Source organism: Streptomyces hygroscopicus subsp. hygroscopicus (assembly GCF_030269125.1).
Classification (GTDB): domain Bacteria; phylum Actinomycetota; class Actinomycetes; order Streptomycetales; family Streptomycetaceae; genus Streptomyces; species Streptomyces hygroscopicus_C.
The window spans coordinates 1-57,671 of the sequence record NZ_BSSM01000023.1 but is presented as its reverse complement, the minus strand read 5'-3'; the positions used below and the strand labels follow the sequence as shown (position 1 = coordinate 57,671).

Genomic DNA, 57,671 nt, shown 5'->3' with positions numbered 1-57,671 from the left:
ACGGCTTGACCACGTAGTCGTCGGCGCCCAGGTTGAGCCCGTGGATGCGGGAGCGGACGTCGGAGCGGGCGGTGACCATGATCACCGGAGTGCTGGTGCGCTTGCGTATCTTGCCGCAGACCTCGTAACCGTCCTGGTCGGGCAGGCCCAGGTCGAGCAGGACCACGCCGAAACCGTCGCTCTCGGGGACGAGCGCCCGCAGGGCCTCCTCGCCGCTGCGCGCGTGGGTCACGTCGAATCCGTGCCGGGTGAGCACGGCGGACAGCGCCGCGGCGACGTGGTTGTCGTCCTCGACGAGCAGCAGTCTCATTCCGGCCCCCTCCGATTCAGCGGTCGTACGGACGTCGTTCGTCCTCCTTGCAGATCATGTGCGCGCACGGGTGCACCATGGCAGTGACGCCGATGGAGCAGGACGCCGTCAAGAGGGTTCCGGTTGCCCGCCGCTTCCGTTATGCGGCCGATACGCATCCTGGCGGATGCCGCTACGACATGTGTACGACGGCTACCGGATCGTGATCCTCAGATCTCCCTCAGATGTGATGACGCAGGTCACAAGCCCTCATTACTGTCCTCCGAAACCGAGGAGGACGGAGCCGTGAAGCGATGACCGAAGTATCGGTGGCCAAGGAGGACAGGGCCGCTTCCGACGAACTGGTCGTCCTGAAGAGCGTCAACAAGCACTTCGGCGCGTTGCACGTGCTCCAGGACATCGACCTGACGATCGACCGCGGCGAGGTCGTGGTCGTGATCGGGCCCTCCGGGTCCGGCAAGTCGACCCTGTGCCGCACCATCAACCGCCTGGAGACGATCGACTCGGGCACCATCACGATCGACGGCAAGGCCCTGCCGCACGAGGGCCGGGAGCTGGCACGGCTGCGGGCCGACGTCGGGATGGTCTTCCAGTCCTTCAACCTCTTCGCGCACAAGACCGTGCTCGAGAACGTGATGCTGGGCCAGATCAAGGTCCGCAAGGCGGACAGGAAGCAGGCCGAGGAGAAGGCGCGGGCCCTGCTCGACCGGGTCGGCGTGGGCACCCAGGCCGACAAGTACCCCGCGCAGCTGTCCGGCGGCCAGCAGCAGCGTGTCGCCATCGCACGGGCGCTGGCGATGAACCCGAAGGTCATGCTCTTCGACGAGCCGACCTCGGCCCTCGACCCCGAGATGATCAACGAGGTCCTGGACGTCATGCGGCAGCTTGCGCGCGAGGGAATGACGATGATCGTCGTCACCCACGAGATGGGCTTCGCCCGGTCGGCCGCCAACCGGGTGGTCTTCATGGCGGACGGCCGGATCGTCGAGCAGGCCGCGCCCGACCAGTTCTTCAGCAATCCGCGCAGCGACCGGGCCAAGGACTTCCTGTCCAAGATCCTGCACCACTGAGGGTGCGGGCGGCCGTCCCGGGCGCCCGGATCGTCTTCTCCCACGGGCCTCGTCCCTCACCACTTCGAAGGATGTTCAGCATGAAGCTCCGCAAGGTCACCGCCGCCTCGGCCGCCGTCCTCGCCCTCGGCCTCGCTGCCACCGCGTGCGGCGGCGACAAGAAGGACGACAACGGTTCCTCCGGCGGCAAGAAGATCACCATCGGCATCAAGTTCGACCAGCCCGGCCTCGGTCAGAAGACGCCCCAGGGCTACTCGGGTTTCGATGTCGACGTGGCCACCTATGTCGCCAAGAAGCTCGGCTACGGCTCCGACCAGATCGAGTGGAAGGAGTCGAAGAGCGCCGACCGCGAGACCATGCTGCAGCGCGGTGACGTCGACTTCATCGCCGCCACGTACTCGATCACCCCGGAGCGCGAGCAGAAGGTCGACTTCGCCGGCCCGTACCTGCTGGCCCACCAGGACGTGCTGCTGCGTGCCGACGAGACGGCCATCAAGGCGCCTGCGGACCTGAACAACAAGAAGCTGTGTTCCGTGGCCGGTTCGACCTCGGCGCAGAACGTCAAGGCCAAGCTGGCCCCGAAGGCCGACCTCCAGACGTACCCGACGTACTCGGCCTGCCTGTCGGGTCTGCAGAGCGGCGCCATCGACGCCCTCACCACGGACGACTCCATCCTCGCCGGTTACGCCGCCCAGGCCCAGTTCAAGGGCAAGTTCAAGCTCGGCGGCTTCAAGATGACCAACGAGAACTACGGGATCGGCGTCAAGAAGGGCAGCGACCTCAAGGCGAAGATCAACAAGGCGCTCGAGTCCATGGTGTCCGACGGCTCCTGGGCCGCGGCCGTGAAGAAGAACTTCGGTCCGGCCGACTACAAGAACGAGCCCGCGCCGAAGATCGGCGACATCAAGAGCTGAGGCAACGCCCTGCCGGTGCGCCGCCGTTCACGACGGCGGCGCACCGTGGGCATCCCTACACGCGGAAGCGCGGGAGATCGTGTTCGACTTTCTTGGACATTACGACGTACTGGGCGCCTTCTGGACGACGGTGCAGCTCACCCTGCTGTCGGCCGTGGGCTCCCTGGTCTGGGGCACCCTGCTGGCCGCCATGCGGGTGGGTCCGGTACCGCTGATGCGCGGTTTCGGCACCGCCTACGTGAACATCGTGCGGAACATCCCGCTCACGGTGATCATCCTGTTCTCCTCGCTCGGTCTGAACCAGACGCTGGGTATCAGCCTGGGCGCCAAGGGCTTCGACGCGATCAACTTCCGGCTGGCCGTGCTCGGCCTGATCGTCTACACCTCGGCTTTCGTGTGCGAGGCGATCCGGGCCGGCATCAACACGGTGCCGGTCGGTCAGGCGGAGGCGGCACGGGCCATCGGCCTCAGCTTCTCCCAGGTGCTCGGTCTGGTCGTGCTCCCGCAGGCCTTCCGCGCGACCGTCGGACCGCTGACCAACGTGCTGATCGCGTTGACGAAGAACACGACGGTGGCCGCCGCGATCAACGTGGCGGAGGCAGCCCTGCTGATGAAGAAGATGATCGAGAACGAGGCGCAGCTGATGGCGATCTCGGCGGTCATCGCCTTCGGCTTCGTCTGCCTGACCCTGCCGACCGGCCTGATCCTCGGCTGGGTGGGCAAGAAGGTGGCGGTGAAGCGATGACTTCGGTCCTGTTCGACACTCCGGGGCCCCGCGCCAAGCGGCGCAACATTCTGTACACGGCGGCCTTCCTGGTCGTCCTCGCGGCCCTCGTCTGGTGGGTTTACACCGCCATGAACGACAAGGGCCAGCTGGACTGGGCCCTGTGGAAGCCCTTCTTCACCGGTTCCGAGGCGTACACGACGTACATCTGGCCCGGCCTGCAGAAGACCCTGGAGGCGGCGGCGCTGGCGATGGTCATCGCGCTGCCGCTCGGTGCCGTGCTCGGCATCGCCCGGCTCTCGGACCACGCCTGGGTGCGCGTGGTCGCCTCCGTCCTGGTCGAGTTCTTCCGCGCGATCCCCGTACTGGTCCTGATGATCTTCGGGCTGGCGCTCTTCGCCCAGTACACCGGCGTCAGTTCGGACGACCGGCCGTTCTACGCGGTCGTCACCGGCCTGGTGCTCTACAACGCGTCGGTCCTCGCGGAGATCGTCCGCGCGGGCATCCTCTCGCTGCCGAGGGGCCAGTCCGAGGCGGCCCTGGCGATCGGCCTGCGCAAGGGTCAGATGATGCGGCTCGTGCTGCTCCCGCAGTCGGTCACCGTGATGCTGCCGGCCATCGTCAGCCAGCTGGTGGTCATCGTGAAGGACACCGCCCTCGGCGGCGCGGTCCTCACCTTCCCCGAGCTGCTGGCCTCGGCCAACACGATGAGCGGCTACTACGGCAACTTCATCGCCTCCCTCACCGTCGTGGCCGTGATCTACGTGGCCATCAACTTCTCGCTCACCTCCTTCGCGCACTGGCTGGAGGGCCGGCTGAGGCGGGGCAAGAAGTCCACCGGAGCGGTACTGGGCACGCAGGACGTGGCGGAGGTCGCCGGTTCGGCGGCGACCGGGGCGGACCCGGCCGGTTCCCTCTCCGGCATCGGTGACATCACCGGCCCCAAGAAGTGACCATCACTCAAGTCGCATGATTCGGCCGGGGGCAGTGGCATGATCGCCACTGCCCCCGAGGGTCACTTGACGCATACTCTGCCAATGGGTTGCATACGTTCTGTGATCGTGCACCCGGCCTCACCTTGCTGTTCACCCACTGCCGTCGAGGCATCGCCGCGGACAGGGGGCGCCGCGCCGTGGACCCGGTGATCATCGTCGGAGCGGGGCCCGTCGGGCTCACGCTCGCCCTGGCACTGGCCCGCCAGGAGGTGCCGACCGTCGTCCTGGACGAGGGCCCCGGCAAGGAGGAGCCCCGCCCGGCGCGCACCGTCGTGTTGCGCGAGGACACCGCCGCGCTGCTGGAGCGGCTGACCGGGGCGGCGCTCGACCACCACGGCGTGCGCTGGACCGGCTGGCGGTCGATGCGGCGCCGGCAGGTGGTGAGCGAGATCGCCTTCGGCCCGGACGAGCCCGCTCCGCTGCACATCGCCCAGCACGTGATCACGGGCCTGCTGCGGGCGGCCGTCGCCGATCGGCCCCTGGTGGAGATCGCCGCGGGCAGCCGCCTGGACGCGATCGAGCAGGAGCCCTCGGGTGTCACCGCGCACACCCGGGGTCCCAAGGGCACCTGGTGGCGCGGCAGTTACCTGGTGGGCTGCGACGGCACCCGCTCGACCGTGCGCAAGCTTCAGGACATTCGTTTCCCCGGCCGTACGGCGGTGGAGCGGCACGCGGTCGCCGCGCTGCGCACGGAACTCCCGTGGGAGGGGCAGGCGTTGCTGCACCGGATGCCACCGTGGCGGTCGTCCGGTCCCTTCGCCGGGGAGGTGACCGCCCGCCCCCTGCCGGACGGTGCCTGGCGCCTGGACTGGCTGCTGCCGCCGGGCAAGGACCTGATCACGCCCGAACTGCTGGTGGCCCGCGTCCGCGAGACCCTCGCGGGCTGGACCGACGGCTCGACGCCCGCGTACGACCTGCTCGACACCGGCGTCCACACGGTGCACCACCGGCTGGCCCGGCGGTGGCGCAACGGCCGCGTCTTCCTCGCCGGCGACGCGGCACACCTGCTCGGCGCGCTGGGCACACAAGGGCTGGACGAGGGGCTGCGGGACGCCGACAACCTCTCCTGGAAACTGGCCGCCGCCTGGCACCACGGGCCGCACGAGACGCTGCTGGACAGCTACCAGGCCGAGCGGCGCGCGGTGGTCGCCGCCCGGCTGCGGGCCACCGACCAGGCACTGCCGGGGCTGCGCAGCGGAGGTGGGCTGCGGTACATCGTCCCCGGCGCGGCCCGCGGCCACGACGCCCTGCTCACCGACGGCCACCTGGGTCGCGGGGCGCTCGGCGCGCCGGGCGCGTACTCCGCCTCCCCCCTCACGCCCCGGCACCTCCAGGGCGAGATCCCCGTCGACACCTCCCCCGGCGCCCCGGTGACCGACGTCCGCGTCACGGCGGAGGACGGCTCCCTCGTCCGCCTCCGCGACCGCCTCGGCCGCGGCGCCCTCCTCGTCGTCCTGGTCGCCCCCGGCACGGGCGTCTGGGACCGCAAGCACTGGGTCTCCGCGGGCGTGATGCCCCGCCTGGCCGCCGCGGTGACGGCCCTGCCCCACCCGGCCGAGCTGCTGGTCGCCGAGTCCTACCCGGGCGCCCCGGCCCACAGCGTCCTGCTGGTGCGCCCCGACGGCCACCTGGTCACCACGCTGAACGGCGTCCGGCCCGCCGACTTGTACGCGGCGGCGGAGGCGACGGTGGGGGGAGCCGTGGCGGAAGCGGTCGAGGCGGAGGCGGGGGTGGGGTGAGGGCGACTCCCCCGGGAACGCGGGTCGGTCACCGCACAGGGGGTTGTGAGTCCGGTCGGCACGCGAGATCGTTTGCGGCGTTACTGCTGGTGCCGTCTGCTGGAGGAACTCCGTGACCGATGTCGCGCCCGCGTCGCTGCCCACACCGCCCTACTACGCCGTGGTGTTCACCGCCGTACGGACCGCCGTCGACCACGGCTACGCGGAGACGGACGAGCGGTTGCTGGAACTGGCCGCCGAGCAGCCGGGGTTCCTCGGTGTCGATTCCGCTCGCCGTCCGGACGGTCTGGGGATCACGGTGTCGTACTGGAGGGACGAGGACTCGATCGCCGCCTGGCGGGAGCACGCGGAGCACGCCCTGGCCCGTGTGCACGGACGCGAGCACTGGTACGCCTCCTACTCGCTCCACGTGGCCAAGGTCGAGCGCGCCTACGGGTTTACCCGCCCGGCCGATCTGTAGGCACCCCGCACGCTCCTCGGCACGGCGGGCGTGAGCTTCGGGGCGGGGAACCCGAGGCGCGCGAACCGTGGACTCGGGGCGTGCCGCACATCGGCCCCGCGCCGTACCACCCCGGTGCGCCGTCATCCTCTGTCCGCATGGTGACGGTCGGTTGACCGGGCTCCGACGGCGTGTTGTACTCCGCTCGTGACCGACACCTGTGTGCGCCTGTGGCGGAGGGTCCATATGGACCTCGTCCGCTATGCGGGTTGCGTGTGTCGTCCGTCCTGCTGAATTCGCATCCCCTTTTTCTTCCGGGCGCCGCCGTGCGCCCGTTCCGCGAACCCTCTTCAGGACGGTGCACGTGTCTGTCTCGTCTCCTTCGGCTTCTTCCCCGACGTCTCCTTCCGCGTCCCCAATCACCGGTTCGGCCCCGACCCAGGCGGAACTCCTCGACTTCGTACGGCGCACGGCGGCCGACGCCGAACTGCTCGCCGCTCTCCCACTGGACCCGGAGGGCCGCACCTGGATACGGCTGGACGGCCCCGGCGGCAGCGAGGCGTGGCTGATCGGCTGGCCGCCGGGCACCGGCACCGGCTGGCACGACCACGCCGAGTCGGTCGGCGCCTTCCTCACCGCCTCGGGCGAGCTCAAGGAGAACGCGCTCGCCGTCCGGCTGCCCACCGACGGCTGGCAGACCCTGGAACTCACCGCGGGCGTGGACCGCGAACGCCGGCTGCCTGCCGGACAGGGGCGCGCCTTCGGCCACCACCATGTGCACGAGGTCCTCAACGACTCCCCCGACCGACACGCGATCTCCGTCCACGCCTACTACCCGCCGCTCCCCCGCATCCGCCGCTACAGTCGCTCGGGCCAGGTGCTGCGCCTGGAGCAGGTCGAACGCCCGGAGGACTGGCAGTGAGCAGCGCCCCACACCACGGCCCGGTCGGCATCGACGAGTTGCTGGAGCGGGTGCGCACCGGCTACCGGCGCGTCGAGGCGCGGGAGGCGTACGAGACGGCACGGACCGGTGACGCCCTGCTGGTCGACATCCGGTACGCGGCCCTGCGCGAGCGGGACGGGCTGATCCCCGGCGCCGTCGTCGTCGAGCGCAACGAACTGGAGTGGCGCCTCGACCCCCGGGGCAGCCACCGCCTCCCCGAGGCCACGAGCCACGACCTGCGCATCGTGCTGATCTGCAACGAGGGCTACGCCTCCACCCTCGCCGCCGCCTCCCTCCACCAACTCGGCCTGAACCGGGCCACCGACCTGGTCGGCGGCTTCCAGTCCTGGCGCTCGGCCGGTCTTCCGGTGACGCCGGTGACGCGGTGACGCGGTGACGCCGACGGGAATCTGACCGCTGCTCCCTCGCCGCGCCGTGGCCTACTCCCTCGCCGTGGCCGCCGTCACCGCCGGCACCCGCAGTGCCGCACGTCCCGGCAGGGCGCATGCCACCAGGGCGAGGAGACCGGCGGTCGCGACGACGGCTGCATAGAGGAGGGGTGTGACCACGGGCACCGCCCGGCCGGTCATCCCCGCGCTGAACGCGGTGAGCACGGCGAGGGCGATGCCGCTGCCGAGCGCGGTGGCCAGGAGCAGCAGGGACAGCGACTCGGTGCGCAGCATGCGCAGCACCTGGCGCCGGGTCGCGCCCGCGAGCCGCAGCAGCGCGAACTCCCGTACCCGCTCCGCCACCGACATGGCCAGCGTGTTGATCACCGCGATGGCGGTGAAGGCGAGCACGAGGCCCATGGCGAGGTAGTTGACCTCGGCGTTCGTCCGCCCGTGCCCGGCCTCCAGTGCCTCGGCGCGGTCCGGGGCGGATATGCGCAGTCCCGGGAACCCGCGCAGAGAGGCGGCGATTTGACGCTGCGTCCGGGACGTGCTGACGAGGAGGGAGGAGGCGAGCGGGTTGTCGACGTGCGGGGCGACGAGGTCGTGGGCGAGGGTGATATCCCCGAAGCCGAGACCCCGGGCGTAGACCGCGGCGACGGTGACCGTGACGGGCGTTCCGTCGCCGAGCGTGAGACCCAGTCTGCTTCCGGGCCCCACATGCTGTTGGTCGGCGGCCAGTCGGCTGACCGCGACGGTGCCGGGCCCGAGCGCGCCCAGGGAACCCGCGGTCACCTCCGGGTCCCAGGTGCGGGACAGGCCACCGGGGGTGACGCCCTGCGCCGGGTACTTGTCGAGGCCCACGCGGACCGTCGTCCGCACGACCTCGATGACCGTGTCCTGCCGCGCCCGCAAGCGCTGCGCGGCCGCCCCCGGCACACCGGGCCCCTGCGCGGCCACGATCCAGTCGGCCCTGACGCCCTCGCGGACCTGGGCACGGGCCGCGTCGCCGAGCGTGGTCTGTACGAACAGCACCGTGCAGGTCATGCCGACGAGCAGGGTGAGCGGGGTGACCACGGACGCCATCCGGGCGGCGTTGCCCCGCAGGTTGGCGGTGGCGAGCCGGCCGCCCGGACCGGCGAGCCGCAGCGGCCCGGCGAGCAGCGACGCGGCCGCCTTGACCAGGAGCGGCCCGAGCAGGGCGACGGCGATGGACAGCACCACGACGGCCAGCAGCGTCACGGGAGTCGAGGCGGCCTCGGTGCGCAGCGCGGTGAGGAGCACGACCAGGACGACCCCGCCCGCGAGACACAGCAGCCCGGCGAGGAGCCGGCCCCAGGCCGGACGGGCGCGCTCGGACCTGGCCTCCGCAAGGGCCTCGGCCGGTCGTATCCGCGCGATCCTGCGGGAGGCGATGCGGGCCGCCGCCCAGGCACCGAGCAGGGTCGCGGCGAAGGCGACGAGCGGCGGGAAGACACCGACGGTCCGCTCGAGCGTGGCGGGTACGGCCCCCAGGGCGACGAACCTGGAGTACAGCCACCCGCCCAGCGAAAGCCCGAGCAGCGCGCCGGCCGCACCCGCGACCGCCCCCACGATCAGCGCCTCCCGGCCGAGCATCCTGCGGATCTGTCCCGGGGTGGCGGCGACGGCGCGCAGCAGGGCGAGTTCGCGGTGGCGCTGCCGCACGGTGAGCGCGAAGGTGCCGACGACCACGAGCACCGCCACCAGCAGCGAGGTGCCGCCCATGGCCGCGCCCATGCTGACCAGCCGGATGCGGGCGTCGGCCGCGTCCAGGAACTCCACGGGACCACGGGCGTCGCCGGAGCCGACCCGGGCCGTGGTGCCACGCAGCGCCTCTGCGACGGCCTGCCGCAGCCGCTCGGGATCCGTCCCCGCGGCCGGCAGCACGCCGAAGGCGGTGACCTGGCCGGGGTGCGCGGCCAGGCGGCGTGCCTCGGCGGCGGAGAAGAAGAGGGACGTCTGGTGGCGTACGGCTGTGGCCGGGGTGGCGATGCCCGTGATCCGGTAGCTCCGCGGCGCGAGCGTGGACTGCACGGTGAGCCGGTCGCCGGGTCGCAGCCGGGCGCGTGCGGCGAGGGCGTCGTCCACGACCAGCTCGTCGGCGCCCTTGGGCGGGCGGCCCGCGCTGAGCCGGTACGGCGTCAGCGCCGCGGAGTCCCAGGCGTGCCCGTAGGCGGTACGGCCATCCGTGCCCGCCGGGGTCGCCGGCTGGGCGAGGAAGGTGAGTTCGGGTACGACCCGGGCCACCCCGGGGGCGCGGGCGATCCGGTCCCGCAGCCGCTCGGACAGCCAGACGCGCTCGGCGAGGGGCTTCGCCTTGTCCTTGACCTTGGTCTTGCCGTGCCGGTGCCTGACGGTGATCTGGTGGACGTCCTGGTCGGCGGAGACCAGGACCGGCGCGGCCGCGTAGCGCTCGGTGCTGATGGTGCCACGCAGTCCGGTGTCGAGGAGGCTCCCGCAGGCGCTGATCAGGGCGGCCGCACACATCAGGGCGACGAAGGCGCCGAGGAATCCCGCCGTGCGGGCCCGGACTGTCCGGAGGGCGTAACGCAGCATCATCGGGGCGGTCTCTTTTCCGGTGGACGGCCGGCAGGGCCGTGCTGACCGCCCCGAGCGGTCTGCGCGGTGCTCCCGGGGCGTGCCTCCAGCCTCGCCGGTCCGGGGGCCTCGACGCACTGCGGTGACCCGGCGTCCCGAACCGGGGGTAATCCCCCGTCAGACCATCCTGTCGGCACGCTCTTGGGGCGATCCACCGGCCCGCCCCGGCAGCACGCCCTCTTGACGCCCGCCATCGACATGCCGCCGTTCACGCGCCCGCCGCGTCGTCAGAAGTCGGCCTCACCGAGGAATTCGGTGTCCTCGCCCTCTTCCTCCAGCGCCCGGCGGACGACGCGCAGGGACATCCCCTCGGGATACCCCTTGCGCGCGAGCATCCCGGCGAGGCGGCGGATGCGCTTGTCGCGGTCCAGGCCCCGGGTGGCGCGCAGCTTGCGGGTGACGAGTTCCCGGGCGGTCTCCTCCTCCTGGTCGGAGTCGAGCTGCGCGACGGCCTCCTCGATCAGCGTCGAGTCGACCCCCTTGGTGCGCAGCTCCCGGGCGAGGGCACGGCGGGCGAGCCCCCGGCCGTGGTGCCGGGACTCCACCCAGGCGTCCGCGAACGCGCCGTCGTCGATCAGCCCGACCTCCTCGAACCGCGACAGCACCTCCTCGGCCACGTCCTCGGGGATCTCCCGCTTGCGCAGGGCGTCCGCGAGCTGCTTGCGGGTGCGCGGGGTGCCGGTGAGCAGGCGCAGGCAGATCGCCCGTGCCCGCTCAGCCGGGTCCCCCGAAGACTCCCCCCGCTCGGTTCTCGACGGGGAGGGGGCACCTTCGTCCGTGCCGCGCGGCTCGCCGAAACCACGCCGTCGACCGCCACGTCGCCCGCCGCCCCGGGGGCCGCCCGCACCCCGGGCACCGGCACCGGTCGAGCCGCCCCCGTGCGACTCACCGCCCTCGTCGTCCGGCCAGGCGCCGCCTCCCTGTGCGCCGTCCCCGTATCCGTCGTCTCCGCCGGTCGCGTACGCCTCGTCACCGCCCGGGGCATGGGCCTGGCGGCCCCCGGTGCCCCTCCCCCGCGGGGCACCGGGGGTGGCGTAGTCGTACTCGGACCAGTCGGTTCGTCGTGTCACGGTCAGCTCTTGGCAGCGGCGGCCCTGGGCTTGGTGGCCTTGGCGGCCGGGGCGGCCGTCTTGGCGGCGTCCTCGGCCGGGGCGGCGCCCGCGGCGTCCGCACCGGGCTCGGCCGACGGCTCTTCCGGCCGGACGCCCACGCCCAGCTTCTCCTTGATCTTCTTCTCGATCTCGTTGGCCAGGTCGGGGTTGTCCTTGAGGAAGTTGCGCGCGTTCTCCTTGCCCTGGCCGAGCTGGTCGCCCTCGTACGTGTACCAGGCGCCGGCCTTGCGGACGAAGCCGTGCTCCACGCCCATGTCGATCAGGCCGCCCTCACGGCTGATGCCCTGGCCGTAGAGGATGTCGAACTCGGCCTGCTTGAAGGGCGGCGCGACCTTGTTCTTGACCACCTTGCAGCGGGTGCGGTTGCCGACCGCCTCGGTGCCGTCCTTCAGGGTCTCGATGCGGCGGATGTCGATGCGCACCGAGGCGTAGAACTTCAGCGCCCGGCCACCGGTCGTGGTCTCCGGGGAGCCGAACATGACGCCGATCTTCTCGCGGAGCTGGTTGATGAAGATGGCGGTGGTCTTGGACTGGTTGAGCGCGCTGGTGATCTTCCGCAGCGCCTGGCTCATCAGACGGGCCTGGAGACCGACGTGGCTGTCGCCCATCTCGCCCTCGATCTCCGCGCGCGGGACGAGCGCCGCGACGGAGTCGATGACGATCAGGTCGAGCGCGCCGGAGCGGACCAGCATGTCCACGATCTCCAGCGCCTGCTCGCCGTTGTCCGGCTGGGACAGGATCAGGTTGTCGATGTCGACGCCCAGCTTGCGCGCGTACTCGGGGTCGAGGGCGTGCTCGGCGTCCACGAACGCGACCTGGCCGCCGGCCTTCTGCGCGTTCGCCACGGCGTGCAGCGTCAGGGTCGTCTTGCCGGAGGACTCCGGTCCGTAGATCTCCACGACACGGCCGCGCGGCAGGCCGCCGACGCCGAGGGCCACGTCGAGGGCGGTCGAGCCGGTCGAGATGACCTCGATGGGCTCCTTCGACCGCTCGCCCATGCGCATGACCGCGCCCTTGCCGAATTGTCGTTCAATCTGTGCGAGTGCGGCGTCGAGCGCCTTCTCGCGGTCGGTTCCTGCCATGGGTTCCACCCGGTTTGCTTGAGTCGATCGCTTCACGTCAAAGACGCTAACGCCTGCCACTGACAATGCGTCCCGACGTCGGCCCGGCCTGTGGATAACACGGGTCCATATCTACCCAAACCATGACCGAATCCCCGGTCCACAGCCTCGCCGGAGCCTTCATAAGAATAGATGTTCGATTTTCGTGTCAAGCGACACCCGCCCAGAGGGGGTCCTCGGAGAAGCCGCCGCGCGGACGGGCCGCTACCGCCGGGCGCGCGTGGCCCTGATGCGCGCGAGCATCCCGGGACCGCCCTGGGTGCGCACGCGATGCCCGTTCACCCGGGGGTCGTCGGTGACGGCGTACCGCTTCACGTAGGCACCCAGGAACGCCTGGAGGGTGGCCACCGCGGGGATGGCGATCAGCGCGCCGACGGCACCCAGCAGCGCCGTGCCCACGATGACGGAGCCGAAGGCGACGGCGGGGTGGATGTCGACGCTCCTGGCGGTCAGCTTGGGCTGGAGCATGTAGTTCTCGAACTGCTGGTAGATCACGACGAAGACCAGCACCCACACCGCGTACCAGGGGGCGACGGTGAACGCGATCAGCATCGGCAGCGCGCCCGCGAGATAGGTGCCGATGGTGGGGACGAACTGGGAGACCAGGCCCACCCAGACGCCGAGCACGGGCGCGTACGGCACGCCCAGGGCCTGGAGCAGGATGTAGTGCGCGATCCCGGAGACGAGCGCCATGAGGCCGCGCGAGTAGAGGTATCCGCCCGTCTTGTCGACGGCTATCTCCCAGGCGCGCAGCACCTCGGCCTGGCGCGCGGGCGGCAGCACCGAGCACAGGGCGCGGCGCAGCCGGGGGCCGTCGGCGGCGAAGTAGAACGAGAACAGCGCGACGGTCAGCATCTGGAAGAGGCCGCCGAGCACCTGCTGGGACACGTCGAGGACACCCGTCGCGCTGTTCTGCGCGTACTTGCGCAGCCAGTCGGAGTGGAGCAGCCCCTCCTGGACGTCGACCCGCCTGAGGTCGGTGTGGAAGGTCTGGTTGGTCCAGCGGATGAGCGAGTCCAGGTAGTCCGGGAAGCCCTCGATCATCTTGATGATCTGGCCGGCCAGCATCGAGCCGAGCAGGGTGACGAACCCCGCGGCGACGACCGTCAGGAGGAAGAAGACAAGGAAGGTGGCGAGCCCCCTGCGCATACCGCGCGCGGCCATCCGGCTCACCGCGGGCTCGACCGCCAGGGCCAGGAAGAACGCGATCAGGATGTTGATCAGCAGCCCGGTGAGCTGGTGGAAGGCCCAGTTGCCCAGCTGGAAGGCGGCGACCAGCGCGAGCGCGAGGACCATGGCGCGCGGCAGCCAGCGCGGCATGCGGCCGTCCGGCGTGCCGGCGCCGGTGACCGGCGGCCGGTCGGTGGCCTCCGTCGTACCGGCCGGTTCCGCGGACCGGGTCAACTGCTCGGTGTCCTCGTCAGTGCGTGCCACGCGCCAAGTCTCGCCCACGTCGCCGGCGAACGGCGCCCACCTGCGGCTTTCGTGACCGATCGGTGCCGTAGCGTCGACTTCACAACGGACTTACGGGGCATTTCCCCCGGCGTCACCGAGGGCCGGTGACCCTCAGCGCCGCTCCCGCGGCACGTCCATGACCGTGCACACCACGCGCCACACGTCCCTGGCCGCCCAGCCGGCGTCCAGCGCCTCGTTCACCGTGCGTCCGCCCAGCTCCGACATCACGTGATCGCGCGCGAAGGTGTCGGCGTACTCCGGACCGAAGTGTTCCGCCATCCGCTGCCAGAAGACCGTCAACCGCATGAATTCCGCCCCATACCCGCTATGACCTGCACGTTCCCTGCCTCTCACACCCTCGCACGACTATCGGAGGGTTTCCAGGGAGTTCGCCCCCGCGCTGGAGCCGAAGTCGGCACGCCCACACCGACACCGCACGCCCCCGGGAGCTGGGTAGCCCGGACGCCGATAGACGGGCTCGCCGTCCCCCGATGCCGGGGGCCGCCATGGCCGAGGCCGCATCGGCAGGGACGCGGACGAGGGTGTCGCCGACGCGCTCGTCCCCCGCCCCGGGGCCTCTCGCGAAGCGGCCCTCGCCGAAGCCGGACTCGTCCGCGCCGCCGGCGGCCGTCTCCACCGCTCGCCGAACACGCCCATCCGCTCGGGGAACACGGCCCCGACACGCCCTGGAGGCCGTCGGGAATCCCGAGCCGAGCGGCGGTCCGCACGGGCGTCCGCACGAAGTCGTACGTGGTCCCGTATGAGGTGCGTCAAGACTGCCCGAGCCGCCGTATGGGGGTCGTTAAGGCAGGCGGTGTCCGGCCGGATGGCGGGTTTCCTGTACAGGTCCGATCCGTCTCCGAACCTCATCCAGGAGCTTGCGATGGCCGATATGGCCTTCGTCGTCGTCACGATCGCGGTATTCGCGCTGGTGGCCCTCGTCGCCAGGGGGGTGGCGAAGCTGTGACCGTCGAGAACGTCGTCGGCCTGGTCGTGGCCGTCGCCCTGTTGGGCTATCTCGTCCTCGCCCTCGTCTTCCCGGAGAGGTTCTGAGAGCGATGGGATCCGTCCTCGCTGATGTGCTGGTGGTGATCGCGCTGGTCGGCGCGCTCGCCCTGGTGCACCGTCCCCTCGGCGACCACATGGCCGCCGTCTACTCCTCCGACAAGCACCTCCGCGTCGAGCGGTGGATCTACCGCTCCGTCGGCGCCGATCCGGACGCGGAGATGCGCTGGCCCGTCTACCTGCGCGGCGTGCTGGCCTTCTCCGCGGTGAGCGTGCTGTTCCTCTACGTGCTCCAGCGGGTCCAGGACAAGCTGCCGCTGTCGCTCGGCTTCGAGCCGATCAGCCCCGACCAGGCGTTCGACACCGCGGCCTCCTTCGTGTCCAACACGAACTGGCAGTCGTACTCGGGTGAGACGGCGATGGGCCATGTCACCCAGACCATGGGGCTCGCGGTGCAGAACTTCGTCTCCGCGGCGGTGGGCATGGCGGTCGCCGTGGCGCTGGTCCGCGGCTTCGCCCGCTCGCGCACCGGCGAACTGGGCAATTTCTGGGCCGACCTCGTCCGCGGCACGACGCGCGTCCTGATCCCGATCTCCGTGGTCGCGGCCGTGATCCTGATCGCCTGCGGTGCCGTCCAGAACTTCGGCGACATCCACCACATCACCACCCTGACGGGGCAGAAGCAGGCCATCAGCCCCGGCGCGGTCGCCTCGCAGGAGGCGATCAAGGACCTGGGCACCAACGGCGGCGGGTACTTCAACGCCAACTCCGCGCACCCGTTCGAGAACCCCGACGGCTTCACGAACTGGCTGGAGGTCTTCCTGCTGCTGGTGATCCCGTTCTCGCTGCCGCGCACCTTCGGGAAGATGGTCGGCGACGTCAGGCAGGGCCTCGCGATCGTCGCCGCGATGGGCGCCATCTGGTTCGCCGGCGTGATCGCGGTGACCTGGCTGGAGTACGCCCACCCGGGCACCGCCTCGCAGCTGGCGGGCGGCGCGATGGAGGGCAAGGAGCAGCGGTTCGGTCCGGGCAACTCGTCGCTGTTCGCCGTGTCGACCACCATGACGTCGACCGGCTCCGTGGACTCCTTCCACGACTCCTTCAGCGGACTGTCCGGCGGTGTGCTGCTGCTGGGCATGATGCTGGGCGAGATCGCGCCCGGCGGCACCGGCTCGGGCCTGTACGGCATGCTGATCATGGCGGTCATCGCGGTCTTCATCGCGGGCCTGATGGTCGGTCGTACGCCCGAGTACCTGGGCAAGAAGATCGGTTCGCGCGAGATGAAGCTGGCCGCCTGCTACATCCTGGTCACCCCGGCGCTCGTGCTGGTCGGTACCGGGCTGGCGATGGCACTGGGCAAGGGCCGGTCGTCGATGACCAACGTGGGCGCGCACGGCTTCTCGGAGGTGCTGTACGCCTACACGTCCGCGTCGAACAACAACGGCTCCGCGTTCGCCGGCTTCGCCGCGAACACCGAGTACCACAACACGATGCTCGGCCTGTGCATGCTGCTGGGCCGCTTCCTGCCGATGGTGTTCGTCCTCGCCCTGGCCGGTTCGCTCGCCGCACAGCGTCCGGTGCCGGCCACCGCGGGCACCCTGCGCACCGAGAAGCCGCTGTTCACCGGCCTGTTGGTCGGGTCGATCCTGATCATCACCGGCCTCACGTTCTTCCCGGCCCTCGCACTGGGCCCGCTCGCCGAGGGGTTGGCGTGATGACCACCGACACACCGAAGACGGATGTGAGGAAGCCAGACGTGTCCGCTCCCACCCTCGCACCCCACCAGGACGCGCCGACGGGTCACAGGGCTGAAGAGGGCCGTGTCGGCGGCGGTCTCTTCGACCCCAGGCAGCTCCTGACGTCGCTGCCCGACGCCTTCCGCAAGCTCGACCCGCGGGTGATGGCCAAGTCGCCCGTGATGTTCGTGGTCCTCGTCGGCTCCGTGCTCACCACGGTCTTCTCCCTCAAGGAGCCGGGCGACTGGTTCGGCTGGACCATCAGCGCCTGGCTGTGGCTGACGGTGGTCTTCGCCAACCTGGCGGAGGCGGTCGCCGAGGGACGCGGCAAGGCCCAGGCAGACACCCTGCGCAAGGCCAAGACCGACACGATCGCCCGCCGGCTGGTGGACGGCACCGAGGAGCACGTCCCCGGCACCGCGCTGACCATCGGCGACCTGGTGGTCTGCGAGGCCGGCGACATCATCCCCGGTGACGGCGACGTCGTCGAGGGCGTCGCCTCGGTGGACGAGTCGGCGATCACCGGCGAGTCCGCCCCGGTCATCCGCGAGTCCGGCGGCGACCGCAGCGCCGTCACCGGTGGCACGAAGGTGCTGTCCGACCGCATCGTCGTCCAGATCACGACGAAGCCCGGCGAGACCTTCATCGACCGCATGATCGGCCTGGTCGAGGGCGCCGCACGGCAGAAGACCCCCAACGAGATCGCGCTCAACATCCTGCTGGCCTCGCTGACCGTCGTCTTCCTGCTCGCGGTGGCGACCCTGCCGCCCTTCGCCGCCTACGCGCACTCGAAGCTGAGCATGGTCGTGCTGGTCGCCCTGCTGGTCTGCCTGATCCCGACCACCATCGGGGCCCTGCTGTCCGCGATCGGCATCGCCGGCATGGACCGCCTCGTGCAGCGCAATGTGCTCGCGATGTCGGGCCGCGCGGTCGAGGCGGCCGGTGACGTCTCCACCCTGCTGCTGGACAAGACCGGCACCATCACCCTCGGCAACCGGCAGGCCGCCGAGTTCGTGCCGGTGCGCGGGACGACGGAGGCCGAGGTCGCGGACGCGGCCCAGCTGTCCTCGCTGGCCGACGAGACCCCCGAGGGCCGATCCGTCGTCGTCCTCGCCAAGGAGAGGTACGGGCTGCGCGAACGCCACCAGGGCGAGCTGGCCGGCGCCGAGTGGATCGAGTTCACCGCCCAGACCCGCATGTCGGGTGTGGACGTGGACGACCGGAAGGTCCGCAAGGGCGCCACCGCCTCCGTCCTCGCCTGGGTGGCCGAACGCGGCGGTGACGTCGCGGAGGACGCCCAGGCGCTGACCGACCGGATCGCCGAGGCCGGCGGCACACCGCTGCTGGTCGCCGTCGAGGACGCCGACGGTGCCCGCGTCCTCGGTGTCATCCACCTCAAGGACGTCGTCAAGGAGGGCATGCGCGAGCGGTTCCAGGAACTGCGCCGCATGGGCATCAGGACCGTGATGATCACGGGCGACAACCCGCTGACCGCGAAGGCGATCGCCGAGGAGGCGGGCGTCGACGACTTCCTCGCCGAGGCCACCCCCGAGGACAAGATGGCCCTCATCAAGCGGGAGCAGGCCGGCGGCAAGCTGGTCGCGATGACCGGTGACGGCACCAACGACGCGCCCGCGCTCGCGCAGGCCGACGTCGGCGTCGCGATGAACACCGGCACGTCGGCCGCCAAGGAGGCCGGCAACATGGTCGACCTCGACTCCAACCCGACCAAGCTGATCGAGATCGTCGAGATCGGCAAGCAACTCCTGATCACCCGCGGTGCGTTGACGACGTTCTCCATAGCCAACGACGTCGCGAAGTACTTCGCGATCATCCCGGCGCTGTTCGCCGCCGTCTACCCGGGCCTGGACAAGCTGAACATCATGCACCTGTCCTCGCCGGACTCCGCGATCCTGTCGGCCGTCGTCTTCAACGCGCTGATCATCATCGCGCTGGTGCCGCTGTCCCTCAAGGGCGTGCAGTACAAGCCGGTCAGCGCCGACAAGATGCTCCGCAGGAACCTCGGGATCTACGGCATCGGCGGCCTGGTCGCGCCCTTCATCGGCATCAAGCTCATCGACCTGCTCGTCTCTCTGATCCCCGGGATCGGGTGAAGGACATGAACAACTCCCTTGTGAACCTCGGCCGTACGACGTGGGCCGCGCTGCGCATGCTGCTCGTCCTCACCGTCGTCACCGGGATCGCCTACCCCCTCCTCGTCACGGGGATCGGCCAGGCCGCCTTCCACGACAAGGCCAACGGCTCGATCACCGAGGTCGACGGCAGAGCGGTCGGGTCCAGGCTGATCGGCCAGAGCTGGAACATCGAGGGCACCGACAAGCCGGACCCCAGGTGGTTCCAGCCCCGCCCGTCCCACAGCGACTACGACCCGCTGGCCACCGGCTCCAGCCAACTGGGCGCCGACGACGCCCGGTTGGTGAAGGCGGTCGAGGAGGCGAAGCAGCAGGTCGCCGAGTTCAACGGCGTCCCCGCCTCGAAGGTGCCCGCCGACGCGGTCACCGGCTCGTCCTCGGCCATCGACCCGGACATCTCCCCGGCCTACGCGCGGCTCCAGATCGACCGCGTGGCCAGGGCGAACGGACTGCCCCGCGCCCGGGTGCAGGAACTGGTGAAGCGCCACACCGACGGCCGTACCGCCGGATTCCTGGGCGAGCCGCACGTCAACGTCCTGGACCTCAACATCGCGCTCAAGGAACTGGCCCGGAAGTAATGGGCTCACGGACAGGGGCCGGCGGGGAGCCGGCGGACCGGGGGCTCCGGTCCGCCGGCTCCCGCCGCCGTCGTCACGGCGACAGCACCGAGACCGCCGACAAGAGGAAGGCCGCGCACCGATGACCCGGGTGCTGGTGGTGGAGGACGACCCGCAGCTCGTACGCGCTCTCGTGATCAACCTGCGGGCGCGCCGGTACGGAGTCGACGCAGCCCCCGACGGCGCCACCGCGCTCCGCCTGGCCGCGGCCCGTCAGCCCGACGTGGTGATCCTGGATCTCGGGCTGCCGGACACGGACGGCGTGGACGTGATCAGGGCCCTGCGCGGCTGGACCCGCGTGCCCGTCCTGGTGCTGTCCGCGCGCCGCGCCTCGGACGAGAAGGTCGAGGCACTCGACGCGGGCGCCGACGACTACATCACCAAGCCGTTCAGCATGAACGAGCTGATGGCTCGGCTGCGGGCCGCCGTCCGTCGCACCGAGGAGGCTCCGCTGGCCACCGAGGTGGAACTGGTCGAGACCGACGAGTTCACTCTCGATCTCCTGGCGAAGAAGGCGACCAGGGCCGGCCGCGACGTCCGGCTGACCCCCACCGAATGGCATCTGCTGGAGATCCTGGTGACCCACCCCGGCCGGCTGATCACCCAGCGGCACCTGCTGCAGGAGGTGTGGGGGGTCGCGCAGGGCAACAAGACCAACTACCTGCGGGTCTACATGGCCCAGTTGCGCCGCAAGCTGGAAGCGGACCCCTCGCATCCCCGCCATCTGATCACCGAGCCGGGCATGGGCTACCGCTTCGAGGCATGACCGGACGAAGAGACGAGAGAGATGGCACGGGGCAGACTCCGGATCTACCTCGGCGCGGCACCTGGCGTCGGCAAGACCTACGCCATGCTGTCCGAGGCGCACCGCCGCGTCGAGCGGGGCACCGACTGCGTGGTCGCCTTCCTGGAGCACCACCACCGGCCGCGCACCGAGGTGATGCTGCACGGCCTGGAACAGGTGCCCCGCAGGCGACTGGACTACCGCGACACCGTCTTCACCGAGATGGACATCGACGCGGTCCTCGCCCGCAGGCCGCAGGTCGCGCTCGTGGACGAACTCGCCCACACGAACATCCCGGGCTCGCGCAACACCAAGCGCTGGCAGGACGTCGAGGAACTGCTGGCCGCGGGCATCGACGTGATCTCCACGGTGAACATCCAGCACCTGGAGTCCCTCGGCGACGTCGTGGAGTCGATAACGGGCGTGCGCCAGCAGGAGACCGTCCCCGACGAGGTCGTACGGCGCGCCGCCCAGATCGAGCTGGTCGACATGTCACCCGAGGCCCTGCGCCGCCGTATGGCCCACGGCAACGTCTACAAGCCCGACAAGGTCGACGCGGCCCTCGCCCACTACTTCCGCCCCGGAAACCTCACCGCCCTGCGCGAACTGGCCCTGCTCTGGCTCGCCGACCGCGTCGACGAACACCTCACCGAGTACCGCAGCGCGCATCGCGTCTCGAAGATCTGGGGCTCGCGGGAGCGCATCGTGGTCGGTCTGACCGGCGGACCGGAGGGCCGGACGCTGATCCGGCGGGCAGCCCGGCTGGCCGAGAAGGGCGCCGGCGGCGAGGTGCTCGCCGTCCATGTCACCAGCAGCGACGGGCTCACCTCCGCCTCGCCGAAGGAACTCGCCGTCCAGCGCACGCTGGTGGAGGATCTCGGCGGCACCTTCCACCAGGTCGTCGGCGACGACGTCCCGGCCGCGCTGCTCGACTTCGCGCGCGGTGTGAACGCCACGCAGATCGTGCTGGGCGTCTCGCGCCGCAAGAGCTGGCAGTACGTCTTGGGGCCCGGCGTCGGCGCCACGGTCGCCCGTGACTCCGGCCCCGACCTCGACGTCCACCTCATCACCCACGACGAGGCGGGCAAGGGCCGCGGGCTGCCCGCGACCCGGGGCGCACGGCTGGGACGCCCGCGCATCCTGTGGGGCTGGTTCGCGGGCACCGCCGGCCCCATGCTGCTGACGCTGCTGCTGACCCACGTGGACGCCGGCCTCGGCCTCACGAACGACATGCTGCTGTTCCTGACGCTGACGGTCGCGGCGGCACTCCTCGGCGGCCTCCTGCCCGCGCTCGCCTCGGCGGCGTTCGGTTCCATGCTGCTGAACTGGTACTTCACCCCGCCGGTGCACCGCATCACCATCGCCGACCCGAAGAACATCCTCGCCTTGGCGATCTTCGTCGCGGTGGCCGTCTCGGTGGCGTCCGTCGTCGACCTGGCCGCACGGCGCACCCACCAGGCCGCCCGGCTGCGCGCCGAGTCCGAGATCCTTTCCTACCTCGCCGGCAACGTACTGCGCGGGGAGACCAGCCTCGAAGCCCTCTTGCAGCGCGTCCGCGAGACCTTCGCCATGGAGTCCGTGTCCCTCCTGGAGCGCGACGACGACTCCGCTCCCTGGACCGTCGCCGGCCGGGTGGGCCCGGACGCCCGGACCGATCGCCCCGAGAGCGCCGACGTGGACGTACCGGTCGGCGACCGCATGGCCCTCGCCCTGACCGGGCGCGTCCTGCCCGCCGAGGACCGCAGGGTGCTGGCCGCCTTCGCCGCGCAGGCCGCCGTCGTCCTGCACCACCGGCGCCTCCAGGAGGAGGCCGACCGGGCCAAGGTGCTCGCCGAGGGCAACCGGATGCGCACCGCCCTGCTCGCCGCGGTCAGCCACGACCTGCGCACCCCTCTGGCCGGCATCAAGGCGGCCGTCACCTCCCTGCGCTCGGAGGACGTCTCCTGGTCCGAGGAGGACCAGGCCGAACTCCTCGCCGGGATCGAGGAGGGCTGCGACCGGCTGGACCACCTCATCGGCAACCTGCTGGACATGTCCCGCCTCCAGACCGGCACGGTCGCGCCGATCATCCGGGACATCGACCTCGACGAGGTCGTCCCCATGGCGCTGGCGGGCGTGCCGGAGGACAGGGTGGAGCTGGACATCCCCGAGGTGCTGCCCATGGTCCGCGTCGACATGGGACTGCTGGAGCGCGTCGTCGCCAACGTCGTGGAGAACGCCGTGAAGTACGGACCCCCCGACGAGCCGGTCCTGGTCTCCGCCGGCTCCCTGGGTGACCGGGTCGAGGTCAGGATCGTCGACCGCGGTCCGGGCGTGCCCGACGAGGCCAAGGACCGCATCTTCGAGCCCTTCCAGCGGTACGGGGACGTCCCGCGCGGCACCGGCGTCGGACTCGGCCTCGCCGTGGCCCGGGGGTTCGCCGAGGCCATCGTCGGCACCCTGCGTGCCGAGGACACCCCCGGCGGCGGCCTCACCATGGTCCTGAGCCTCCCGGCGGCGGGCCGCCCCCCGGCGGCGGTCGGCCTCTCCGACGCCGTCACCCCGTAGCGCGCCGCTCGGCGGGAGCGGGACGAGGAGGACAAGGACGGCCGGCCGGCTCCACGGGACCGCTCGCACGGTGCTCCGGGCGCCGGCGCCCGGCGGACCCCGCGCGCGGGGCGGAGCCGGACAGCGCCTCGCCGTGCCGTGTCGGTGCGACGGCCGTGCCGTGTCCCGGGGCGGCAGGACGCGTCGTGGTGTGCGGTCGGACGCCGAGGTGACGGCACATCAACTCCTGCACCGGTGAGAGGGAATGGTGCGCGTCGGTGGCGCGCGTCGACGCCCTTGAGAGGCCGCAGCCGCCGGTGCGGTGCGGTGCGGTGCACCGATGCCTATGCTGTGCCCGTGGACGAGCGGGAGCGCGGCCGGCGGCGGCTGGAGAGCGGGTCGCTGCGCGGCAGCCGGCGTCCGGCGCGTCTCGCGCACCGCGCGAAGGGCCGGTCGGCCGCCGCCGTCCCCGGCTTCGTGGCTGCGTCGGACGCCCGTCGCCGGATGCTGCGGGGAGTGCGGGGCGTGTCGGCCGCATGGGCGGCCGTGGTGCTCGTCGACGTGGTCCTGATCCGTGCCCATGTGCTGGAGGACACCTACACCGGGATATCCACGCTGACCGGTGCCGTCGCGGGCCCTCTGCTCCTCGGCATCCACCGCGGGTGGGCCGGGCGTCCGTCCCTCGGTGTGCGGGACGGACGGCACCTGCTGTCCGCCAGGACGCTCACCGGTGTGCGGACACTGGATCTGGACGGCCTGGTCGGCGTGCGCCGCTTCGAGACGATCCAGCGCACCGGCGGCTACCTCGACGAGTTCCGCCTCCACGACCGGCAGGGGGTCCGGCTGACCGCGACGAACGAGCGCGCGGTCAACGCGGCGCTCCGCCGGGCCCTCGCGCCGACGGCTTCGCTCCGCGCCCGGAACGGGGTGCCGACGGTGAGGATCACCCGCCACGCCCGCACCGCGCTGGGCATCGCCCCCCGCTCCCGCGTCCCCAGGGCGGTGCACAGGTTCTGGGGCCTCTTGATGACGACGGCCGCGACGGGTGTCCCCGCCCTGGCCGGCTACCTGGCCGCCTGCGTGCTCGCCGGCACCGGCATCCTCGGCAGGCCGGCGCACTGAGCGGTCCCGGCATACCGGGACACGGGCCGCCGTGCTCGCGCCGTGGCGGGTCCGCGTCCCCGTCCGGGCGCCGTGCCCGCACCGGTCGGCGGGCAGCGCGCCCACACGGGTTCCGCCGGGGGGCGAGTGTCCGCTGCGAAGGCGTCAAAAGACCGTTCAGAACGCATACTTCACCTGCGGGACGGTCCCGCGGCGTCTACTGAGGGGGAGCGGCACGGTGAGCGGTGGCGGCATGGGGCTCGGCAAGGTCGAGGTACGGCTCAAGTGGGACCCGAGTCCGTACGGGCAGGCGCCTCGGCATCTCGACATCATCGCCGCGACCTACGCGGCGGAGGACCCCTACGGGCAGCCGGTGTACGTCGTGCACTACGACAGCCGTTCGCCGGACGGCACCATCAACATGCTCCGGCACAGCCAGACCGGAATGGGCTTCGGGTTCGTCGAGGTGATGGTGCTGGAGTTCGAGCGGCTGTCCTCCGCCTACGGGCGGGTGATGGTCGGTGTGGCCATCCACCAGAACGACGGGCCCCGGACCTTCGGCGACATCTCCAACGCCGGGGTGGTCGTCGTCGAGGGCTACCGGCAGCTGCTGGCGGACGACTTCGCCCGGGTCGCCGACGCAACGGCCGCGACGGTCGCGGAGTTCACCCGGGGCACCGACGGGGCGTGGGAACTGCGCCCGGCGATCCGGGGTTTCGACAGCGACCCGGCCGTCTTCAGCAGGGAGATGGGACGCGCCCCACGGTGATCGCGGCCCGGGTGGGTCCGCGGGGGTGACGGTGGAGGCGGGTGGCCCGGGTGGGTCCGCGGAGGTGACGGCCGAGGCGCGTGGCCCGGGTAGGTCCGCGGAGGTGACGGCCGAGGCGCGTGGCCGGTGGGCCTGCGGGGCCACCGTAAAACGGATCACCCCTGGGCCCGCGGGGGCCACGGCGAAAACGGATGGTCCCGTTGCGGCGCGGAACCACGGCGAAAACGAATGACCCGGTGGGGGCGCGGGAACCACGGCAGAACGGATGGCCCGCGGGCCCGCGGGGGTCATGGCGGAAGCGGATGGTCCGGTGGGGCGCGGGCGCGGGACGCGGGGTCCCTTCCAGGGCCCGCCGCGCACGCGGCGGCGGGCCCTCGAAGGGAGCCCGCCGGGAGGACCGCGCGCGTCGCCGTCCTGCGGCCCCGACCTCCGCGCCCGACCCCTTCCGGCCGCCTCCGCCCTGCCTCGGTGTCCTCCCGGGGCGGGACACCGCCGCCCCGCCCACGGGCTCGCGTTCGGCGTCCACGCGATGTCCCACAATGGCAGCCGGACACACAACGGACCTGGAGCCGACCGTGCTGGCACGTGACCTGGCAGTGGAGTACGAGACCGTGAGCGTCGACACCGACGCGATGGCGGCAGCGCGGCTGATGGCGGAACAACGGCTTCCGGCCCTGCTCGTCGTGGACGAGACCGGTGCGCCGAGGGCGATCCTCCCGGCCTCGCAGATGGTCAAGCTCCTGGTGCCGGCCTACGTGCTGGAGGACCCCACCCTGGCCGCGGTGGTGGACGAGCGCCACGCCGACCGGCTGAGCCAGGCGCTGAAGGGACGTACCGTCCGCGACTGCCTGTCCAAGGACGTCCCCGCGCCTCCGGTGGCCGAACCCGACGCGACCGCGCTGGAGGTCGCCGCGCTGATGGCCAGGGTCCGCAGCCCGCTGGTGGCGGTCGCCGAGCACGACGGGAACGGCAACCGGCTGCTCGGCGTGATCACGGCAGCCCATCTGCTGGAGCGGCTGTTGCTCGTCGCCCCGTAGGAGGGGCCTGGCGCGAGCCACCGCGGCGCTCCCTGCTCAGGGCCCGGCGGTCGCCGCCGTGCCGGACCCTCGGCCGCGCGATGCTGCCGGAGTCCGGCAATGACCGCACCCCGCGGCCGCGCAGGAGCAAACTGTCAAAGACGCATCAAGAGCGAGTAAGGTTCCCCCTGGTGTGCCGGGAAGCCTGGTCGGCGAGAAGGGGACAGTTCTCTCTTCCGATCGGGGGCTCGGTCTATGGTGCTCGTCGCGGTGTTCGGCGTCGCGCTGCTGGTGGCGGTGCTGTTGTCGGGCCTCGCCGCACGCACGGTGCTCTCCACCTCCCTGCTCTTCCTCGCCGGCGGCGCGCTCGTCAGCGACGGCTTCCTCGGCCTGGTCCACATCACCCCCGACAGCGGGATCGTGTCCGCCACGGCCGACCTGGCGTTGTTCGCGGTGCTGTTCACCGACGGCATGCACGTGTCGCTGCCCAAGCTGCGCGCCAACTGGCGCAACCCGGCCCGCGCCCTCGGTCTGGGCATGCCGCTGGCGTTCGTGTTCACGGGACTGGCCGCGCACTTCCTGGCGGGCCTGGACTGGACGACGGCGTTCCTGGTCGGAGCGGTCCTCGCGCCGACCGACCCGGTGTTCGCGTCGGCGATCGTGGGCCGCAGCGAAGTGCCGGCCGGACTCCGGCAGTTGCTCAACGTGGAGAGCGGCGTCAACGACGGGCTGGCCCTGCCGGTGGTGCTGATGCTGATCGCCGCCGCCGGCCCCACGGCCGGTGTGGTGGAATCGGCGCCGGGAGTCATCGCGATCGAGCTGCTCCTCGGCCTGGTCCTCGGCATCTCCCTGCCGCTGATCGTCGACGCCCTGGTCCGGTTCCGGCTGCTGGGCGCCGAGCCGAAGCTCCAGCCCCTGCTGCCGCTGGCGACCGGGATCATCCTCTACGCCGCCTGCCACCTCACCCATGCCAACCCGTACCTCGCCGCCTTCTCGGCGGGAGCGGCGCTGGCCCACGTGTCACCGGAGGCGCAGGCGTCGTTCGAGCCGCTCGGCGAGGCGCTGTCGGAGCTGGCGAAGTTCGCGGCGCTGCTGGTCTTCGGCGCGCTGCTGACCCCGCGCCTGTTCGGCGACCTGTCGCCCGGCGGGTACGCGGCCGTGCTCCTGGCGATCTTCCTGATCCGCCCGGCCTCGCTGCTGCTGTCGCTGCTCGGCACGCGCGTCTCGCGCAAGGAGAAGCTGGTGGCGGCCTGGTTCGGCCCGAAGGGCTTCGCGTCCGTGGTGTACGGGCTGCTGGTACTGCAGTCCGGGATCCCGCGGGCGAAGGAGGCGTTCACGCTGATCGCGGTGTGCATCGCCTTCTCGATCATCGCGCACAGCTCCACCGACGTGCCCATCGCCCGCGCCTTCGACGTCGAGGAAATCGCCGGCGTTCCCGGAGGCGGCGATGCCGCTGACACTGCCCCGACGACGGCCGCCGAGGCCGACGGAACAGCTGGAGGACCGTGAACGACTGGCACAGCTGGGCGGCGATCGCCGTGTTCGTCGGCGCGTACGCCCTGATCATCAGTGAGAAGATCCACCGCGTCGCCGTAGCCCTCGGTGGCGCGGGCCTGATGCTGGCGATCGGCGCCACCGACGACGTCTCGGCGTTCTACTCGCAGGACTCCGGTATCGACTGGAACGTCGTCTTCCTGCTGATGGGCATGATGACGATCGTCGGCGTGCTGAAGAAGACCGGCATGTTCGAGTACCTGGCGATCTGGGCGGTCAAGAAGGCCAGAGCCAGACCCTTCCGGGTCATGGCCATGCTCGTCGTCATCACGGCGACGGCCTCCGCGCTCCTGGACAACGTCACCACCGTGCTGCTGGTCGCCCCGGTCACCCTGCTGGTGTGCGAACGCCTCGCACTGGCATCGGCGCCCTTCCTGATCGCCGAGGTGATGGCGTCGAACATCGGTGGCATAGCGACCCTGGTCGGCGACCCGCCGAACATCATCATCGGCAGCCGGGCCGGCCTGACCTTCAACGACTTCCTCGTCCACCTCGCCCCCCTGGCCGTCGTCCTGGTGGCCGTCCTCCTCGTGCTGTGCCGGGTGATGTTCCGCTCGTCGTTCGTCTACGACGAGGAACGCGCCGACGAGATCATGGCGCTGGAGGAACGCGAGGCCATCAAGGACCGGCGGCTGATGGTGCAGGGGCTGGTCGTGCTGACCCTGGTCGTGGCCGGCTTCGTGCTGCACCCGGTGCTGCACTACCAGCCCAGCGTCGTCGCCCTGCTCGGCGCGGGACTGCTCGTCGCCGTCTCCGCCGTGGAGACCAACGACGTCCTGGCGGAGGTGGAGTGGCCCACGCTCGCCTTCTTCGCCGGGCTGTTCATCATGATCGGCGGGCTCATCGACACGGGGGTCGTCGACGGGATCTCCCGCACCCTGGCCGACCTGATCGGCGGCAACGAGCTGGGCGGGAGCCTGACCCTGCTCGGCGGCTCGGCGGTGCTCTCGGGCATCGTCGACAACATCCCCTACGTCGCCACCATGGCGCCCATCACCAGCGGTCTCGTGCACGACATGGGCGGCAACGGGCACCACGTGCTGTGGTGGGCCCTCGCGCTCGGCGCCGACCTCGGCGGCAACGCCACCGCGATCGGCGCCTCCGCGAACGTCGTGGTCCTCGGCATCGCCGAACGCAACCGCCAGGCCATCTCCTTCTGGCAGTTCACCAAGTACGGCCTGATCGTGACCGCCGCGACCGTGGGCATCTCCCTGGTCTACGTGTGGCTGCGCTACTTCGCCCTGGCTTGAACCCGGGGGGAGCGCGCCGGCGGCTCGATCGCCGGTGTCCCGCGGCGGGCGTTCCCGGCGCCGGACCCGGAACCCGGCCGAACGGCGGCGCCGGGGCCTCGTACGGATTGCCGGAACCGGGCAATGGACCACACCGCTCGACCTGTCAGGACACCGTCAGGCGGAGCCGGCCGCAGGTCCGCTCCGAGAGGCGCGGGCCGTCCGCTGCCGGAAGACCGTCAACCGCGTGAATCCGGCATCCCGCCCCTGAGAGTGGGGCCCGCCCGGGACCGCTTGCCACGGGCGCATTCCGTCCTACGGTCTGACGCATGGCCGAAACCGGAGCTTCCCCACTCCCCTGCGCGCCCCCGGCGCGCTCCCCGCTCTTCAGCGCCGAGCAGTTCGTGTGGCTCACCGCGCGCGTGCTGGAGCAGCGCCTCTTCGCGTACCACTTCCTGCGCGGCACCGCGGACGCGGTGGAGGCGGCGCTGGATGCCTATCGCAACGAGGACGGCGGGTACGGGCACGCCCTGGAACCCGATCTGCGCGGCCCCGTGAGCCAGCCCCTGCACACCGCCCACGCGCTGCGCGTCCTGGACGCCGTCGGACGGTGTGGCGGGCAGCGGGTGGAGCGGGTGTGCCGCTATCTGACCTCCGTCTCGACGGCGGACGGCGCGCTGCCGACGGTCCACCCGAGCGCGCACGGCTATCCCGCGACGCCGGCCGTCGACGAGCTTCCCGCCGCCGGTCCCCCCGGCCCGGGGGACGGGCGCGGCTCACTGCTGACCACCGGCCCCGTGGTGGGGCTCCTGCACCGCAACGAGGTGTGGCACGCCTGGCTGTTCCGGGCCACCGACTTCTGCTGGCAGACCGTGGAGACCCTGGAGGAGGCGCATCCGTACGAGGTGCAGGCCGCCGTCACCTTCCTGGACGCCGTCCCCGACCGCCCGCGCGCGCAGGCCGCCGCGGACCGGCTCGGCCGCCTGGTACGGAGGCAGGGGCTCGCGGTGCTGGACCCTGACCGGCTCGACGCCCGTACGGCGGTGCCCGGCCACGCCCCGGGCGGGCACCACTTCCCGCACGACTTCGCCAGGAGTCCCGCCTCCCTCGCGCGCGCCTGGTTCACCGACGACGAGATGGCGCGCTCACTCGACCACCTGGCCGCCGGGCAGCGGGAGGACGGCGGCTGGCCGATCCGCCGGCGCCGGTGGGCGCCGGTCCCCGCGCTGGAGGCGCGCTCCATGGCGACGATCGAGGCGCTGTGCACCCTGCGGGCGTACGGCCGCTTTGTGGGCTGACCCGCCTCAAACCCGGTGCGCCCGGCTCATCCGGCGCACAGGGCTCAGCCGCCGAGGGCCCGCACGCCCGCCGTCACCACCACGGCCGCCGCGACGACCACCAGGAACGGCGCACGCAGCACCAGTGCCACGGCGGCCGCGCCGAGCCCCGCGGCCCTGGCGTCCAGCACCAGCGCGTGCCCCTGGGCGAACGTCTGCTGCGCGGTGAGCGCGGCGAGGAGGGCGACGGGCAACAGGGCGGCGAGGCGGCGCACGAGCGGTCGCTCGATGACGTGGGCCGGCACCAGAAGGCCCGCCAGCTTGACGGCGTAACAGCCGAGCACGGTCAGGCCGATCGCGATCCAGGTGTTCACCGGCGCTCCTCCGCATCCTTCTCCATGGCCTTCCGTCCCGATACGAACAGGGCGACCGGCGCGGCCAGCGCCGCCGCCAGGACCGGCACCCCGGCCGGCAGGACGGGCAGCAGTCCGAGGCCCAGCAGCACCGCGAGGCCCGCGACGGCGCGCTCGGTGGCCGACCTCAGCATCGGCGCGAGCAGGGCCAGGAACACCGCGGGACCGGCCGCGTCCAGGCCCCACGCGCGCGTGTCGCCGATGGCCTTGGCGCCCAGGGCGCCGAGCAGGGTGGTGAGGTTCCACAGCACGTAGAGGGTGAGCCCGGTGACCGTGAAGCCGATCCGCGCCGCGCGCCGGGTGGGCTGCGCCAGGGTGACCGCCGTGGTCTCGTCGATCACCCACTGGGCGGCGAGAGGCCGTACCGCGCGCGGAAGCGCGAGCAGCTGCGACAGACGCAGCCCGTAGAACGCGTTGCGGACGCCCAGGAAGAAGGCACCGGCCGCGGCGGTGTACGGGCTGCCCCCGGCCGCGAGCGCTCCGACCAGGGCGAACTGGGAGGCACCCGTGAACACCAGGAGGCTGAGAACACAGGTCTGGAGGAGTCCGAGCCCGCTGCCGGCCGAGGTCACCCCGAAGGCGAACCCGGACAGGCCCACGGCGACGCCGACCCCGAGGGCGTCCCGTACGACGGCCGCGTCCGGCTTGGCCACGCCGTCGGCCATGTCCGCTGGTGCTGTTGTCCGCTGTGCCACACCCGGGACCGTACGGACGAACGTCAGTCCGAGTCTTGTACGTTCTTGCGCCTCCGACTGTTCGCGTTCCCGCGCCCGCCCGCGCCGCCGCGCTCACGCTGGTAGGCGCCCGGAGGCACGCCGACGATCCGGGCGAAGTGCCGGTTGAGGTGCGGCTGGTCGCTGAAGCCGACGGCGACGGCCGCCTCGGCGGGCCGCATCCCGGTGTCCAGCAGCAGTCGCGCGCGGCGTACCCGGGCATCGGTCAGCCAGGTGTGCGGCGGCATGCCGTAGCTGTCCCGGAAGGCCCGCAGCAGCGCGAACGGGCTGGTCCCGAGATCGCCGGCGAGCCGTTCCAGGGTCGGCGGCCCGGCCATGCGCTCCTCCAGCACGGCCCGCGCGCGGGCCGCGATCCGCGCCCCGGCCGTGCGCCGCCGCCGCTCGGGCAGCGGTCCGCCGTTCAGCCGGAGCAGCCGGGTCACGGCAACCCGCAGCAGGGTGTCGGCGGCCAGCGCGTCGCCCTCCTCGGCGGCGCGCAGCACCTCGTGCACGAGACGGACGGTCGACGGGTCGTCGAGGACGGGGCTGACGAAACCGGGGGTGCCGCGCAGCGTCGTGGTCTCCGCCGCTATCGCCGCCACCACCTCGGGCGAGGGATAGACCGCGCCGTACCGCCAGCCCTCCGGGACCCCGGCCCGGCCGGTGTGCGGGGTGTCCGGGTTGACCAGCGCGAGGGCGCCCGCGCCCGCGGACACGTCGGAGCCGCCGTGGTGGAACACCTCGACACCGTCGACGATGGCGGCGATCACGAAATTCTCGTGGGTGTGCCGCACGAAGGTCTTGTGGACGTACCGGGCGCGCAGCAGGTCGACGCCGGGCAGCTCCTCGTAGCGCCAGTGCCGCGCCCGCTCCACCGGTCGCCGCGCCGGGTCCCGGGGCGGGCGGTCCTCCTGCCGTCCAGCCGTGCCTGCCATGGGCCCATTGTCCGCCGCATCGGCCGCGTCCCGCCCTCGCCCCCCGCAGGATCGTGGCATTTGCCCAGGTCAGCACGATTGTCAGTGGTCGGGTGCAGGATGGACGCATGGTCAGCTCCGCACACCGGGCCCTCGATGGCTTCTCCCCCGCGACCCGCGGCTGGTTCGCGGGGGCGTTCTCCGCGCCCACCGCGGCCCAGGCGGGCGCGTGGCAGGCCATCCAGGCGGGCTCGGACGTGCTGGTGGTCGCGCCGACCGGGTCGGGCAAGACGCTGGCCGCGTTCCTCGCCGCCCTGGACCAGCTGGCCTCGACGCCGCCCCCGGCCGACCCGCGCAAGCGCTGCCGGGTGCTGTACGTCTCACCGCTGAAGGCCCTCGCGGTCGACGTCGAGCGCAATCTGCGCAGCCCGCTGACCGGTATCCGCCAGGAGTCCGTGCGCCTCGGGCTGCCCGAGCCCGAGGTCAAGGTCGGCATCCGCTCCGGCGACACCCCGGCCGCCGAGCGCCGCGCCCTGTCCACGCGCCCGCCGGACATCCTGATCACCACCCCCGAGTCGCTCTTCCTGATGCTGACCTCGGCCACCCGCGACGCGCTCACCGGAGTGGAGACGGTGATCCTGGACGAGGTGCACGCGGTCGCCGGCACCAAGCGCGGCGCGCATCTCGCGCTCTCCCTGGAGCGCCTCGACGAACTGCTGCCGAAGCCGGCCCGGCGGATCGGCCTGTCGGCGACCGTGCGCCCGGTGGACGAGATCGCCCGCTACCTCTCGCCGCGCCGCAAGGTGGAGACCGTCCAGCCCGCGTCCGGCAAGGAGTTCGACCTCTCCGTGGTCGTGCCGATCGAGGACATGGGCGAGCTGGGCGGCTCCCCGGCCACCGACGCGGCCGACGGCGGGGAGCGGCCGTCGATCTGGCCGCATGTGGAGGAGCGGATCGCCGACCTGGTCCAGTCGCACCGCTCCACCATCGTCTTCGCCAACTCCCGGCGCCTCGCCGAGCGCCTGTGCAACCGGCTCAACGAGATCGCGTACGAACGCGCCACGGGCGAGCCGCTGGCCGAGCACCACGCCCCGGCCCAGCTGATGGGCGGCTCGGGCGCGGCCCAGGGCGCGCCCCCGGTGATCGCCCGCGCCCACCACGGCTCGGTGTCCAAGGAGCAGCGCGCGCTGGTCGAGGAGGACCTGAAGGCGGGCCGGTTGCCCGCCGTGGTCGCCACCTCCAGCCTGGAGCTGGGCATCGACATGGGCGCCGTCGATCTCGTCGTCCAGGTGGAGTCCCCGCCCTCGGTGGCCTCCGGGCTCCAGCGCGTCGGCCGTGCCGGACACCAGGTGGGCGCCGTCTCCACCGGCGTCGTCTTCCCCAAGTACCGGGGCGACCTGGTGCAGGCGGCCGTCGTGACCGAGCGGATGCGCACGGGTGCCATCGAGTCCCTGAAGGTGCCCGCGAACCCGCTGGACGTCCTTGCCCAGCAACTCGTCGCCATGACGGCGATGGACACCTGGCAGTTCGACGACCTGCTGGCCATGGTGCGCCGCGCGGCCCCCTTCGCCGCGCTCCCGGAGTCGGCGTTCACCGCGGTCCTCGACATGCTCGCGGGGCGCTACCCGTCGGACGCGTTCGCTGAACTGCGCCCCCGTGTGGTGTGGGACCGGGTGGCGGGCACCATCACCGGCCGTCCGGGCGCCCAGCGGCTGGCCGTCACCTCCGGCGGCACCATCCCGGACCGGGGCCTGTTCGGGGTCTTCCTCGCCGGGTCCGACCCCAAGAAGGGCGGCGGCCGGGTCGGGGAGCTGGACGAGGAGATGGTCTACGAGTCCCGGGTGGGCGACGTCTTCACACTGGGCACCAGTTCCTGGCGCATCGAGGACATCACCCGCGACCGGGTCCTGGTCTCCCCCGCGCCGGGCGTGCCGGGCCGGCTGCCGTTCTGGAAGGGCGACCAGCTGGGCCGCCCGCTCGAACTGGGCCGCGCGGTAGGGGCGTTCCTGCGCGAGGTCGGCTCGCTGTCCCCGGACGACGCCCGGCCGCGGCTGCTCGCCGCGGGCCTGGACGCGTGGGCGGCGGACAACGTACTGGCGTATCTGCGGGAGCAGCGCGAGGCCTGCGGCCATGTCCCGGACGACCGCACGATCGTCGTGGAGCGCTTCCGCGACGAGCTGGGCGACTGGCGGGTCGTCGTGCACTCCCCCTTCGGCGCCCAGGTGCACGCCCCCTGGGCCCTCGCGCTCGGCGCCCGGCTGTCCGAGCGGTACGGCATGGACGCGCAGGTCATGCACGCCGACGACGGCATCGTGCTGCGCCTGCCCGACGCCGACCTGATGAGCCTCGACCTGCTCGACCAGGAGCCCGTGAAGGCGGGCACGGAGTACGACAGCGAACAGGCGCCCGTCGGCGCGGCCGATGTCGCCTTCGACAAGGGCGAGGTCGACCAGGTGGTCACCGACCAGGTCGGCGGCTCGGCCCTGTTCGCCTCCCGGTTCCGCGAGTGCGCCGCCCGCGCCCTGCTGCTGCCGCGCCGCAACCCGGGCAAGCGCACCCCGCTGTGGCAGCAGCGCCAGCGGGCGGCACAACTGCTCCAGGTGGCGAGCGAGTTCGGCTCGTTCCCGATCGTCCTGGAGGCCGTCCGCGAATGCCTCCAGGACGTCTTCGACGTACCCGGCCTCGCCGAGCTGATGGGCGACATCGAGTCCCGCAAGGTGCGCCTGGTCGAGGTCACCACCCCGGAGCCGTCCCCCTTCGCCCGCTCCCTCCTGTTCGGGTACGTCGCCCAGTTCCTGTACGAGGGCGACTCCCCGCTGGCCGAGCGCCGGGCCGCCGCGCTCTCCCTGGACTCCCGGCTGCTGGCCGAGCTGCTGGGCCAGGCGGAGCTGCGCGAACTCCTCGACGCCGAGATGCTGACCGAGCTGGAGCGCGAACTCCAGTGGCTGACCGAGGACCGCCGGGTCAAGGACGTGGAGGGCGTCGCCGACGTGCTGCGTCTGCTCGGCCCGCTCACCGAGGCCGAGTTGGTGGCGCGGGGCGCGGATCCGCACTGGGTGCGCGAGCTGGCCGGGGCGCGCCGGGCGATCAAGGTCCGGATCGCCGGCGCCGACCACTGGGCGGCGATCGAGGACGCGGGCCGGCTACGCGACGCGCTCGGCACCGCGCTGCCCGTCGGCGTCCCCGAGGCCTTCACCGAACCGGTCAAGGACCCGCTGGGCGACCTCCTCGCGCGGTACGCCCGTACGCACGGCCCGTTCACCTCGGCCACCGCGGCCGACCGCTTCGGCCTGGGCGTGGCGATCACCGACGGTGCCCTCCAGCGGCTCGCCGCGAGCGGCCGGGTGGTGCAGGGCGAGTTCCATCCGGCGGGCATCGGCCAGGAGTGGTGCGACGCCACGGTGCTGCGGCGACTGCGCCGCCGCTCCCTGGCGGCTCTGCGGCACGAGCTGGAACCCGTACCGCCCGCCGCGCTCGCCCAGTTCCTCCCGCAGTGGCAGCACATCGGCAAGGGGCACGGGCTGCGCGGCATCGACGGACTGGTGCGCGCCGTCGAGCAGTTGCAGGGCGCCTCCGTGCCCGCCTCCGCGCTGGAGAAGCTGGTGCTGCCGTCCCGGGTGGCGAACTACGCGCCGTCGATGCTGGACGAGCTGACCGCGGCCGGCGAGGTGGTGTGGGCCGGCGCGGGCGCCCTGCCCGGCAAGGACGGCTGGGTCTCCCTCTATCTGGCGGACACGGCACCGCTGTTGCTCCCGGCGCCGCATCCCCTGGAGCCGACCGCGCTCCACCAGTCCGTCCTGGACGCGCTGTCCGGCGGCTACGGCCTCTTCTTCCGGCAGATCGCCGACCAGGTCCGCGCCACCACGCACCCCGAGGCGACCGACCCCCAACTGGCCGACGTCCTCTGGGACCTGGCGTGGTCGGGTCGGCTCACCAACGACACGCTGGCGCCGATGCGTTCCCTGCTGGGCTCGGGCCGCACGGCGGGTTCGACCGCCCACCGTGCCAAGCGCGCGGTGCCGCGCGGGCGGTACGGCTCCCTGACGGCGGCGGCCCGCACGGCCTCCCGCACCGGCCCGCCGACCGTCGCGGGCCGCTGGTCCCTGCTGCCCGTGGCCGAGCCGGACCCCACCGTGCGCGCGCACGCGCTGGCCCGCACCCTGCTGGACCGGCACGGCGTGGTGACCCGGGGAGCGGTCACCGCGGAGGGCGTGGAGGGTGGCTTCTCGGCGGTGTACCGGGTGCTGTCCGCCTTCGAGGACAGCGGCCAGGCCCGACGCGGTTACGTGGTCGAGGGGCTCGGCGCGGCCCAGTTCGCCATGAACGGCGCGGTGGACCGGCTGCGCGCGGTGTCCAATGCCCGCGACCGGGGCGAGTCCCCGCCCTCCCCGGCCAACGGCTTCGCCGCGCCCGGACCGACCGACCCGGACGGCTTCCCCGGCACGGACGGCGGACCGCACGGCCACACCGCTTCCGACGCCGAAGCGGGCTTCGCCCACCCCGGTCTCGACGGCGACTTCACCTGGCCGCCGGCCGACCCGTCCGGCGATCCCGGCGGCTACGTCTCGCCCCGCGACCTCGCCGACCCCTTCGCCGCCCCCGGCTACGGCGGTCCGCGGGGCGGCGGTTCCACCGGCCGGCGCCCGCGTGGAGCCTTGGGGACCTATCAGGGCTCCGGCAGGGACCGCTCCCCCGACTCCCGTGCCGTCGTCCTCGCCGCGGCCGACCCGGCGAACGCCTACGGCGCGGCCCTGTCCTGGCCCGAGCCGCCGACCGGCGCCGGACACAAGCCGGGCCGCAAGGCGGGTTCCCTGGTCGTGCTGGTGGAGGGCGAGCTGACCCTGTACATGGAGCGTGGCGGCAAGACGCTCCTGGCCTGGCCGGTCTCCCCGGACACCGGGGCCGCCGACGACCCCCGGCTGCGCACGGCCGCCGAGGCCCTGGCCGCGGCCGCCCGAGCCGGTTCCCTCGGCACCGTCACCGTCGAGCGGATCAACGGCACCCAGGCCCTGACCTCGCCCATAGGCACCCTCCTGGAAGCCGCGGGCTTCGTGGCCACCCCACGGGGCCTGCGCCTGAGGGCGTGAGCCGACGGTGCGCCCGGCGACTCCGGCCCCACCGGCACCGCCGGCGCACCCACCTCCGACACCGCCGCGCCTTCCACACACCGGACCGCCGGCACCCGCCGAGAACCCTCCTTCGCGCACACCGGAACACCGGCACACTCCAAGAACCGTCCCGCACGCCCGACGCGCCCCATACCCCTCCGGCACGCCAACTCCCCCGACGCCGCGCCGGACCAGGAAACCACCGGCACACGGCACACGGCACACGGCACACGGCACACGGCACACGGCAAGGATCGTCCCCAGTCCCTCCCCGGAACCTCCTACACACCGCCTCCCAGCGCGGCCCCACCACCCAAACACCGGCAATCCGGCACACGCCAGGAACCGTCCCTCGCACCCACCATCCCCACCTCTCCCTGACAACCTCCACTCCTCCCACCCCCGACACCGCCACCCGCCCGCACCCCCAACACCCCTATCTCTCCCGAGGACGCTCCCTCTGCCCCGAGGACGCTCCCTCGGACCCCCTTCCCGGCTCCCGCCCCCGGCACCGCCGCGGCTCCCCCGCGCCGCCCGGCGGCTCCCCCACCCCTACCGACGCCCCATGCCGCCCGGCCCACCTCGCGGTCTCCTCCGCATCCTCCCCGCCGACGCACCTCGCGCCCGCCCCCTCTCGCCCCCCTCACCGTCCCCTCCCCCACCACTGCCTCTCCCCCGGCCCCCGCCCCCCTCGGCGCTCCCCGCCCGACCCCCGCCGTGGCACCCTTGACCCATGCCCGAAGGTGACACGGTCTGGCAGGCCGCGCGGCGGCTGCACGAGGCGCTCGCGGGCAAGGCGCTGACCCGCAGTGACTTCCGGGTGCCGAAGTACGCCACGGTCGACCTCACCGGCCGCCGGGTGCTGAGCACCGTCCCTCGCGGCAAACACCTGCTCACCCGGTTCGAGGGCGGCCTGACCCTGCACACGCATCTGCGCATGGAGGGCGCGTGGAAGGTGTACGGCACGGACGAGCGCTGGCGCGGCGGGCCGGGCCACCAGATCCGCGCCGTCCTCGGCACCGCCGACCGCACAGCCGTCGGCTACCGCCTCCAGGTGCTCGAACTGCTGCGCAGCACCGAGGAGGAGCGCGTGGTCGGCCACCTCGGGCCCGATCTGCTCGGCCCTGACTGGGACCCGGAGCGCGCCCTCGCCAATCTGTTCACGGACCCCGCCCGCCCCCTCGGCGAGGCCCTTCTGGACCAGCGCAATCTCGCCGGGATCGGCAACGTCTACAAGAGCGAGCTGTGCTTCCTGCTCGGCGCCACCCCCTGGCTGCCCGTCGGCGCGCTCCCCGCGGACCGCGCCGAGAAGCTGCCCGGCCTCGCCCACCGGCTGCTGGAGTCCAACCGCGATCGCCCGGTCCGCCAGACCACGGGCCTGCACCGGCACGACCTGTTCGTGTACGGCCGCGCCCCGCGCCCCTGTTTGCGCTGCCGCACCCCGGTCCGCGTCGCCGACCAGGGCGACGGCTCCCAGGACCGCCCCACCTACTGGTGCCCGACCTGCCAGACCGGCCCGGCCCCGGCGCCGGGCGCGCCCCAGCGCTGGCGCGAACGGTACCGTCGTACTCCCACCTGACGGTTCGCCGGAGGACGGTCCGGCACCACCGGCGGCTCACCCAGGGACGGCCCGGCACCGGCCGACGTTCACGACGGGCCGGACACCCCGTCCGGGCACACTCCCCCCGAACCCGCCCCGCCCGAGCGCGCCTCCTGCGAGCACACTCCGCCAGGACACGCTCCGTCCGCACACGCCTCACCCGAACCCGAGCGCGCCCCGTCCGCACACGGCCGCGGTGGCCGCCCCCCGTGGGCCTCTCCGCCCCGCCACGCCGCCGCCCAACGTCCCGGGAGCAGGATGCCCACCGCCCTCCCCCTGGGCGCGCAGTGCACCGGCAGCACACTCAGCCCCCACCCGCCGGCCGCGACCGCCGCTTCCAGTACGCCCGTGCCCTGCCCCAGGGCGAGCCGCAGCACCGCCCACCACCACACCGCGCCGCATCCCAGCGCCGCCGCCCGGCGCACCGCCCGCCCCGTCATGCCCACCACCTCCCGCCGGACGCCGGACGCCCACCCGCCCCGGCGGCACCGGCAGCCGCTACGCGTTCTCCGCCTGGAACATCCAGTGATGTTTCTCCAGGTCGGCGGTGATCTGGATGAAGATGTCCTGGGACACCGGGTCCGGCTGCTCGGTCGCGTGTACGCGCTCCCGCATCCGGGTGATGACCGAGCCGAGCGCGTCCACCATCGCCCCCACCGCGTCCCCGTCCTTGATCCATCCCGAGGCGGTGGTCTTGATGCCGCTGTGGGAGGACACCGTGGCGGCGCGGCCGTCGGGCGGCACACCCAGCGACGAGGCGCGTTCGGCCACCGTGTCGGAATGGGTGCGGGCGGAGGCGACGACCTCGTCCAGCTGGAGGTGGACGGAACGGAAGCGGGGCCCGACCACGTTCCAGTGGATCTGCTTGGCGACCAGGGACAGGTCCACCAGATCGACGAGGGCGCCCTGCAGCGCCTCGGCCACGGTCTTCAGGTCCGCGTCGGCCAACGGGCTCTTCACGACGTACATCCGCTTCCTCCGGCGTCCGGCGGCCCTCGCGGCCGTCACGTCCCTCCACCATGACCGCCCCACCCGACCCGGGCAAATGGACGCATCGACGGGCAGACGACGTAAAACACGGGCACGCAGCGGAAACCCCGGCCACACTCCTCGGATTCGTTCCGAGGAGCCCGGCCGGGGCCTCACGCATGTCTGTCGATCGTGCCGCCGCGTACCTCAGGCGGCGACCACGTCCACCGCCTTCGCGGGCGCCTTGATGGTCACCCGTTCCGGTGGCACACCGGTCACCGAGACGGAACCCAGCATCGGACGGACCGGCGTGGGCACGGGCTCGGTGGCCGCGGCGGACTGGGCCAGCTCGGCGAGCGCCAGTTCGTCGCTCACCTCTCGCATGAGTTCCGACATCCGTACGTCCAGCGCGTCGCAGATGGCGGAGAGCAGCTCGGAGGAAGCCTCCTTCTGCCCCCGCTCCACCTCGGAGAGATAGCCGAGTGAGACTCGGGCGGACGAGGAGACTTCGCGCAGAGTACGGCCCTGGCGTTGGCGCTGCCGACGCAGCACGTCACCCAGCAGGCGACGGAGCAGAATCATCGGTGGCTCCCTCCTCGGACCGCGTAGCCGCATCCTTCTCGCCCCACCGTACCGCCTCGCGCTGCGGCCGTGCGGGGAGCGATGTCGTGTTCACTCAGGGCTGCAAACATCAAAACCCCCCGTTCCGTTCCGTATCCTGTGCCCGCTCATTCCCAGACTGTTCGCCCGCAATCTGCCCCAGGAGCAGTGCGAGTACGCTCCGTACACTCTCCCTACGGATTTCCGCACGGCTGCCGTTCAACCGCAGGGCCTCCACTTTTCCGCCACCGGCGGAGGACGCGGGGGCCGTCAGCGGTCCGTCAGCGGCCACGAAGACCGTGCCGACGGGCTGGCCGTCCTGCGGATCGGGGCCCGCGACCCCGGTGGTCGCGATGCCCCAGTCGGCGCCGAGAGCCTTCCGCACCCCGGCCGCCATCTGGGCCGCGACCTGCGGGTCCACCGCGCCACGCCGCTCCAGGAGAGCCGCGTCGACGCCCAGCAGCCGGTGCTTCAGCTCGGTGGCGTAGGCGGTCACCGAGCCCCGGAACACCTTGGACGCTCCGGGCACCGCGGTGATCTCCGCCGCGACCAGGCCACCCGTGAGCGACTCGGCGACCGCAAGGGTCTCACCCCTCACTGTCAGTAGTCGCACCAGTTCGGTGGCCGGGGAACTCACGCTTCCGTCTCCTCCAACGCCGCCGCGCGCTCGGCGATTCCCTGCCTGCGCAGCACAATGGCCTGTCTTACATAGTCGAGACCGGTGACGACGGTCAGGACGACCGCCGCGGCCATCACCCAGAACCGCAGCGTGGCCAGCCACCCGGTCAGCGCCAGCACGTACATGCCGACGGCCACGCCCTGGGTGAGGGTCTTCAGCTTGCCGCCGCGGCTGGCCGGGATCACGCCGTAGCGAATGACCAGAAAACGCATCAGGGTGATGCCGAGTTCCCGGCCGAGGATGACGGCCGTCACCCACCACGGCAGATCACCGAGGGAGGACAGACAGATCAGCGCCGCGCCCATGATCGCCTTGTCGGCGATGGGGTCGGCGATCTTGCCGAAGTCGGTGACCAGGTTGTAGGTACGCGCCAGGTGACCGTCGAACAGGTCGGTGATCATGGCGATGGCGAAGGCCGCCCACGCCAGCGAGCGCCAGGCCGGGTCGTAACCGCCGCCCGCCAGCATCAGCGCCACGAAGCCGGGCACCAGGAGCAGCCGGAGCATGGTCAGCAGGTTGGCGACGTTCCATACGCTCGCCTGGTTGACCGCCGCGGCCGTGATCTTGCCGCCGCGCGCGGACCTCCCCTCGCCCGTCGTGCCGGCGTCGGGAGCGGATGCGGATGCGGAACCGGAGACCTCGGACGCAACTCCGTCGGCAGCGGCGGCGCCGCCCCGGGCGCCCTGCGCGCCGGAGGAGCCGCCCGCGGCGGAAGCCGGGACTCCGGTCATCTGCCCGCCTCCTCACTCCACGCGAGCGAGCCGGTCAGCGGCTCGGCCACCAGGTCGACACCCTCCGTACCGACCACCTTCGCCTCGACCATACGTCCCACGGCGAGGCCCTCGCCGCTCGTGAGCAGCACCTGGCCGTCGGTCTCGGGCGCCTGGTGCGCGGCGCGGCCGTACACGCCCTCCTCGTCGTCCACCGACTCGACCAGGACGTGCACGCTCTCGCCGACGCGCTCCTCGGCGCGCTGCGAGACCAGTTCCTCGGCGAGCCGGGAGATGTGGGCCAGGCGCTCGGCGACGACGTCCTCGTCCAGCTTGCCGTCGTAGGTCGCCGCCTCGGTGCCCTCCTCGTCGGAGTAGCCGAAGACGCCGATGGCGTCCAGGCGGGCGCCGGTCAGGAAGCGCTCCAGTTCGGCGAGGTCCGCCTCGCTCTCGCCGGGGAAGCCGACGATGAAGTTGGAGCGCACGCCGGCCTCGGGGGCCTTGGAGCGGATGGTGTCGAGCAGTTCCAGGAAGCGGTCGGTGTCGCCGAAGCGGCGCATGGCGCGCAGCACGCCGGGCGCCGAGTGCTGGAAGGAGAGGTCGAAGTACGGCGCGATCTTGGGCGTCGAGGTGAGCACGTCGATCAGGCCGGGGCGCATCTCGGCCGGCTGGAGGTAGCTCACGCGGACCCGCTCGATGCCGTCGACCCCCGCCAGTTCGGGCAGCAGCGACTCCAGCAGGCGGATGTCGCCGAGGTCCTTGCCGTACGACGTGTTGTTCTCGGAGACCAGCATGACCTCCTTCACGCCCTGCTCGGCCAGCCAGCGCGTCTCGCCCAGGACGTCGCTGGGGCGGCGGGAGATGAAGGAGCCGCGGAAGGACGGGATGGCGCAGAAGGAGCACCGGCGGTCGCAGCCGGAGGCGAGCTTCACCGAGGCGACCGGCGCGCCGTCCAGGCGGCGGCGCAGGGGCGCGCGGGGGCCGGATGCGGGCGCCACCCCCTCGGGCAGGTCGGTCGGGCCGTGGCCGGGCAGCGCGACGGAGGCGGCCGAGTCCTGGCGCTCGGCCGGGCTGATCGGCAGCAGCTTGCGGCGGTCGCGGGGCGTGTGCGAGGCGTGGATGCCGCCGGAGAGGATGGTCTGCAGGCGGTCGGAGATGTCCGTGTAGTCGTCGAAGCCGAGCACGCCGTCGGCCTCGGGCAGCGCCTCGGCCAGTTCCTTGCCGTACCGCTCGGCCATGCAGCCCACCGCCACGACGGCCTGGGTTCTGCCATGGCCCTTGAGGTCGTTGGCCTCCAGGAGGGCGTCGACGGAGTCCTTCTTGGCGGCCTCGACAAAGCCACAGGTGTTGACGACGGCGACGTCTGCGTCCGCGGCGTCCTCGACGAGCTGCCAGCCGTCCGCCTCCAAACGGCCTGCGAGCTCCTCGGAATCCACCTCGTTACGGGCGCAGCCGAGAGTGACGAGTGCGACGGTACGGCGTTCAGGCATGGGCTCAAGAGTACTTTGTCTCACCGACAGCCCATGTCGACGGGGTTGGCCCAACCCGGCCGGCCCCGTCGGGGGCGAGCGGCGGGCCGGGTCAGCCCGCGACGGGGTCGCCCTTGGTGTACGTCAGCCGCTCCACGGCACCGGGCCTGAAGTTGTCCTCGATCTTCTTGCCGTTGACGTACAGCTGGATCGCGCCGGCGTCACCGAGGATCAGGTTGATCTTGCTGCTGTCCTGGAAGGTCTTGGACTGGCCCTTGTCCAGCAGGCCGTCGAAGAGCATCCGCCCGTTGTGGTCCTTGGCCGAGATCCAGCTGCGTCCGTCGGGCGCGCTGACCTGGACGGTGACCTTGTCCTGCGGAGCGGCGGCGATGGCGCTGTCGGTGGGCTCGGGGGTCGGGTCGGCGGGCTTGTCCCGGGTCGGCGTGGGCGAGGCCGCCTTGCCGGTGGCGGGCGTGGCGCCCTCGGCGACCGACTTGGAGTCGCTCCCGCCGTCGCCGCCCTTGACCGCGGTGAAGCCGACGAAACCGATCACGACGACGATCGCGGCGACCATCGCCGCGGTCCAGTTGGGGCCACGGCGCTCGGGCCGGATCCGCTCGGCCTCGAACAGGGGCGCGGCCGGGGTGGGCGCGGGGCGGCCGCCGTGCTCGGCGTCGTACTGGGCGACAAGCGGTTCGGGATCGAGGTGGACGGCGCGGGCCAGCGTGCGGATGTGGCCGCGCGCGTACACGGCGCCGCCGCAGGGGGCGAAGTCGTCCGCCTCGATGGCGTGCACGATGGCGAGGCGGACACGAGTGGCGCTGCTGACGTCGTCCACGGTGAGCCCGGCCGCGATCCGCGCCTGTTGGAGGGCACGGCCCACGGGGATTCGGGCTTCCTGGGACTCGTCTGGGAAGGGACGCTCGTCTTCAGGGGAGTTGCCGAGGGACACGGGGGCGCCTTTCGAGCGTGTAGCCACCTGTGCTGGAAGCTCAGTCTAGGGGGGGTACGAAAGGGTGGGGCAACCGGGCGGTACGAACTTCTACGCCATCGGAATGGCCCGACATTCCGACGGCTGGACAGGCGGATACCCCAGGATGGGACGCTTACCTGTCCTCTCGCTCAACTTGACGTAGGACAAAGGGAAACGGTTGCCCGCCGCTCTCTAACGGGTGGATCACGGCGGGCAAGGACGGAGCACGACGGCACGGCCGATCGCGACGGAACGGGTGCGTCACGACGGACGGCTGCCCGGTGTTCGACGCGCGGAACCGGGCGGCTCTTATTACTATCCCTCGGACTCGCCGCGAATCACGGCGAGCACGCCGTCCAGTTCTTCCGGTTTCACCAGAACGTCGCGCGCCTTGGAGCCCTCGCTGGGCCCCACGATGTTGCGGGACTCCATGAGGTCCATCAGCCGCCCGGCCTTGGCGAAGCCGACACGCAGCTTGCGCTGGAGCATGGACGTGGACCCGAACTGGGTGGAGACGACGAGTTCGGCCGCCTGGCACAGCAGGTCGAGGTCGTCGCCGATGTCCTCGTCGATCTCCTTCTTCTGCTTGGCGCCGACCGTGACGTCCTCCCGGAAGACCGGCGCCATCTGCTCCTTGCAGTGCCGGACGACCGCCGCGACCTCCTCCTCGGTCACGAACGCGCCCTGCATCCGGGTCGGCTTGTTGGCGCCCATCGGCAGGAAGAGGCCGTCGCCCTTGCCGATCAGCTTCTCGGCACCGGGCTGGTCGAGGATGACGCGGGAGTCCGCCAGCGAGGAGGTGGCGAAGGCGAGCCGGGAGGGCACGTTGGCCTTGATCAGACCGGTGACCACGTCGACGGAGGGGCGCTGGGTGGCGAGCACCAGGTGGATGCCGGCCGCACGCGCGAGCTGGGTGATGCGCACGATCGCGTCCTCGACATCGCGCGGCGCGACCATCATCAGGTCGGCCAGCTCGTCCACGATCACCAGCAGGTACGGGTACGGCTGAAGCTCGCGCTCGCTGCCCTCCGGCGGCTTGGCCTTCCCCTCGCGCACGGCGCGGTTGAAGTCGTCGATGTGCCGGTAGCCGTAGGCCGCGAGGTCGTCGTAGCGCAGGTCCATCTCGCGCACGACCCACTGAAGCGCCTCGGCGGCCCGCTTGGGGTTGGTGATGATCGGCGTGATCAGGTGCGGGATGCCCTCGTAGGCGGTCAGTTCGACCCGCTTGGGGTCGACCAGGATCATCCGCACGTCCTCCGGCGTCGCCCGCATCATGATCGAGGTGATCAGGCAGTTGATGCAGGACGACTTGCCGGAACCGGTGGCGCCGGCGACCAGCATGTGCGGCATCTTGGCCAGCGAGTGCATGACGTAGCCGCCCTCGACGTCCTTGCCGAACGCGACCAGCATCGGGTCGTCGTCCTCGGCGGACTCCGCGAGGCGCAGCACGTCGCCGAGGTTGACCATCTCCCGGTCGGTGTTGGGGATCTCGATGCCCACCGCGGACTTGCCGGGGATGGGGCTGATGATCCGCACGTCCGGGCTGGCGACCGCGTAGGCGATGTTCTTGGCGAGCGCGGTGATCCGTTCCACCTTGACGGCCGGACCGAGTTCGACCTCGTAGCGGGTCACCGTCGGGCCGCGGGTGAAGCCGGTGACGGCCGCGTCCACCTTGAACTCGGTGAAGACCTGGGTGAGCGCGGCCACTATGGCGTCGTTGGCCTCGCTGCGGGCCTTGCCGGGGCCGCCGCGCTGGAGCAGCTCCAGGGCGGGCAGCGAGTAGGTGATGTCCCCGGACAGCTGCAGCTGCTCCGCGCGCGCGGGCAGCTCGCGGGGCTGGTCGGGGGCCTTCTTGGTGAGGTCGGGTACGACGGAGCCCTGGCCCTGCCCGGGACGGGCGGCCGGGACCGGCCTGGCGGGCGGCTCGGGGGCCGGGGCGGCGGGCGGCTCGGGGGCCGGGACGGGGGTGGTCTCCTCGCGGTCGCCGACGCTGACGCCGTGGGTGAGGTCGGCGACCAGCGGGGAGGGCGGCATGCCGTGCAGCACCGCGCCGTCCAGCGCGGCGGCGGCAGCGGCGGCCACGTCCACGGCGTCCATCCGCCGCTGCGGGTCCGGCTGGGGCAGCGCGGAGCGCCTGGGACGGCCGCGGCGGCGCGAGAGGGCCTCCTCCTCGGCTCCGTCGGGGTCGTACGCCTGCGGGCCGCCCTGGCGCCTGCGGGAGCGCGCGGGCAGCGCCTCGCGCCACTGCTCCTCGTAGCGCTCGTCGTCCTCGGTGAACCCGTCGAACTCCTCCGCCTCGTGCTCGTGCAGCACGCCCAGGCGCACCCCGAGGGCGCGCAGCCGCTGCGGGATGGCGTTGACGGGGGTTGCGGTCACCACGAGCAGCCCGAAGACGGTCAGCAGCACCAGTAGGGGCACGGCGAGCATCTCGGTCAGGGCGTACGTCAGCGGGGTGGCCGCCGCCCAGCCGATGAGGCCGCCGGCGTCCCTTATGGCCTGCATGCCGTCGGCGCGCGCGGGCGAGCCGCAGGCGATGTGGACCTGGCCGAGCACCCCGACGAGGAGCGCGGACAGGCCGATCACGATCCGTCCGTTGGCCTCCGGCTTCTCCGGGTGCCGCACGAGTCGTACGGCGATCACCGCGAGCAGTATCGGCACCAGCAGGTCGAGCCGGCCGAAGGCGCCGGTGACCAGGACCTCCACCAGGTCGCCGACGGGGCCCTTGAGGTCGGCCCAGGTGCCGGCGGCGACGATCAGCGCGATGCCGAACAGCAGCAGCGCGACACCGTCCTTGCGGTGGGCCGGGTCGAGGTTCCTGGCGCCCTGCCCTATGCCGCGGAAGACGGCGCCGACGGCGTGTGCGAGTCCGAGCCAGAGCGCGCGCGCCAGGCGGTACACGCCCCCGGTGGGGCTGGGCGCCGGCTTCGGCGGGACCTTCTTGGCCGCGGCCTTCCTGACAGGCGCCTTCTTCGCGGGCGCCTTCCTGGCCGGGGCCTTCTTCGCGGCGGCCTTCTTCGCCGGACCCTTCGCGGGAGCGGCCGCCTTCTTCGCGGGCTGCTTCTTGGCTGCGGAGGGACGTGAGGCCATGGGTGTGAGATTACCGGGGGAGACGACAGCGGACACGTGTGCCCACAGCTTCACCCGTTCGTGTCGCCCTTCCCAGGGCGTCGAACTGACGCGAGCTCATGGGCAACGGGAGTTCGACGGGGATCAGTTGGCCGGTGACACCGCGGGGCCGTCCGCACCGGCGCCCGGTTCCAAGGCGTCCAGCGCGCGGCGCAAACCGGTGAGTTTGCGCTCCAGATGGGCCGCCGTGGCCACCGCGGCCGCGTCCGCGGAGTCGTCGTCCAGCTGCTTGGACAGCGCCTCCGCCTGCTCCTCGACGGCCGCGAGCCGCGCGGACAGCTCGGCGAGCAGTCCGGCCGACTCCTTGCCGGCGACCGCGCCCTTGCCGCCGCCCTCCAACTGGAGCCGCAGCAGCGCCGCCTGCTCGCGCAGCTGGCAGTTCTTCATGTACAGCTCGACGAACACCGAGACCTTGGCGCGCAGCACCCAGGGGTCGAACGGCTTGGAGATGTAGTCCACCGCGCCGGCCGCGTAGCCCCGGAAGGTGTGGTGCGGGCCGTGGTTGATCGCGGTGAGGAAGATGATCGGGATGTCCCGGGTCCGCTCGCGCCGCTTGATGTGCGCCGCGGTCTCGAAGCCGTCCATGCCCGGCATCTGGACGTCCAGCAGAATGACCGCGAAATCGTCCGTGAGCAGTGCTTTGAGCGCTTCCTCCCCGCTCGATGCCCGCACCAGCGTCTGATCGAGCGCAGAGAGGATGGCCTCCAGCGCCAGCAGATTCTCCGGCCGGTCATCGACCAGGAGGATCTTGGCCTTCTGCACCATGGCCCGCCCTCCTCGCCCCGGCGGTACACCGGGCGCCGCCCCAGGGGACGACTCCCTTTCGCCGCCCGTCCTTGTGCCGGTCATCGTAGCCGCACCCCGCTTGTCGCCACACCCTGTCACCGCGATGTCACTGTGCACGTAGCGGAAACGGGGCGGGAACCCGGAAGGTTCCCGGAATCCCACGTTCCCATACGTCCGCGGCCACCCTAAGCGCACAACTCCGCGCACCCGTCATGGGTTCCCCGGGTGTTCACACCATGGTCGGCCGATCCCGTCACTTCCCCCGCATCCACTGCTGCAGCACGCCCAGCAGATGGTCCGAGTCGACCGGCTTGGTCACGTAGTCGGACGCACCCGCCTCGATCGCCTTCTCCCGGTCGCCCTTCATCGCCTTCGCGGTCAGCGCGATGATCGGCAGCCCGGCGAACTGCGGCATCCTGCGGATCGCCGTGGTCGTCGCATAGCCGTCCATCTCGGGCATCATGATGTCCATCAGGACGACCGCCGCGTCGTCGTGCTGCTCCAGGACCTCGATGCCCTCGCGGCCGTTCTCGGCGTACAGCACCGACAGACCGTGCTGCTCCAGGACGCTGGTGAGCGCGAAGACGTTGCGGATGTCGTCGTCCACGATGAGCACCTTCTGGCCGCGGAAGCGCACCCCGCGCGCGGACTGCGGCACGCTCTCCTGCTCGGGCACCGCCGTCCACCGCTCGGACCGCTCGCCCTGCGGCAGGCCGCGCCGGCGGCGCCGGAAGAGCGCCGCCGGCCCGTTCTGCATCTCCAGGTACGACTTGACCTCGGCCGGCGTCTCGATCTCGGAGGCCGACAGCTGCGAGGACTGCTCCGCCGCCTGGGAGGCCGCCAGGTCGCCGGCCTCCAGCGGGGCCACGGACTGCTGGTAGCCCTGCGGCGGCAGCTCGCTCGGGTGCAGCGGCAGGTACAGCGTGAACGTGGAGCCGCGGCCCGGTTCGCTCTGCGCGTGGATCTCACCGCCGAGCAGCTGCGCGATCTCCCGCGAGATCGACAGGCCGAGGCCGGTGCCGCCGTACTTGCGGCTGGTGGTGCCGTCCGCCTGCTTGAACGCCTCGAAGATCACCCGCATCTTGCTGGCCGCGATGCCGATGCCGGTGTCCGTCACCGAGAACGCGATCAGCTCGCCGTCCGGATCGGTGAGCGACCCGGCCTCCAGCAACTGCTCCCGGATGTTCTGCGGCACGGCCGCGCCCGCGGGCCGGATGACCAGCTCCACCGACCCGGAATCGGTGAACTTCACCGCGTTGGACAGAAGGTTGCGCAGCACCTGGAGCAGCCGCTGCTCGTCGGTGTGCAGGGTCGCGGGCAGCTCGGGGGAGACCCGCACCGACAGGTCCAGGCCCTTCTCCGCGGTCAGCGGCCGGAAGGTGGCCTCCACGTAGTCCACCAGCTGGACGAGCGCGATCCGGGTCGGCGAGACGTCCATCTTGCCCGCCTCGACCTTCGCCAGGTCCAGGATGTCGTTGATCAGCTGGAGCAGGTCGGAGCCCGCGCCGTGGATGGTCTCGGCGAACTCGACCTGCTTGGGCGAGAGATTCCCCTCGGCGTTGTCGGCGAGCAACTTGGCCAGGATCAGCAGCGAGTTCAGCGGCGTGCGCAGCTCGTGCGACATGTTGGCCAGGAACTCGCTCTTGTAGCGCATCGACACCGCGAGCTGCTCGGCGCGCTCCTCCAGGACCTGCCGGGCCTCCTCGATCTCGGTGTTCTTCACCTCGATGTCCCGGTTCTGCCGGGCCAGCAGCTCGGCCTTCTCCTCCAGTTCGGCGTTGGAGTCCTGGAGCGCCTTCTGCCGGCTCTCCAACTCCGCCGACCGCTCGCGCAGCTGCTCGGTCAGCTCCTGCGACTGCTCCAGCAGCTGCTCGGTCTTGGTGTTGACCGAGATGGTGTTGACGCTGGTCGCGATGACCTCGGCGATCTGGTTCAGGAAATCCTTCTGGATCTGCGTGAACGGCGTGAAGGAGGCCAGCTCGATGACGCCGAGCACGGTGTCCTCGAACAGCACCGGCAACACGATCACCTGGGCCGGCGGCGCCTCGCCGAGCCCGGAGGAGATCTTCAGATAACCGCTCGGCGCGTCCGAGACCAGGATGGTGCGCTTCTCCTGGGCGGCCGTGCCGACCAGCGCCTCACCCGGCCGGAACGACGTCGGCATGGAGCCCATCGAGTAGCCGTAGGAGCCCAGCATCCGCAGCTCGTAGGCGTCCTTGCCCTCACCGGCGTCCTTGCCCTCCATGAGCGGCATCGCCAGGAAGAACGCGCCGTGCTGCGCGGAGACCACCGGCGTCAGCTCGCTCATGATCAGCGAGGCGACGTCCTGGAGGTCGCGGCGGCCCTGCATGAGCGCGGAGATGCGGGCCAGGTTGCCCTTGAGCCAGTCCTGCTCCTTGTTGGCGATCGTGGTGTCGCGCAGGTTGGCGATCATCTTGTTGATGTAGTCCTGCAGCTCCTGGATCTCGCCGGACGCGTCGACGTCGATCTTCAGGTTCAGGTCGCCGCGGGTCACCGCGGTCGCCACCCGCGCGATCGCGCGCACCTGCCGGGTCAGGTTCCCGGCCATCTCGTTCACCGACTCCGTCAGGTCCCGCCAGGTGCCGTCCACGTCCCGCACCCGCGCCTGGCCGCCCAGCTGACCCTCGGTCCCCACCTCGCGGGCCACGCGCGTGACCTCCTCGGCGAAGCTGGACAGCTGGTCGACCATCGTGTTGATCGTCGTCTTGAGTTCGAGGATCTCGCCGCGGGCGTCGATGTCGATCTTCTTGGTCAGGTCGCCCTTGGCGATCGCCGTGGTGACCATCGCGATGTTGCGCACCTGACCGGTCAGGTTGGACGCCATCTGGTTCACCGACTCGGTGAGGTCCTTCCAGGTGCCCGCCACACCGGGCACGTGCGCCTGGCCGCCCAGGATGCCGTCCGTGCCCACCTCGCGGGCCACCTTGGTGACCTGGTCGGCGAACGAACTCAGCGTCTTGACCATCGTGTTGATGGTGTCGGCGAGCTGCGCGACCTCACCGCGCGCCTCGATCGTCACCTGCCGCGTCAGGTCGCCGTTGGCGACCGCCGCGGCCACCTGCGAGATGTTGCGCACCTGCATGGTCAGGTTGTTGGCCATCAGGTTGACGTTGTTGCTCAGGTCCTTCCAGATGCCCGTGACACCCGGCACGTGCGCCTGACCGCCGAGAATGCCCTCGGTACCCACCTCGCGGGCCACCCGGGTCACCTGCTCGGCGAACGACGACAGCTGGTCGACCATGGTGTTGACGGTCGTGACCAGCTCCAGGATCTCGCCCTTGGCGTCGACCGTGATCTTCTTCGACAGATCGCCCTTGGCGACCGCGGTCGTGACCTCGGCGATGTTGCGCACCTGGATGGTCAGGTTGTTCGCCATGAAGTTCACCGACTGCGTGAGGTCCTTCCAGGTGCCGGACACCCCCTGCACCTCGGCCTGACCGCCGAGGATGCCCTCGGTGCCCACCTCACGGGCCACCCTGGTGACCTCCTGGGCGAACGACGACAGCTGGTCCACCATCGTGTTCAGGGTGTTCTTCAGCTCCAGGATCTCCCCGCGCGCGTCCACGGTGATCTTCTGGGAGAGGTCACCGCCCGCCACCGCGGTGGCGACCTGCGCGATGTTGCGCACCTGGGCCGTGAGATTCCCTGCCATGCCGTTCACGGAGTCCGTCAGGTCCCGCCACACACCGGCGACACCGGGCACCTGCGCCTGCCCGCCGAGGCGGCCCTCCGTGCCCACGTCCCGGGCCACCCGGGTGACCTGCTCGGCGAACGCGGACAGCTGATCGACCATGGTGTTGATCGTGTTCTTCAGTTCGAGGATCTCGCCCCGCGCGTCCACGTCGATCTTCTGCGACAGGTCGCCGTTGGCCACCGCCGTCGTCACCTGGGCGATGTTGCGCACCTGGGACGTCAGGTTCCCGGCCATGAAGTTGACGGAGTCCGTCAGCTCCTTCCAGGTGCCCGACACGCCGTCCACCCGGGCCTGCCCGCCGAGGCGGCCCTCCGTGCCCACGTCCCGCGCCATCCGCGTGACCTGGTCGGCGAAGCTCGACAGCTGGTCCACCATCGTGTTCACGGTGTTCTTCAGCTTGAGCATCTCGCCGGAGACGTCCACCGTGACCTTCTGCGACAGATCGCCGTTGGCCACCGCCGTCGTCACCTGGGCGATGTTGCGCACCTGGCCGGTGAGGTTCCGGAACGCGGTGTTGACGGAGTCCGTCAGGTCCTTCCACGTCCCCGCCGCGCCCGGCACCTGGGCCTGGCCGCCCAGCTCGCCCTCGACGCCGATCTCCCGCGCGACCCGCGTCACCTCGGCACCGAAGGACGACAGCTGGTCCACCATGCCGTTGACGGTGTTCTTGAGTTCCAGCATCTCGCCGGCCACGTCCACCGTGACCTTCTGCGACAGATCACCGCTGGCCACCGCGGTCGTCACGGCGGCGATGTCCCGCACCTGGGTGGTCAGGTTCCGGAAGACCGTGTTGACCGAATCCGTCAGGTCCTTCCAGGTGCCGGCCGCGCCCGGCACGTTCGCCTGACCACCGAGCCGGCCCTCCGCGCCGACCTCGTTGGCCACGCGTGTGACCTCGTCCGCGAAGATCCGCAGCGTCTCGGTCATCTGGTTGATCGTCTCGGCCAGCTGCGCCACCTCGCCGCGCGCCGGGACCGTCACCTTCTGCGACAGGTCGCCGTTCGCCACCGCCGTGGTGACCTGCGAGATGCCGCGCACCTGGGCCGTCAGGTTGCCCGCCATCGTGTTGACGGAGTCGGTGAGTTCCTTCCACACGCCGGCCACCTCGGGCACCTGCGCGCGACCGCCGAGGATGCCCTCGGTGCCCACCTCCCGGGCCACCCGCGTCACCTCGGAGGAGAAGGCCGAAAGCTGGTCCACCATCGTGTTGACGGTGTTCTTCAGCTCCAGCATCTCGCCCGCGACGTGCACGGTCACCTTGCGCGACAGATCCCCCTTGGCGACCGCCGTCGTCACCAGGGCGATGTCCCGCACCTGCGCGGTGAGCCGGTCCGCCATGGTGTTGACGGACTCCGTCAGGTCCTTCCAGGAACCCGACATGCCGCGCACCCGGGCCTGGCCGCCGAGCTTGCCCTCGGTGCCGACCTCGCTGGCCACCCGCGTGACCTCGTCGGTGAACGTCGACAACTGGTCGACCAGGTTGTTGACGGTACGGCCGACCCTCAGGAACTCGCCCCGCAGCGGATGCCCGGTGCCACCGTCCGGCGCCTGCGTCCGCAGCTCCATGCGCGGCGACAGATCGCCCTCCGCGACCGCGGTGAGCACCCGGCCCACCTCGGAGACGGGTCGCACGAGATCGTCCACCAGCGCGTTGGAATGCTCGATCGCGGCCGCCCAGGAGCCCTCGCAGGCCCCCGTCTCCAGGCGCTCCGTGAGCTTGCCCTCGCGGCCCACCATGCGCCGTACCCGAGACAGTTCGCCGGTCAGATGCAGATTGCGGTCGGCCACCTCGTTGAAGACCGCCGCGATCTCCGACATCACGCCGTCCCCGGAGACCGTGAGCCGCTTGCGGAAGTTCCCGTCACGCATCGCCACGAGAGCCGCCAGCAGCCGGTTCAGACCGGCGGTGTCCACCGCGGTGGTGCCGCCGCTCCTGCCCAGGGACGGTCCGCCCTTCGCGCGCGTCTTCGTGCCACGCGTCGCTGCGCCAGACTCCACTGTGTCCCTCCCGGGGGATCGACCCTTACTGCCGTATGCGGACGCTTCCGTCCGGCCTGCCGGTCTCCTCGGCATACCGGTTACTTCGGCGTACCGGTCACTGCTGCGTATTTCTGCCAGACGAGATCCGGCCACACCAAGGGCTGATGCCCGCCGCACACGGAACACACGCGGCGCGACCAGACCTTCACCAGAAGCCTGCCCAGTGTTTCACCCCGCCTGAACCAGGCCATAACAGTTCGGCAGCTTCGCACATCGTCCGCACACCCTGGGGGGTAAACACCGGCGACCGGCACCCGCTCGGACGGCGAAGGTAAGTAACCTTGCATCCGGCTGTCCAGCCGCACCGGTCCCGACCGGCCTGGGCGGTGGCACGAGAACGAGCGGGCATCGGAGGGGCGGCCGCAGACCATGACCACCGGACTGATCCCGGGGGGACAGCCCCCGGAGCCGCGGCCGACCGACGCGCCGATGCCGCAGCAGCGGCTCGACCCGGTCGGCGCGTCCGCCCTGCACGTAGACAACCGGCCGAGGAGTTCTGTGATCACCGCGCGCGCGGCCGCCAGTTTCGAGCCCGTCGGACGATCGGTGGCGACCGCCCGGTCCTTCGTCCGCGACACCCTCCAGGGGTGGGGCTTCGCCGACATCGTCGACGACGCCGTCGTCCTCACGAGCGAACTGGTGACCAACGCCGTCGTGCACGCCGGTACCCATGCCGAGGTGCTCTGCCTGCGCACCGACCACGGGGTGCGCATCGAGGTCTCCGACCGGTACCCCGAACGCGAGGTCCCCCTCCAGACGTCCGCCAGCCCCATGGCCAGCCCCGACCGCGAGGGCGGCCGCGGCCTCCAGCTCTGCGCGGCCCTGGCCACCCGCTGGGGCGTCGACTACACGCCGACCCACAAGCACGTCTGGTTCCAGCTCAACCTGCCCGAACGGCCGGTCGGCACCCGCACCGCCGGCCCCGCCCTGCCCGCCGACCTGCTCCCGGTGGCCGACGGCCGGGTCCGTGTCGCCGTCCTCCAGGTCGACCGCAAGGGGTCCGTCACCGCGTGGAACGAGGACGCGGAGGACCTGTTCGGCCACCCCGCCGCCAAGGCCGTCGGCAGGCCGCTGACCGAACTCGCCGCCTGGCCGCACACCCCGGGCACCGGCACCGGCATCGCCGAGGCCCTCCGGCTCTCCCGCTGGGAGGGCAGCTACGGCATCCGCGGCGCCGACGGCCGGGTCGTGCAGGTGTACGCCTCCCACCTGCGGGTTCGCGACACCGGCGGCGAGCCCTCCACCGTCTGCCTGCTGGTGCGCGACCATGAGCGCGCCGTGCTCCAGACGCCCACCCGGGTCCCGGCCGGCGACCAGGGCACCGCGCAGGACGGCCAGAGCACTGACCCCTTCGAGGTCTTCATCGGCTCCCCCGCCCCGGACGACCTCGACGGGCTGCTCCAGCGCACCGTGGAGCGCGCCCGCGACATGCTCGACGGCGACTCGGCGTTCCTGCTGCTGGCCACCGACGACGAGACGGAACTGGAGGTCCGCGCCTCCACCGGGCTGCCCTCCGCCCGCCAGCGTTTCGCCCGCGTCCCCGTGGAGGCCGGCCCCGGCCGCTACGGCTCCGCGCGCATGCCCGCCGTCCACGACGACCTCAGCGCCGTCCCCGGCGCCGTCCCCCTCCTCGGCGGCACCGGCATGCGCTCGGTCGTCACCGTCCCCCTCAAGGTCGAGGGCCGCCTCACCGGCTCCCTCGGCGTCGCGGCCGAGGCCCCGGGCAGGTACTCGAACGAGGAGGCGCTGCGCCTCCAGTTCGCCGCCGACCGCATCGCCCTGGCCGTGGAGTCGGCCCGCCTCGGCGAGCTGGAGCGGCTGCGGCGCGGCTCCCTGAGCTTCCTGGTCGAGGCGTCCGACCTGCTGGCCGGCACGCTGGACCGCGACCAGACACTGGCCCTCATGGCCCAGATGACGGTCCCCACCCTGGCCACCTGGTGCGCCGTCTACACCATCGCCGACCAGGCGTCGGACCCCTACCTGTCGTACGTGCTGCACGAGGACGAGGAACTCATCGACGGCATCAAGTCGTTGCTGTCGAAGATCGCCCCGCCGGACCCGGTGCCCACGCCCGGCGCCCGCGTCTGGACGGCCCCGGGCGAGGTCGCCCACCAGGCCGCGCTGCGCACCTCCATGCGCACGCTGGGCCTGGCCGGCGGCCCCACGCACCGGATCACCGCAGGCATCGGCCCGACCCTCGCGACGGCCTCCGCGGTCGGCGGCGAAACGGTCGTCCTGCCGCTCGTCGCCCGCAACCGGGTCATCGGCATGCTGGTCCTCGGCAAGCCCACCGACGAACACTTCCGCCAGGAGATCCTGGAGCTGGCCGAGGACTTGTCCCGCCGGGCCGCCCTCGCCCTGGACAACGCCCGCCTGTACTCGGAGCGCACCGCCATCAGCCAGGCCCTCCAGCGCAGCCTGCTGCCGCCCGGCACCCCGCACATCGACGGCGTCGAGGTGGAGGTCATCTACCGCGCGGCCGGCGAGGGCAACGAGGTGGGCGGCGACTTCTACGACCTCTTCCCCATCGGCAACGGCGCCTACGGCTTCGCCATCGGCGACGTCTGCGGTACCGGACCCAACGCGGCGGCGGTCACCGGTCTCGCCCGGCACGCCCTGCGTCTGCTGGCCCGCGAGGGCCTCAGCGGACCCGCCGTCCTGGAACGGCTGAACTCGGCCATTCTCGACGAGGGCGACCGCAGCCGGTTCCTGACGCTCCTTTACGGCGAGCTGCGGCCGCAGCCGGACGGCAGCGCCGAACTGAAGGTGGTCTGCGCCGGCCATCCGCTGCCGCTGCGCCTGCGCCAGGACGGCACGGTGACCCCGGCCGCCGAACCGCAGCCCCTGCTGGGCGTGATCGAGGACCTGGACCTGTACGAGGAGACGGTCACCCTCGACCCGGGCGACGTGCTGCTGTGTGTCACCGACGGCGTCACCGAGCGCCGCGAGGGAACCCGCATGCTGGGCGACGACGGCCTCGCCGACGTCCTCACCACGTGTACGGGGCTGACGGCCGGTGCGGTCGCGGCCCGCATCATGCGCGCGGTGGAACGCTTCGCGTCCGATGCCCCGTCGGACGACATGGCCATTCTGGCGATGCGGGTCCCCGGCCTCCAGAACGAGGGTTGAGCCGGGGCGGCTCGGGGCCGCGCCGGGCGCACGAAAAAGACCCCACCCGAAAGGGTGGGGTCTTGATTTACCGAGCCCCCAAACGGAATCGAACCGTTGACCTTCTCCTTACCATGGAGACGCTCTGCCGACTGAGCTATAGGGGCCTGTCGTTTTCGAGGTTTCCCTCGCGGCGACAAAGAAACTGTACCCCGAACCGGCCCGACTTCCCAAATTCGTTCGGGAGCCGGTCAGAAGGCGGGCTGGAGCAGTCCGCCGAGGGCGTTGCAGGCGGCGACCACGCGCTGCATCTCCCTTTTGGTCAGCGAGGCGTCGACGGGCAGCGCGAGTGTCTCGTCGGCGGCCAGCTCGGTCTGCGGCAGGGACACGCAGCGGCGGAACTCCGGCAGTCGGTGCACGGGCGTCTTCACCGGCACCCGGCAGTCGACTCCCCGGGCCCGCAGGGCGCGGGCGAAGGCGTCCCGGTCCGGCCGGCCGTTGCCGGGCACCCGCACCACGTACTGCTGGTAGGTGTGTCCGTCTCCGTCGTCCGGGGTCCGCACGCCCTTCAGTTTGTTGTCCAAGTAGGCCGCCCGCTCCCGCCGTTGCGCTATCTCGTCGTACGGCGCCTCGGACTCGCTCTGCTCCAGGACCAGCAGCTCGTGCCGCTGCCCGAGGGTGTGCAGGCGCTCGATGTCGGCCCGCCGTCCGAAGCGGTGGACGACAACGACGGCCGCCGTGCGGGGGGTTACGGCCGCCTCGACGGCCACCGGGTCGAGGCAGTAGGTCACGGGGTCTATGTCGGCGAACACCGGGAGCGCGCCGGCCAGGGTCACGGCCTCGGCGACCTCGACGTTCCCGAAGGCCGGTACGACGACCTCGTCACCGACTCCGACGCCGGCCGCCCTGAGCATTGCAGAGGTTCCCATGTACGGGATGCTGGGCGCGCAGGGTGAACGACACGTTACGCGGAACAAAAAAAGGCCGGACCCCGAACCGAAGTTCAGGATCCGACCTTTTGAAGAATTGTTCGGCGGCGTCCTACTCTCCCACAGGGTCCCCCCTGCAGTACCATCGGCGCTGAAAGGCTTAGCTTCCGGGTTCGGAATGTAACCGGGCGTTTCCCTAACGCTATAACCACCGAAACACTA

General features: G+C 71.8%; 44 protein-coding genes, 1 tRNA gene and 1 rRNA gene (1 of these 46 running past the window's edge). 25 read left to right on the top strand and 21 right to left on the bottom strand.

The genetic code is table 11. The features are described 5' to 3' along the window. Window positions 1-310: the start of a response regulator transcription factor gene (locus QSK45_RS34820; RefSeq protein WP_285562920.1), read on the bottom strand. The gene continues 377 nt to the left of window position 1, outside the view; only the first 310 of its 687 coding nucleotides appear in the window; it begins with the start codon at window positions 308-310; its stop codon lies off the left edge, out of view. A 293-nt stretch (window positions 311-603) separates the two neighbouring features. Here QSK45_RS34820 and QSK45_RS34815 point away from each other — a divergent pair, with 293 nt between their 5' ends. The 9 genes from QSK45_RS34815 (at window position 604) to QSK45_RS34780 (ending at window position 7,523) form a co-directional block, all read left to right on the top strand. Beyond that, window positions 604-1,380 carry an amino acid ABC transporter ATP-binding protein gene (locus QSK45_RS34815; RefSeq protein WP_285562919.1) on the top strand — a complete coding sequence of 259 codons (777 nt, stop codon included), beginning with the start codon at window positions 604-606 and terminating at the stop codon, window positions 1,378-1,380. Window positions 1,381-1,460: 80 nt separating this feature from the next. Continuing rightward, window positions 1,461-2,294 (top strand): glutamate ABC transporter substrate-binding protein, encoded by an 834-nt coding sequence (locus tag QSK45_RS34810; protein WP_285562918.1) that lies wholly within the window; start codon window positions 1,461-1,463, stop codon window positions 2,292-2,294. A 79-nt stretch (window positions 2,295-2,373) separates the two neighbouring features. Continuing rightward, window positions 2,374-3,039: an amino acid ABC transporter permease gene (locus QSK45_RS34805; protein WP_285562917.1), complete on the top strand. Its 666-nt coding sequence runs from the start codon at window positions 2,374-2,376 to the stop codon at window positions 3,037-3,039. After that, complete coding sequence (locus tag QSK45_RS34800; RefSeq protein ID WP_285562916.1) at window positions 3,036-3,971, top strand: amino acid ABC transporter permease; 936 nt, start codon at window positions 3,036-3,038, stop codon at window positions 3,969-3,971. The genes QSK45_RS34805 and QSK45_RS34800 overlap by 4 nt, the downstream gene beginning before the upstream one ends. A 179-nt stretch (window positions 3,972-4,150) precedes the next feature. Further along, entirely contained in the window at window positions 4,151-5,752 is a 1,602-nt protein-coding gene (locus QSK45_RS34795; RefSeq protein WP_285562915.1) for an FAD-dependent monooxygenase, read from the top strand. A gap of 112 nt (window positions 5,753-5,864) precedes the next feature. Further along, a complete protein-coding gene (locus tag QSK45_RS34790) occupies window positions 5,865-6,212 on the top strand; it encodes an antibiotic biosynthesis monooxygenase family protein (RefSeq protein WP_285562914.1) in 348 nt (115 codons plus the stop codon). A 225-nt stretch (window positions 6,213-6,437) separates the two neighbouring features. Further along, window positions 6,438-6,485, top strand: coding sequence for a hypothetical protein (locus QSK45_RS38685; RefSeq protein WP_309506048.1), 48 nt, complete (start codon window positions 6,438-6,440; stop codon window positions 6,483-6,485). Between the two features lie 70 nt (window positions 6,486-6,555). Beyond that, complete coding sequence (locus QSK45_RS34785) at window positions 6,556-7,113, top strand: cupin domain-containing protein (RefSeq protein ID WP_285562913.1); 558 nt, start codon at window positions 6,556-6,558, stop codon at window positions 7,111-7,113. Further along, entirely contained in the window at window positions 7,110-7,523 is a 414-nt protein-coding gene (locus QSK45_RS34780; protein WP_285562912.1) for a rhodanese-like domain-containing protein, read from the top strand. The genes QSK45_RS34785 and QSK45_RS34780 overlap by 4 nt, the downstream gene beginning before the upstream one ends. Window positions 7,524-7,574: 51 nt before the next feature. Here QSK45_RS34780 and QSK45_RS34775 read toward each other — a convergent pair whose 3' ends face one another. From QSK45_RS34775 to QSK45_RS34755, 5 genes are all read right to left on the bottom strand, one after another. After that, the gene (locus tag QSK45_RS34775) at window positions 7,575-10,103 is read right to left on the bottom strand and encodes an FtsX-like permease family protein (RefSeq protein WP_285562911.1); all 2,529 of its coding nucleotides are present in this window, start codon (window positions 10,101-10,103) and stop codon (window positions 7,575-7,577) included. A 266-nt stretch (window positions 10,104-10,369) separates the two neighbouring features. Further along, complete coding sequence (gene recX, locus QSK45_RS34770) at window positions 10,370-11,212, bottom strand: recombination regulator RecX (protein WP_285562910.1); 843 nt, start codon at window positions 11,210-11,212, stop codon at window positions 10,370-10,372. A gap of 2 nt (window positions 11,213-11,214) precedes the next feature. Further along, entirely contained in the window at window positions 11,215-12,336 is a 1,122-nt protein-coding gene (recA, locus tag QSK45_RS34765) for a recombinase RecA (RefSeq protein WP_285562909.1), read from the bottom strand. A 243-nt stretch (window positions 12,337-12,579) separates the two neighbouring features. Further along, a complete protein-coding gene (locus QSK45_RS34760) occupies window positions 12,580-13,809 on the bottom strand; it encodes an AI-2E family transporter (RefSeq protein ID WP_285562908.1) in 1,230 nt (409 codons plus the stop codon). Window positions 13,810-13,941: 132 nt separating this feature from the next. Further along, on the bottom strand, window positions 13,942-14,136 hold the full coding sequence (locus QSK45_RS34755) for a DUF3046 domain-containing protein (RefSeq protein WP_285562907.1): 195 nt from the start codon (window positions 14,134-14,136) through the stop codon (window positions 13,942-13,944). Between the two features lie 520 nt (window positions 14,137-14,656). On the opposite strand from QSK45_RS34755, the gene QSK45_RS34750 reads away from it, so the two are divergent. The 13 genes from QSK45_RS34750 (at window position 14,657) to QSK45_RS34690 (ending at window position 29,618) form a co-directional block, all read left to right on the top strand. Continuing rightward, the gene (locus QSK45_RS34750) at window positions 14,657-14,797 is read left to right on the top strand and encodes a hypothetical protein (protein WP_285562906.1); all 141 of its coding nucleotides are present in this window, start codon (window positions 14,657-14,659) and stop codon (window positions 14,795-14,797) included. Further along, window positions 14,794-14,883, top strand: a complete 90-nt coding sequence (kdpF, locus tag QSK45_RS34745; RefSeq protein ID WP_023537980.1) for a K(+)-transporting ATPase subunit F — start codon at window positions 14,794-14,796, stop codon at window positions 14,881-14,883. The genes QSK45_RS34750 and kdpF overlap by 4 nt, the downstream gene beginning before the upstream one ends. Before the next feature lie 5 nt (window positions 14,884-14,888). Next, complete coding sequence (gene kdpA / locus QSK45_RS34740; RefSeq protein WP_285562905.1) at window positions 14,889-16,550, top strand: potassium-transporting ATPase subunit KdpA; 1,662 nt, start codon at window positions 14,889-14,891, stop codon at window positions 16,548-16,550. Beyond that, complete coding sequence (gene kdpB / locus QSK45_RS34735) at window positions 16,550-18,685, top strand: potassium-transporting ATPase subunit KdpB (RefSeq protein WP_285562904.1); 2,136 nt, start codon at window positions 16,550-16,552, stop codon at window positions 18,683-18,685. Before kdpA ends, kdpB begins: the two co-directional genes overlap by 1 nt. 5 nt (window positions 18,686-18,690) lie before the next feature. Then, the gene (gene kdpC, locus QSK45_RS34730) at window positions 18,691-19,302 is read left to right on the top strand and encodes a potassium-transporting ATPase subunit KdpC (RefSeq protein ID WP_285562903.1); all 612 of its coding nucleotides are present in this window, start codon (window positions 18,691-18,693) and stop codon (window positions 19,300-19,302) included. A gap of 121 nt (window positions 19,303-19,423) precedes the next feature. Further along, window positions 19,424-20,107, top strand: a complete 684-nt coding sequence (locus QSK45_RS34725; protein WP_285562902.1) for a response regulator — start codon at window positions 19,424-19,426, stop codon at window positions 20,105-20,107. 21 nt (window positions 20,108-20,128) lie between these two features. Further along, a complete protein-coding gene (locus QSK45_RS34720) occupies window positions 20,129-22,672 on the top strand; it encodes a sensor histidine kinase (RefSeq protein WP_285562901.1) in 2,544 nt (847 codons plus the stop codon). A 336-nt stretch (window positions 22,673-23,008) separates the two neighbouring features. Further along, entirely contained in the window at window positions 23,009-23,773 is a 765-nt protein-coding gene (locus tag QSK45_RS34715) for a hypothetical protein (protein WP_285562900.1), read from the top strand. 232 nt (window positions 23,774-24,005) lie between these two features. Further along, complete coding sequence (locus QSK45_RS34710; RefSeq protein WP_285562968.1) at window positions 24,006-24,521, top strand: TerD family protein; 516 nt, start codon at window positions 24,006-24,008, stop codon at window positions 24,519-24,521. A 575-nt stretch (window positions 24,522-25,096) separates the two neighbouring features. Further along, the gene (locus tag QSK45_RS34705) at window positions 25,097-25,558 is read left to right on the top strand and encodes a CBS domain-containing protein (protein ID WP_285562899.1); all 462 of its coding nucleotides are present in this window, start codon (window positions 25,097-25,099) and stop codon (window positions 25,556-25,558) included. Window positions 25,559-25,792: 234 nt separating this feature from the next. Then, complete coding sequence (locus tag QSK45_RS34700) at window positions 25,793-27,046, top strand: cation:proton antiporter (protein ID WP_285562898.1); 1,254 nt, start codon at window positions 25,793-25,795, stop codon at window positions 27,044-27,046. Beyond that, window positions 27,043-28,341 carry an ArsB/NhaD family transporter gene (locus QSK45_RS34695; RefSeq protein WP_285562897.1) on the top strand — a complete coding sequence of 433 codons (1,299 nt, stop codon included), beginning with the start codon at window positions 27,043-27,045 and terminating at the stop codon, window positions 28,339-28,341. Before QSK45_RS34700 ends, QSK45_RS34695 begins: the two co-directional genes overlap by 4 nt. 308 nt (window positions 28,342-28,649) lie before the next feature. Continuing rightward, window positions 28,650-29,618, top strand: coding sequence for a hypothetical protein (locus QSK45_RS34690; RefSeq protein ID WP_285562896.1), 969 nt, complete (start codon window positions 28,650-28,652; stop codon window positions 29,616-29,618). 44 nt (window positions 29,619-29,662) lie between these two features. Here QSK45_RS34690 and QSK45_RS34685 read toward each other — a convergent pair whose 3' ends face one another. Genes QSK45_RS34685 through QSK45_RS34675 form a run of 3 tightly spaced genes read right to left on the bottom strand, consistent with a single transcriptional unit; the run spans window position 29,663 to window position 31,658 of the window. After that, window positions 29,663-29,971: an AzlD domain-containing protein gene (locus QSK45_RS34685; protein WP_285562895.1), complete on the bottom strand. Its 309-nt coding sequence runs from the start codon at window positions 29,969-29,971 to the stop codon at window positions 29,663-29,665. Further along, window positions 29,968-30,675: an AzlC family ABC transporter permease gene (locus QSK45_RS34680; RefSeq protein ID WP_285562894.1), complete on the bottom strand. Its 708-nt coding sequence runs from the start codon at window positions 30,673-30,675 to the stop codon at window positions 29,968-29,970. Before QSK45_RS34680 ends, QSK45_RS34685 begins: the two co-directional genes overlap by 4 nt. A gap of 53 nt (window positions 30,676-30,728) precedes the next feature. Further along, window positions 30,729-31,658, bottom strand: a complete 930-nt coding sequence (locus tag QSK45_RS34675; protein WP_395483986.1) for an AraC family transcriptional regulator — start codon at window positions 31,656-31,658, stop codon at window positions 30,729-30,731. Window positions 31,659-31,765: 107 nt separating this feature from the next. Between QSK45_RS34675 and QSK45_RS34670 the strand changes: the two genes are divergently transcribed. Continuing rightward, the gene (locus QSK45_RS34670; RefSeq protein ID WP_285562893.1) at window positions 31,766-36,724 is read left to right on the top strand and encodes an ATP-dependent helicase; all 4,959 of its coding nucleotides are present in this window, start codon (window positions 31,766-31,768) and stop codon (window positions 36,722-36,724) included. 754 nt (window positions 36,725-37,478) lie between these two features. After that, a complete protein-coding gene (locus tag QSK45_RS34665) occupies window positions 37,479-38,324 on the top strand; it encodes an Fpg/Nei family DNA glycosylase (protein WP_285562892.1) in 846 nt (281 codons plus the stop codon). 519 nt (window positions 38,325-38,843) lie between these two features. Here the strand turns inward: QSK45_RS34665 and QSK45_RS34655 are convergent. From QSK45_RS34655 to QSK45_RS34615, 9 genes are all read right to left on the bottom strand, one after another. Next, complete coding sequence (locus QSK45_RS34655) at window positions 38,844-39,314, bottom strand: Dps family protein (protein ID WP_285562890.1); 471 nt, start codon at window positions 39,312-39,314, stop codon at window positions 38,844-38,846. Between the two features lie 207 nt (window positions 39,315-39,521). Then, a complete protein-coding gene (locus tag QSK45_RS34650) occupies window positions 39,522-39,896 on the bottom strand; it encodes a helix-turn-helix domain-containing protein (protein WP_070026017.1) in 375 nt (124 codons plus the stop codon). Between the two features lie 109 nt (window positions 39,897-40,005). Then, a complete protein-coding gene (locus QSK45_RS34645) occupies window positions 40,006-40,551 on the bottom strand; it encodes a CinA family protein (protein WP_285562889.1) in 546 nt (181 codons plus the stop codon). Continuing rightward, a complete protein-coding gene (gene pgsA / locus QSK45_RS34640; protein WP_285562888.1) occupies window positions 40,548-41,324 on the bottom strand; it encodes a CDP-diacylglycerol--glycerol-3-phosphate 3-phosphatidyltransferase in 777 nt (258 codons plus the stop codon). The genes QSK45_RS34645 and pgsA overlap by 4 nt, the downstream gene beginning before the upstream one ends. Beyond that, window positions 41,321-42,793, bottom strand: coding sequence for a 30S ribosomal protein S12 methylthiotransferase RimO (rimO, locus tag QSK45_RS34635; protein ID WP_285562887.1), 1,473 nt, complete (start codon window positions 42,791-42,793; stop codon window positions 41,321-41,323). The genes pgsA and rimO overlap by 4 nt, the downstream gene beginning before the upstream one ends. 91 nt (window positions 42,794-42,884) lie before the next feature. Beyond that, window positions 42,885-43,724 carry a helix-turn-helix domain-containing protein gene (locus QSK45_RS34630; RefSeq protein WP_285562886.1) on the bottom strand — a complete coding sequence of 280 codons (840 nt, stop codon included), beginning with the start codon at window positions 43,722-43,724 and terminating at the stop codon, window positions 42,885-42,887. A 336-nt stretch (window positions 43,725-44,060) separates the two neighbouring features. After that, window positions 44,061-46,832: a DNA translocase FtsK gene (locus tag QSK45_RS34625; protein ID WP_285562885.1), complete on the bottom strand. Its 2,772-nt coding sequence runs from the start codon at window positions 46,830-46,832 to the stop codon at window positions 44,061-44,063. Window positions 46,833-46,955: 123 nt separating this feature from the next. After that, window positions 46,956-47,636, bottom strand: coding sequence for a response regulator (locus QSK45_RS34620; RefSeq protein WP_285562884.1), 681 nt, complete (start codon window positions 47,634-47,636; stop codon window positions 46,956-46,958). Between the two features lie 274 nt (window positions 47,637-47,910). Further along, window positions 47,911-53,370, bottom strand: coding sequence for a HAMP domain-containing protein (locus QSK45_RS34615; RefSeq protein WP_285562883.1), 5,460 nt, complete (start codon window positions 53,368-53,370; stop codon window positions 47,911-47,913). Between the two features lie 411 nt (window positions 53,371-53,781). Here QSK45_RS34615 and QSK45_RS34610 point away from each other — a divergent pair, with 411 nt between their 5' ends. Beyond that, window positions 53,782-56,541, top strand: coding sequence for a SpoIIE family protein phosphatase (locus tag QSK45_RS34610; RefSeq protein WP_285562882.1), 2,760 nt, complete (start codon window positions 53,782-53,784; stop codon window positions 56,539-56,541). 73 nt (window positions 56,542-56,614) lie between these two features. Here QSK45_RS34610 and QSK45_RS34605 read toward each other — a convergent pair. From QSK45_RS34605 to rrf, 3 genes are all read right to left on the bottom strand, one after another. Further along, window positions 56,615-56,687: transfer RNA gene (locus QSK45_RS34605), tRNA-Thr, on the bottom strand. A gap of 84 nt (window positions 56,688-56,771) precedes the next feature. Continuing rightward, the gene (locus QSK45_RS34600; protein WP_285562967.1) at window positions 56,772-57,434 is read right to left on the bottom strand and encodes a DegT/DnrJ/EryC1/StrS family aminotransferase; all 663 of its coding nucleotides are present in this window, start codon (window positions 57,432-57,434) and stop codon (window positions 56,772-56,774) included. A 114-nt stretch (window positions 57,435-57,548) separates the two neighbouring features. Continuing rightward, a 5S ribosomal RNA gene (rrf, locus tag QSK45_RS34595) occupies window positions 57,549-57,665 on the bottom strand. Between the last annotated feature and the right edge of the window lie 6 nt (window positions 57,666-57,671).

Coding starts and splice junctions, on each gene's coding strand:
- QSK45_RS34775 (WP_285562911.1), bottom strand. CDS start 10,103: ATGATGCTGCGTTACGCCCTCCGGACAGTCCGGGCCCGCACGGCGGGA.
- pgsA (WP_285562888.1), bottom strand. CDS start 41,324: ATGACCGGAGTCCCGGCTTCCGCCGCGGGCGGCTCCTCCGGCGCGCAG.
- kdpA (WP_285562905.1), top strand. CDS start 14,889: ATGGGATCCGTCCTCGCTGATGTGCTGGTGGTGATCGCGCTGGTCGGC.
- QSK45_RS34755 (WP_285562907.1), bottom strand. CDS start 14,136: ATGCGGTTGACGGTCTTCTGGCAGCGGATGGCGGAACACTTCGGTCCG.
- QSK45_RS34650 (WP_070026017.1), bottom strand. CDS start 39,896: ATGATTCTGCTCCGTCGCCTGCTGGGTGACGTGCTGCGTCGGCAGCGC.
- kdpB (WP_285562904.1), top strand. CDS start 16,550: ATGACCACCGACACACCGAAGACGGATGTGAGGAAGCCAGACGTGTCC.
- rimO (WP_285562887.1), bottom strand. CDS start 42,793: ATGCCTGAACGCCGTACCGTCGCACTCGTCACTCTCGGCTGCGCCCGT.
- QSK45_RS34700 (WP_285562898.1), top strand. CDS start 25,793: ATGGTGCTCGTCGCGGTGTTCGGCGTCGCGCTGCTGGTGGCGGTGCTG.
- QSK45_RS34690 (WP_285562896.1), top strand. CDS start 28,650: ATGGCCGAAACCGGAGCTTCCCCACTCCCCTGCGCGCCCCCGGCGCGC.
- QSK45_RS34670 (WP_285562893.1), top strand. CDS start 31,766: ATGGTCAGCTCCGCACACCGGGCCCTCGATGGCTTCTCCCCCGCGACC.
- QSK45_RS34750 (WP_285562906.1), top strand. CDS start 14,657: ATGGCGGGTTTCCTGTACAGGTCCGATCCGTCTCCGAACCTCATCCAG.
- QSK45_RS34655 (WP_285562890.1), bottom strand. CDS start 39,314: ATGTACGTCGTGAAGAGCCCGTTGGCCGACGCGGACCTGAAGACCGTG.
- QSK45_RS34710 (WP_285562968.1), top strand. CDS start 24,006: ATGGGGCTCGGCAAGGTCGAGGTACGGCTCAAGTGGGACCCGAGTCCG.
- QSK45_RS34675 (WP_395483986.1), bottom strand. CDS start 31,658: ATGGCAGGCACGGCTGGACGGCAGGAGGACCGCCCGCCCCGGGACCCG.
- QSK45_RS34680 (WP_285562894.1), bottom strand. CDS start 30,675: ATGGCCGACGGCGTGGCCAAGCCGGACGCGGCCGTCGTACGGGACGCC.
- QSK45_RS34665 (WP_285562892.1), top strand. CDS start 37,479: ATGCCCGAAGGTGACACGGTCTGGCAGGCCGCGCGGCGGCTGCACGAG.
- QSK45_RS34720 (WP_285562901.1), top strand. CDS start 20,129: ATGGCACGGGGCAGACTCCGGATCTACCTCGGCGCGGCACCTGGCGTC.
- QSK45_RS34800 (WP_285562916.1), top strand. CDS start 3,036: ATGACTTCGGTCCTGTTCGACACTCCGGGGCCCCGCGCCAAGCGGCGC.
- recA (WP_285562909.1), bottom strand. CDS start 12,336: ATGGCAGGAACCGACCGCGAGAAGGCGCTCGACGCCGCACTCGCACAG.
- QSK45_RS34815 (WP_285562919.1), top strand. CDS start 604: ATGACCGAAGTATCGGTGGCCAAGGAGGACAGGGCCGCTTCCGACGAA.
- QSK45_RS34725 (WP_285562902.1), top strand. CDS start 19,424: ATGACCCGGGTGCTGGTGGTGGAGGACGACCCGCAGCTCGTACGCGCT.
- QSK45_RS34810 (WP_285562918.1), top strand. CDS start 1,461: ATGAAGCTCCGCAAGGTCACCGCCGCCTCGGCCGCCGTCCTCGCCCTC.
- QSK45_RS34620 (WP_285562884.1), bottom strand. CDS start 47,636: ATGGTGCAGAAGGCCAAGATCCTCCTGGTCGATGACCGGCCGGAGAAT.
- QSK45_RS34610 (WP_285562882.1), top strand. CDS start 53,782: ATGACCACCGGACTGATCCCGGGGGGACAGCCCCCGGAGCCGCGGCCG.
- kdpC (WP_285562903.1), top strand. CDS start 18,691: ATGAACAACTCCCTTGTGAACCTCGGCCGTACGACGTGGGCCGCGCTG.
- QSK45_RS34625 (WP_285562885.1), bottom strand. CDS start 46,832: ATGGCCTCACGTCCCTCCGCAGCCAAGAAGCAGCCCGCGAAGAAGGCG.
- QSK45_RS34600 (WP_285562967.1), bottom strand. CDS start 57,434: ATGCTCAGGGCGGCCGGCGTCGGAGTCGGTGACGAGGTCGTCGTACCG.